Below are 57,671 nucleotides of genomic sequence, written 5' to 3' on the forward strand. Positions count from 1 at the left end.
CGAATATCTCGAGCAGCAGGAGGCCGAGATCGAGGCCAAGCGCAAGGAGCTGGGCGTCGAGGACGCCGTCAAGGACGTGCCCGGCGTCACCTCCAAGATGCTGGTGAAGTTCGGCGAGAACGACATCAAGACGGTCGAGGATCTCGCCGGCTGCGCCACCGACGATCTGGTCGGCTGGACCGAGCGCAAGGAAGGCGGCGAGCAGACCAAATATCCGGGTGCGCTCGACGGTATCGAGATCTCCCGTGACGATGCCGAAGCCATGATCATGCAGGCCCGCGTCAAGGCCGGCTGGATCACCGAAGCCGATCTCGCCAAGCCGGCCGAAGAGGCTGAGGCGGCTGAAGATCAGCCGGCTTAAGGACGAAGGAGAATGTCGCCCGGATGCTCGCAGATACTGACCACGATCTCGACAATGGCCCGCGGACCGAAAGGTCCGCGACCATGCGGATGTGCGCGGTCAGTCGCGAGGTCCGGCCGATCGATGAGCTGATCCGCTTCGTCATTTCGCCGCAAGGCGACATAGTTCCCGATCTCAAGCGCAAGCTGCCCGGACGCGGCATGTGGGTCACTGCCTCGCGCGAGGTGGTTGCGGAAGCCGTGCGGCGTCACCAATTTAGCAAGGCCTTCAAGCGCGAGCTGCGCACTCCCCAGACGCTTCCCGCCGACATCGAGGCGCTCCTGGTTCGGAGCGTGACGGAAGCCCTTGGGATCGCCGCCAAGGCGGGCCAGATTGTGGCCGGCTTCGGCAAGGTCGAAAGCGCCCTGCAGGAAGGCACGGTCGAGGTCCTGATCCATGCCAGCGATGGGGCCGCGGACGGAATCCGCAAATTGGACATGTTGGCACGTCAAAATGACGGAAATCGCGGCGCCAAGCCGCAGATTCCCGTCATCACCGCATTGAAATCTATAGAATTGGATTTGGCACTGACCCGGTCAAATGTGATACATGCTGCCCTGCTCGCGGGCCCGGCGAGCAAGTCATTCCTGTCACGTAGCCAGATGCTGGTCCGATACCGGATGGCGGACGCTGACAAGACTGCTGAAAAGCCCGGCCAGGATTTCTGAGAGACAATGACCACCCGATAGGACGGTGCGGCAACGCACAACACTGATAAATCAGGATTAGGACTGCTGAATGGTTGATACCAAGACCCCTGACGACAAGAAGCTGAGCGTTCCGAGCAAGACGCTATCGCTCAAGCCGCGCGTCGAAACGGGCACTGTGCGTCAGAGCTTCAGCCATGGCCGCAGCAAGCAGGTCGTGGTCGAGAAGCGCGGCAAGCGCCGCGTCGACGGCAGCCCCGAGCCGCAGGCTCCCGTGGTCGTTGCAAAGCCGGCACCGGCCGCGCCAACGCCTGCTCCATCACGCCCGGCTCCGCCGCGTAACGCCGGCTCCGGCGTGGTGCTGCGCACGCTGACCGAGGACGAACGTTCCGCCCGCGCCAGCGCGCTGGCCGATGCCAAGGTGCGCGAAGTCGAAGAGCGCCGCGTGGCCGAGGAAGAGGCCCAGCGCCGCGCTGTTCGCGAAGCCGCAGAACGCGTCGAGCGCGAGGCCGCCGAATCCCGCCGCAAGGCCGAGGAAGAGCGCCACCGTCACGAGGACGAGGCCAAGCGCAAGGCCGAAACCGAGGCCAAGAAGCGTTTTGGCGAAGGCGAGCAGCCGCCATCCGCGGCGCGCCCTGCAACGACGACGGCGTCGCCCGCTCCTGCACCGCGGCCCGGAGCGCCGACGGCGCGGCCCGGCACCACCACCACCACGGCCCGCCCGGGAACAACGACGGCACGGCCCGGAACGACCACGCAGCGGCCGGGAGGCCCGGTGGGTCGCGCCCCCGCGGTCGCAGCCGGACCGGATGAGGACGAGGGTCCGCGCCAGATCCGCCGCGGTCCCGGCGGCGCCGCGCGTCCCGTGGTAGCCCCCAAGCCCACCCACAAGCCCGGCCCGCAGAAGGAGCGCGGCCGCCTGACGGTCGTTACTGCATTCAATGCCGACGACGTGCGCGAGCGCTCGATCGCCTCGTTCCGCCGCCGCACCCAGCGTCTGAAGGGCCATGCCGCGAACGAGCCGAAGGAAAAGCTCATCCGCGAGGTGGTCATTCCGGAAGCGATCACGATCCAGGAACTTGCCAACCGCATGGCCGAGCGCGCGGTCGACGTCATCCGCATGCTGATGAAGCAGGGCGCGATGCACAAGATCACCGACGTGATCGACGCCGACACCGCGCAGCTGATCGCCGAAGAGCTGGGTCACACCGTCAAGCGCGTTGCCGCGTCCGACGTTGAAGAAGGCCTGTTCGACGCCACCGACGATTCCACCGACACCGAGACGCGCTCGCCGGTGGTGACCGTGATGGGTCACGTCGACCACGGCAAGACCTCGCTGCTCGATGCGCTCCGTCATGCCAACGTCGTCTCCGGCGAAGCCGGCGGCATCACCCAGCATATCGGCGCCTATCAGGTGCTGTCGCCCGAAAGCGGCAAGAAGATCACCTTCATCGACACGCCCGGCCACGCCGCGTTCACCGCGATGCGCGCCCGCGGCGCCAAGGTGACCGACATCGTCGTGCTGGTGGTTGCGGCCGATGACGGCGTCATGCCGCAGACGATCGAAGCCATCAACCACGCCAAGGCGGCGCGGGTGCCGATCATCGTTGCCATCAACAAGATCGACAAGCCCGACGCGAAGCCCGAGCGCGTGCGCACCGAGCTGCTCCAGCACGAGGTGCAGGTCGAATCCTTCGGCGGCGAAGTCGTCGACGTCGAAGTGTCCGCCAAGAACAAGACCAATCTCGACAAGCTGCTCGAGATGATCGCGCTCCAGGCCGACATCCTCGACCTCAAGACCAATTCGGAGCGTCCGGCCGAAGGCACCGTGATCGAAGCCAAGCTCGATCGCGGCCGTGGCCCGGTCGCGACCGTGCTGGTCCAGCGCGGCACGCTTCGTGTCGGCGACATCATCGTCGCCGGCGCCGAGATGGGCCGTGTCCGCGCGCTGATCTCGGATCAGGGCGAGACGGTGCAGGAAGCCGGTCCTTCGGTGCCGGTCGAGGTGCTCGGCTTCAACGGTCCGCCGGAAGCCGGCGATCGTCTCGCGGTGGTCGAGAACGAAGCCCGCGCCCGCCAGGTCACCAGCTACCGCGCGCACCAGAAGCGCGAGAACGCGGCTGCCTCGATCTCCGGCATGCGCGGCTCGCTCGAGCAGATGATGTCGCAATTGAAGACGGCGGGTCGCAAGGAATTCCCGCTGATCATCAAGGCCGACGTGCAAGGCTCGCTGGAAGCGATCCTCGGCTCGCTGGAGAAGCTCGGCACCGACGAAGTCGCAGCCCGCATCCTGCATGCGGGCGTCGGCGGCATCTCGGAATCCGACGTGACGCTCGCGGAAGGCTTCAACGCCGCGATCATCGGCTTCTCGGTTCGTGCCAACAAGGAGGCGGCTGCGGCCGCCAAGCGCAACGGCATCGAGATCCGCTACTACAACATCATCTACGACCTCGTGGACGACGTGAAGAAGGCGATGAGCGGCCTGCTCGCGCCGACCTTGCGCGAAACCATGCTGGGCAATGCCTCGATCCTGGAGATCTTCAACATCTCCAAGGTCGGCAAGGTCGCCGGCTGCCGCGTCACCGATGGTACCGTGGAACGCGGCGCCAATGTGCGCCTGATCCGCGACAACGTCGTCGTGCACGAAGGCAAGCTGTCGACGCTGAAGCGCTTCAAGGACGAAGTGAAGGAAGTGCAGTCCGGTCAGGAATGCGGCATGGCCTTCGAGAACTACCACGACATGCGTGCCGGTGACGTGATCGAGTGTTATCGCGTGGAGACGATCCAGCGCTCCCTGTAAGTCCAAATCTTACCGAAGCGCCCGGATCTTTTTGAGCTGAAATTGCGGGAGTGCGATGGCCGGATTTATTCCGGCCATCGCACCGCATTCGTTTCAACAGGACAAATGACAATGCTCGTGTCCCAAACGCGGGCACGACGAGGTGATTTTCAACCATGCCCCGCCACCATCAGAAGAAAAGTTCCGCGCCGGGCGGCTCGCAACGCCAACTGCGTGTCGGCGAGCAGGTTCGCCACGCGATGGCCGAGATTCTGGCGCAAGGCAATGTGCATGATGCGGACCTCGAAGGTCACATCATCACCGTGCCGGAGGTTCGGATGTCGCCCGACCTGAAGCTCGCGACGGTTTACGTGATGCCGCTCGGTGGCCGCGACACCGAGGTCATCATCGCTGCGCTCGAGCGCAACAAGAAGTTCCTGCGCGGCGAAGTCGCGCGGCGCGTTAACCTGAAATTTGCACCTGACCTTCGTTTCCGCGTCGACGAACGATTCGACGAAGCGGAACGGATCGAGAAGCTTTTGCGAACACCTGCGGTGCAGAAGGACCTGGAACAGGATCCGGATTCGGATCGGGAAGAAGAGTGATGACGATGGACCCGGCTCACGGCACGATCGGCGGCGAAGAGACCGATCAGCGCGACGTGCAGAAAAATAATTTTGCGGATCTCGGCGGCGATTCCCAGCCGCATCAGGAGCCGCGCCGCGTCAACAACGACCCCCGTGCCAAGCAGCAGAAGGGCAACCAGCCGCGCCGCGACCGCCGCGATGTCCATGGCTGGGTCGTGCTCGACAAGCCGATCGGCATGACCTCGACCCAGGCGGTCGCGGTGCTCAAGCGCCTGTTCAACGCCAAGCGCGCGGGACACGCCGGCACGCTCGACCCGCTCGCCTCCGGCGGCCTGCCGATCGCGCTCGGTGAGGCCACCAAGACGGTTCCGTTCGTGATGGACGGCCGCAAGCGCTACCAGTTCACCGTGTGCTGGGGCGAGGAGCGCGATACCGACGACATCGAGGGCCGGGCGACCGCAACCTCCGACCAGCGCCCGACCCGGGAGGCCATCCTGGCCCTGCTGCCCCGCTTCACCGGGGTGATCGAGCAGATCCCGCCGCGCTATTCCGCGATCAAGGTCCAGGGCGAGCGGGCCTATGACCTCGCCCGCGACGGCGAGGTCGTGGAACTGGCCCCGCGCCCGGTCGAAATTCACCATTTAACCCTTGTGGATCAACCGGATAACGACCGGGCGGTGTTCGAAGCCGAGTGCGGCAAGGGCACCTATGTCAGGGCGCTGGCCCGCGATATGGGCCGGATTCTCGGCACTTACGGCCATATCTGCGCGCTGCGGCGGACCCTGGTCGGCCCATTTGACGAGAACGACATGATTCCGCTGGATCAGTTGGAGGCTTTATGCGATAGAGCCGCGTCCGGCGAGGGCAGCCTCGCCGACGCGCTTATGCCCGTTGAGACCGCGCTGGACGACATCCCGGCACTGGCCGTCACTCGGGCTGATGCGGCAAGGCTCCATCGGGGCCAGGCCGTTTTGTTGCGCGGACGGGATGCGCCCACTAGTAGCGGCACAGTCTATGTCACGGTGGCAGGCCGTCTATTGGCGCTTGCTGAAGTCGGCAACGGCGAAATCATCCCCAAGCGTGTGTTCAACCTGACCGGTCTGACTGCCAGCACCGGTCGCAACGAGAGAAATTGACGATGTCGATTGCCGCAGAACGCAAAGCGGAAGTCATCAAGACGAATGCCAACAAGGCCGGCGACACCGGCTCGCCGGAGGTTCAGGTCGCGATCCTGTCGGAACGCATCAACAACCTGACCAACCATTTCAAGACCCACGTGAAGGACAACCATTCGCGTCGCGGCCTCTTGAAGCTGGTTTCGACCCGCCGCTCGCTGCTCGACTACCTCAAGAAGAGGGACGAGGCGCGTTACAAGGCGCTGCTCGAGAAGCACAACATTCGTCGTTAAGTGTTCCCGCGCGCGCCACTGGCGCGCGTTTTCGTGCGCGGTTTCGAGCGAAAGCGTTTGTTTAAAGGTTTTTGATCGAGGCTGCGTGCGCGTCGGGTGCGAGCCGCTGACGGCGAGCATCCGGGGCACGATGGGCGAGGACCGCAATCCGGTGTTCGCGTTCGTGCCGACTGACAGTCCAGCAGCAATCCGGCGGCTGGGCACAACGGGCAAGGCGCCGGTATGACCCGAAAGGATGGACGCCATCCGAAATCCGAAAACCATGGCAGGATCGCAGGACGCTGATCGCCCGCTTCGATCAACGTCCCGCAATCTTGCGCATGGTTTTTGTTTTTCGGCCCGTCCTTCTTTCGAGAACCCATGAAAGAAGACCTCTATGTTCAATAAGCATTCAGTCGAGATCGACTGGGGTGGACGCCCTCTCAAGCTCGAAACCGGCAAGATCGCGCGTCAGGCCGACGGCGCCGTCGTCGCCACCTATGGCGAGACCGTGGTGCTCGCCACCGTCGTCGCGGCGAAGGCGCCGCGCGAAGGCGTCGACTTCCTGCCGCTGACGGTCGACTACCAGGAGAAGACCTACGCAGCCGGCCGCATTCCCGGCGGCTATTTCAAGCGCGAGGGCCGTCCGACCGAGAAGGAGACGCTGGTCTCCCGCCTGATCGACCGTCCGATCCGTCCGCTGTTCGTCGACGGCTGGCGCAACGAGACCCAGGTGATCGTCACCGTGCTGTCGCACGACATGGAGAACGATCCCGATATCGTGGCGCTGGTGGCCTCATCGGCCGCGCTGACCCTGTCCGGCGCGCCCTTCAAGGGCCCGATCGGCGCAGCGCGTGTCGGCTTCGCCAATGACGAGTTCATCCTCAACCCGACGCTCGACGAGATGGTCGACACCCAGCTCGACCTCGTCGTCGCCGGCACGGCCGACGCCGTGCTGATGGTGGAATCGGAAGCCAAGGAGCTCAACGAGGACATCATGCTCGGCGCCGTGATGTTCGGTCACCGCCACTTCCAGCCGGTGATCAACGCCATCATCGAGCTCGCCGAGAAGGCCGCCAAGGAGCCGCGCGAAGTCACGGTGATCGACAATTCGGCGCTCGAGAAGGAAATGCTCGGCCTCGTCGAGCAGGAGCTGCGCGCCGCCTACGCCATTCCGGTCAAGCAGGATCGCTACGCCGCGGTCGGCAAGGTCAAGGAAAAGGTGATCGCCCATTACTTCCCCGAAGGGCAGGAGCCGAAATACGACAAGCTGCGCGTCTCCGGCGTGTTCAAGGAGCTGGAAGCCAAGATCGTTCGCTGGAACATCCTCGACACCGGCAAGCGCATCGACGGCCGCGATAGCAAGACCGTGCGCAACATCATCGCCGAAGTCGGCGTGCTGCCCCGCGCCCACGGCTCGGCGCTGTTCACCCGCGGCGAGACCCAGGCGCTGGTCGTGACCACGCTCGGCACCGGCGAGGACGAGCAGTATATCGACGCGCTGTCCGGAACGTACAAAGAGACGTTCCTGCTGCACTACAACTTCCCTCCCTACTCGGTCGGTGAGACCGGTCGCCTCGGCGGCACCAAGCGCCGCGAGATCGGCCACGGCAAGCTGGCCTGGCGCGCGATCCACCCGGTGCTGCCGCCGCATCACGAGTTCCCCTACACCACGCGCGTGGTGTCGGAGATCACCGAGTCGAACGGTTCGTCCTCGATGGCTTCGGTCTGCGGCGCGTCGCTGGCGCTGATGGATGCCGGCGTGCCGCTGAAGCGGCCGACCGCGGGCATCGCGATGGGCCTGATCCTCGAAGACAAGCGCTTCGCGGTTCTCTCGGACATCCTCGGTGACGAAGACCATCTCGGCGACATGGACTTCAAGGTGGCCGGCACGGAAGCGGGCATCACCTCGCTCCAGATGGACATCAAGATCGAGGGCATCACCGAGGAGATCATGAAGGTCGCGCTCGGTCAGGCCAAGGATGGTCGTATCCACATCCTCGGCGAGATGGCCAAGGCGCTCACCAACGCCCGCGCCGAGCTCGGCGAATACGCGCCGCGCATCGAGACCTTCAAGATCGCCACCGACAAGATCCGCGAAGTGATCGGCACCGGCGGCAAGGTGATCCGCGAGATCGTCGAGAAGACCGGCGCCAAGGTCAACATCGAGGACGACGGCACCGTGAAGGTCGCCTCCAGCGACGGCGAGGCGATGAAGGCCGCAATCAAGTGGATCAAGTCGATCGCGTCCGATCCGGAAGTCGGCCAGATCTATGACGGCACCGTCGTCAAGGTGATGGAGTTCGGCGCCTTCGTGAACTTCTTCGGCTCCAAGGACGGTCTCGTCCACATCAGCCAGCTCGCTTCGGCGCGCGTGCAGAAGACCTCCGACGTCGTCAAGGAAGGCGACAAGGTCAAGGTCAAGCTGCTCGGCTTCGACGACCGCGGCAAGACCCGGCTGTCGATGAAGGTGGTCGACCAGACCACCGGCGAAGACCTCGAAGGCAAGGGCGGCGACGGCGAGAAGGCCCCGCGCGAAGCGGCCGGCGAGTAATCGCTTTAGCCACATCAGAAACACGAAGGGCGGCCTCTCGGCCGCCCTTTTTGTTTGTCGCTTGCTTAAAGCTCGGGGATCAGGCCGCGAGGTCGTACCGGTCGAGGTTCATCACCTTGGTCCAGGCCTTGGCGAAGTCCTGCACGAACTGCTGCTTGGCGTCCGACGAGGCATAGACCTCGGCGAAGGCACGGAGCTGCGAATGCGCACCGAAGATCAGATCGGCGCGCGTGCCGGTCCACTTCACCGCGTTGGTCTTGCGGTCGCGGGCCTCGTAGGTGCCATCAGCCGCCGGCGTCCACTGCGCGCTCATGTCGAGCAGGTTGATGAAGAAGTCGTTGCTCAGCGTTCCGACCTTCGAGGTCAAGGCGCCGTGCTTCGAACCGCCCGCATTGGCGCCGAGCACACGCAGACCGCCGACGAGCGCGGTCAGCTCGGGACCGGAGAGCTTCAACAGCTGCGCGCGATCGACGAGGGCTTCTTCCTGCTGCAGGAACTGATGCTTCTTGCCGACATAGTTGCGGAAGCCATCGGCCCGCGGCTCCAGCGGAGCGAAGGAGTCCGCGTCGGTCTGCTCCTGCGAGGCATCCATGCGGCCCGGCGTGAAGCCAAGCTTCACGTCAACGCCGGCATCCTTCGCAGCCTTCTCGACCGCGGCAGAACCGCCGAGGACGATGAGGTCGGCGAGCGAAACCTTCTTCGCACCGGCCGATGCGTTGAAGTCCTTCTGGATTGCTTCGAGCTTGCCGAGCACCTTGGAGAGCTGAGCCGGCTGGTTCACCTCCCAATCCTTCTGCGGGGCAAGACGGATACGCGCGCCGTTGGCGCCGCCGCGCTTGTCCGAGCCGCGGAACGTCGAAGCCGACGCCCAGGCGGTCGAGACCAGCTCGGAGACCGAGAGGCCCGACGCCAGGATCTTGGTCTTCAGCGCGGCGATGTCCTGGTCGCCGACCAGCTCGTGGTTCACCTTCGGAATCGGATCCTGCCAGATCAGCGTTTCCTTCGGCACCAGCGGGCCGAGATAGCGCTGGATCGGACCCATGTCGCGATGGGTGAGCTTGAACCAGGCGCGGGCAAAGGCGTCCGCGAACTGATCCGGGTTCTCCAGGAAGCGACGCGAGATCTTCTCGTAGGCCGGATCGAGGCGCAGCGAGAGGTCGGTCGTCAGCATCGTCGGCCGGTGCTTCTTCGACTTGTCGAAGGCATCAGGAATGATCGCCTCGGCACCCTTGGCCGTCCACTGATTCGCGCCGCCCGGGCTCTTCGTCAGCTCCCATTCGTACTTGAACAGGTTCTCGAAGAAGTTGTTGCTCCACTTCGTCGGCGTCGTCGTCCAGGTCACCTCGAGACCGCTGGTGATGGAATCGCCCGCCAGGCCCGAAGCGTGCTTGCTCTTCCAGCCGAGGCCCTGATCCTCGAGCGCGCCCGCTTCCGGCTCCGGACCGACCAGCGACGGATCGCCCGCGCCGTGGGTCTTGCCGAAGGTGTGGCCGCCGGCGATCAGTGCGACGGTTTCCTCGTCGTTCATCGCCATGCGGGCGAACGTCTCGCGGATGTCCTTGGCCGCGGCGACCGGGTCAGGCTTGCCGTTCGGGCCTTCCGGATTGACGTAGATCAGGCCCATCTGCACCGCGCCGAGCGGCTCGGCGAGCTGGCGCTCGCCGCTGTAGCGCTCGTCGCCCAGCCACGTGCCTTCAGGACCCCAATAGAGCTCTTCCGGCTCCCACACATCGGCGCGGCCGCCGGCGAAACCGAAGGTCTTGAAGCCCATCGATTCCAGCGCGACGTTGCCGGCGAGCACCATCAGATCGGCCCAGGAGATCTTGCGGCCGTATTTCTGCTTGATCGGCCAGAGCAGACGGCGCGCCTTGTCGAGATTGGCGTTGTCGGGCCAGCTGTTGAGCGGTGCGAAACGCTGCTGACCGGCGCCGGCGCCACCGCGGCCGTCCGTGGTGCGATACGTGCCCGCGCTGTGCCAGGCCATGCGGATCATGAGGCCGCCATAGTGGCCGAAATCGGCGGGCCACCATTCCTGTGAGTCCGTCATCAGAGCCGTCAGGTCCTTGATGACGGCATTCAGGTCGAGCGACTTGAATTCCTTGGCATAGTCGAACTCCTTGCCCATCGGATCGGACAGGGTGGAATTCTTGTGCAGCATCTCGATGCTGAGCTGGGTCGGCCACCAGTCGCGGTTCACGCGCGTGGGTTTTCCGCCCGAAAACGGGCACTTCGAAGTGTCATCCATGAATACCTCCTCTGGTGGCGTCGAACTCGCGCCCTTGACCAGGTAGAATTACTCTAGGCTTCGCATTCGATCAGGGGAAGTTGACTTTAATGATCGCTGCGATAGGATTTTCTGATGGCCAACGTGACGATGCGCCAGCTCAGATATTTCGACGCGCTGGCGCGTCACGGCCATTTCGGCCGCGCGGCGGAGGCAAGCTCGATCTCCCAGCCGGCCCTGTCGATGCAGATCAAGGAACTGGAGGAGGCGCTCGGCGGCCTGCTGCTGGAGCGCAGCGCCCGGCAGGTGGCGCTGACCCGGTTCGGCGAGGAGCTCGCACCGCGCGTCCGCGACATCCTGCGCTCGGTCGATGAACTCGGCGATTTCGCGCGCGCCTCGCAGGACCGCTTTGCGGGCCGGTTGCGGATCGGCATGATCCCGACGATCGCGCCGTATCTGCTGCCGAAGATCACCAAGAATCTGACGCGCATGCATCCGGAGCTCGACATCCGCGTGCGCGAGACGATGACGCCGCGGCTGATCCAGGAACTGGTGGAAGGCCGGCTCGACACGGCCATCGTTGCACTGCCGGTGTCCGAACCTTCGCTCACCGAAGTCGCGCTGTTCGACGAAAAATTCCTGCTGGTGCGACCGGGCTCCGACGAAGGTACGCCAGTGCCATCGCGCGAGATGATGCGCGAGATGCGGCTGCTGCTGCTCGAAGAGGGGCACTGCTTCCGCGATCAGGCGCTGTCGTTCTGCAACATGCAATCGGCGCCGCCGCGCGAGATGCTGGATGCGAATTCGCTGTCGACGCTGGTCCAGATGGTCAGCGCCGGCATCGGTGTGACCCTGATTCCGGAAATGGCGGTGTCGGTGGAAACACGATCGGCCTCAGTTTCGCTTTCGCGCTTTCGCGACCCGGAGCCTTCGCGCACGATCGGCATGGTCTGGCGCAAGACCAGTCCGCTGGCGCGGCAACTGCTCCAGATTTCGGAAGTGGTGTGCCTGTCGGCCGGCAAGGTGCGTCCGAAGCAGGCCGTGCGCAGCCAACGGGTTTGAAGCGGGAATTTTCCGGGAAAGCAGGGATCATTGAAGTGACCTCCCGCGCATGGCGGGCAGATCGAACCGAGAGCACCAATGCCTGATCCCATCATCCGTCCCGCGCGCACCGACGAATATGACGAGATCGGCCGCGTCTGGATGGAAAGCTGGGTCTCGACCGGCCTCGCCGAGGCGAGTGAGTTCCTGCTGGCAAATCTGCGCGCACGCATAAGGCGCGAGATCGAGAACGGCTGGAGCCTGTTCGTCGTCGACGATCACGGCACGATCGCCGCCATGCTGGCGCTGCATCTGCCAAAACTCTATCTCGACATGCTTTTCGTCGGGCCTGCCTACCAGGGGCAATCGCTCGGACGGCAGTTGCTCGCCTTCACGCGCACGCAAATGCCCGATGAGATGTACCTGCGCTGCGTCCGCGAAAACGAAAAAGCCTGGCGCTGGTACGAGCGCGAAGGGTTTGTATTCGAGAAGGAAGAGATCGAGCCGTCGAACGGGTTTATGATGAAGTACTATCGGTGGAGGCGGCCGCGGCTCACCGGATAGACAGCGATCCCGGGCTGCAGCTTGCGGTTGTCACGATCCGACCCTAGTGTGGCGTATCCGATGACCTCCCGCCTCTGATCCTTGGAATTCATGTTTCGATTTGCTGCCCCGGTGCTCATCCTGCTGTCCTTCCTGACTTCGGCAGCAGCGCAAACCCCTCCCGCAACCACCGCTCCCGCCGCTCAGACCGCACCACAGGCAAAGCCGACAGACAAGAAAGCGACGGCGAAGCCTAAGGCGACAGCCAAGCCTGCGGAGCCGGCGACGGTCGATCCTTGTGGCGTCGGCGTGATTGCGGGGACCGGGGACATCTTCGTCGTCCAGAAGATCGGTCTGACCGTGTTCGGCAACGACTATGCCGAAGTCCCGGTATCCTGGGGCCTTGACGATCTTGTCTTTGCGCGGGCGCGGGCCGCAGCAGGCAACACGCCGGTGCGACGGATCACTTACGGCAAGGGCGCGCTCGATTCCTACTACCACCCCAAATCCGGCCTGTTCCGCAATCAGCGCGAAGAGCTGTCGAACCTGATCCGGCAGGTCGCAGGTAATGCCGGTTGCGAGCGCTATCTCGTCGTCATGCGCAGCGAAGGACAGCTTGACGGAACCAATCAGTCGCTCAGCGGCGTCGGCATCTTCAGCCGGGGTGTCGGTCTCATCTCATATGCATATGTCTTCGCCTATATTGGCGTGACATGGGTCGATGGCCGCACCTTCGAAATCATGAAGGGCCCCGCCGTAACATTCGAAGGTGTCATGAAGCATATGGCAGACAATTTCGTTTCGAACGAGCTTTTGCAGAAGGTGGACAAGTCCATGTTTCCGGAGACGGCCGCGGACGCCGCCAACAACACCGCCCTGCGCGACACCACGCGCGACTTTCTGACGAAGCGGCTGGATAAAATCCTGCCGCGGTATTTCGCGCAGTGAGAATCGTCGGACGATGATCAACGTTCTCGCCGTTGCAGCCGCCCTGGCCTCGTATGCACTGATGTCTCCTGCAGGAGATCGTGTGCAGCCGGCGCCGAAGCCGGAAATGGTCAAGCCCTTGGTTAGGAAGCCGGCCACCGTCGCACCAAGCGCGCCGGTTGAGAGCGGTCCATGCCAGATCGGCGTGATTCCGATCGCCGGCATTGTGTTCATGGTCGAGAAATTTGGGCCCGTTACCCTCCTGGATAAATACTCTCGAGTCTCTGTTGCGGCATGGGCGCTCGACGACATCGTCGTCTCGCGCGTTCGCGCCGCTGCACCGGGCAGTTTCGTGAGGAGAGTTCCCTTCACGAAGGACGATCTCAAGTCCGGAGGCCGTGACCAACCGCGTCTATTCGCCTCTTACCGCGTCGGGTCCGATATCGAGAATTTCGTTCGGCTTCTCGCAACGAAGGTCCGGTGTGAGCGCTACGTCGTCGTACACCGGCACGGCGGAAGCCAGCGCGAATTCGGCATCGGGATCTCGCAGTACCCTCTCAACGGGCCCGTACATCTCTTCGCGATGATGTACATCCGCGTCTATGACGGCGCGACCTTCGCGTTGATCAAGGAGGCGCCGGCCCTGATGACCGAGAACACGTTTACGGAGCGCGTGATGCACAATTCGCTTGGCGGCCCGTCAATGCAGGTGGACCGCGCGATGTTTCCCGAAAAGCCCGCGGACGCGGTCAACAATGCGGTGCTGCGCGACGGCGTGCGCACGATGCTGATCAAGAGCCTCGACAAGACGCTGCCGGCCCTGCTGCAACGTCCGTCGCGTTGACCAAGATATCGCTGGCAGAACGGATCATCCATCTAGGCGTAGTGCGTTGCGCATCCAACGCAAAGAGGCAATGAATGGCGCCCTGCCTCACACGAATGGAAGGCTCGCTCCCATGATCAAGCTCTATTGGTCGCCTCGCTCGCGCTCGTTCACGACGCTCTGGCTGATGGAAGAGAGCGGCCTGCCCTATGAGCGCGTGCTGACCGACATCTCGACCGGTGCGCAGAAAGCGCCGGATTATTTGAAGGTTAATCCGATGGGCAAGGTGCCGGCGCTCAGCGACGGCGATGCCGCGCTCGGCGAAGCCGCTGCGATCTGCGCCTACATCGCCGACCGCTATCCCGAAGCGAAGCTGGCGCCCGCCATGACCGATCCGCGTCGTGCGCGCTATTTGCAATGGCTGTTCTTTTCGCCGGGCTGCATCGAGCCTGCCATCATCCAGATCTTCACCAAGATCGAGATCCCGACCTCGACCGCGGCCTGGGGCAGCGCGACGCAGGTCTTCGACGTGCTCGAGGCCGCACTCGCCAAGGGACCGTGGATTCTCGGCGACGAGTTTTCCGCCGCCGACGTCACGGTCGGCTCCGGCCTGAATTTTGCGGTGCGCCTGTTCAAGATGGTGCCGTCACGCCCGGCCTTCGATGCCTATCTCGCGCGCTGCATGGCGCGACCGGCGTTCCAGCGCGCGGAGACAATCGCGGCGGGTTGAGGCAAGCTAAGAACTCGTAGGGTGGGCAAAGCGGAGCGTGCCCACTACGTCTTTCTGCGATCGGGGAGAGATGGTGGGCATGGCGCTCTGCGCCTTTGCCCACCCTACGAAATCACTCTGACGATTTCAGGTCGTCTGGCCTTGGCATCAGGACGATGTTGTAACCGGAATCGACATAGTGGATTTCGCCGGTCACGCCGCCGGAGAGATCCGACAGCAGATACAGCGCCGAGCCGCCGAGCTCGTCGAGCGTGACGCCGCGGCGGAGCGGCGAATGTTTTTGCATGAAGCCGAACATCGCACGCGCCTCGCCGATGCCCGAGCCGGCGAGCGTACGGATAGGGCCTGCGGAGATGGCGTTGACGCGGATGCCGCGCGGTCCGAAATCGGAGGCGAGGTAGCGCACGGAGGCCTCCAGCGCCGCCTTGGCCACGCCCATCACGTTGTAGTTCGGCATCGCGCGCTCCGAGGCGCCGAAGGTCAGCGTGATCATGCTGCCGCCCTCCGTCATCAGCTCGGCAGCGCGTTTTGCGACCTCCGTGAACGAGAAGCAGGAGATCACCATGGTGCGCGAAAAATTCTCGCGGCTGGTGTCGGCGTAGCGGCCCTTCAGCTCGTTCTTGTCGGCAAAGCCGATGGCGTGGATGACGAAATCGAGCTTGCCCCATTTCTCGCGCAGCACGGCGAAGGTCGCGTCAACGCTGGCGATGTCCTCGACGTCGCAAGGCAGCACCAATTCCACGCCGAGCTGCTCGGCCAGCGGCTTGACGCGCTTGCCCAGCGCCTCGCCCTGGAAGGTGAAGGCAAGCTCGGCACCGTGGGCATGCAGCGTCTTCGCCATGCCCCAGGCGATCGAATGATCATTGGCGATGCCCATGATCAGACCGCGCTTGCCTTTCATCAAACCTTCCATTGCCCACTACTCTCCGCTCTTCGTCATGCCCGGGCTTGTCCCGGGCATCCACGTTCTTTCGCAACCGGTAGCAAAGACGTGGATGGCCGGGACGAGCCCGGCCATGACGAAAAAACTACCAGTGCGTCCGCAATGACGTCACACATCCAGCCGGCTGAACACCAGCGTGGCGTTGGTGCCGCCGAAGCCGAAGGAATTCGACAGCACGGTGCCGATCTTGACGTTGTCGATGCGCTTGCGCACGATCGGCATGTCGGCGAATACGGGATCGAGCTCCTGGATGTGAGCGCTCTCGCAGATGAAGCCGTTGTTCATCATGAGCAGCGAGTAGATCGCCTCCTGCACGCCGGTCGCGCCGAGCGAGTGGCCGGTCAGCGCTTTGGTCGCCGAGATCGGCGGGCACTTCTCGCCGGCGCCGAACACGCGGCGAAGCGCGTCGATCTCCGGCGGATCGCCGGCCGGCGTCGAGGTCGCGTGCGGATTGATGTAATCGACCTTGGTCTTCACTGTCGACATCGCCATGCGCATGCAGCGCTCGGCGCCTTCACCGGAGGGCGCGACCATGTCGTAGCCGTCCGACGTCGCGCCGTAGCCGACGATCTCGCCGTAAATGCGCGCGCCGCGCGCCTTGGCATGTTCGAGCTCTTCCAGCACCAGCACGCCGGCGCCGCCGGCAATCACGAAACCGTCGCGGTTGACGTCATAGGGACGCGAGGCGGTGGCGGGCGTGTCGTTGTATTTCGAGGACATCGCGCCCATGGCGTCGAACAGCACCGAGAGCGACCAGTCCAGTTCCTCGCAGCCGCCGGCGAAAATGACGTCCTGCTTGCCGATCTGGATCGTCTCATAGGCGTTGCCGACGCAGTGGTTCGACGTCGCGCAGGCCGAGGAGATCGAATAGTTCACGCCCTTGATCTTGAACCAGGTCGCAAGCGTCGCGGAGGCCGTGGACGACATCGCCTTCGGCACGGCAAACGGTCCGACGCGCTTCGGTCCCTTGGTGCGGGTGATGTCGGCGGATTCGACGATGGTGCGGGCGGACGGGCCACCGGAGCCCATGATGATGCCGGTGCGGATATTGGAGACTTCGTCGGGCGACAGACCGGAATCCTGGATCGCCTGCTCCATCGCGATGTGATTCCAGCCGGCGCCCTGGCCGAGGAAGCGCATCGCACGCCGGTCGACGACCGTCGCGGGATCGATCGTCGGCGCACCTTGCACCTGCGAACGGAAACCGAGTTCGGCATATTTCTCAGCCCGCGAAATGCCCGACTTCGCCTCGTGGAGGCTCGCAAGCACTTCCTGGGTGTTGTTTCCGATCGACGAGACGATACCCATCCCGGTGACCACAACCCGCCTCATGACAGCCTCGCCTTAATCGTTGTCTTCGTGGTGATGCGCTCAGCTCAGGTTCGTGCCCTGCTTGAACAGGCCGACCTTCAGATCCTTCGCGCGATAAATAATCTGGTCATCGACCGAAAGCCACCCGTCGGCGATGCCGAGCACGAGCTTTGAACGCATCACGCGTTTGATATCGACGTTGTACACAACCTTGCGGGCCTCGGGCAGCACTTGGCCGCTGAACTTTAATTCGTTCAGGCCAAGCGCGCGGCCGCGACCTTCGCCCCCGGTCCAGCCCAGAAAAAAGCCGACCATCTGCCACAGCGCATCGAGACCGAGGCAGCCGGGCATGACGGAATCGTTCTTGAAGTGGCAGCCGAAGAACCAGAGGTCGGGCTTCACGTCGAGCTCGGCCCGCACCACTCCCTTGCCGAACTCGCCGCCATTGTCGTTGATATCAGTGATGCGATCGAACATCAGCATCGGCGGCAGCGGCAGCTGGGCATTGCCCGGGCCGAACATTTCGCCGCGGCCACATGCCAGCAGATCTTCGTATTCGTAACCGTTGCGCCTGTTCAGCATGCGGAAGCCTCTGTTCTAACCCCGATTGAGCGGCGTTTCTGGCGAAAATGGGCCCCGTTTCGTTCGGAAAGCCGCGCCAATTAACGTCGTCAGGCGCGACTACCACGAGCCCGGATGGGCTGCGAGCCCGGCCTCAATGCCCGGCTGCGCCATAATCGGCCAAGCGGAACCGCGGGCTCTCTAACACAGGCATTTCGGGTGGCAAAGCGATCTCATGAAGGTAAAGTGACCACCTGCTCGCCCGGTTCCACTTCTCATTAGAACCTCTCTAGTTGCGAGAAACTTGCATCTGCATCTATCTGTCCATATATTGCATATAGATACAGTGTCCACGTGTGCCCGAAATCTGGAAATGAGCGAGAATCCCGCGCCCCATCACGACGACGACGTCCATTCCGCCGCCCTCCTGTCCGGCCGCCAGCCGGCCTTGACCGGCTGCCCGTGGCACGACGTCAACGAAATGCTCCAGTCCGCGGGGCTTCGTCCGACGCGCCAGCGCATGGCGCTCGGCTGGCTTCTGTTCGGCAAGGGTGCTCGCCACCTCACGGCTGAAATGCTCTATGAGGAGGCGACGCTGGCCAAGGTGCCGGTGTCGCTCGCGACCGTCTACAACACGCTGAACCAGCTGACCGATGCCGGCCTGCTGCGCCAGGTCAGCGTCGACGGCACGAAGACCTATTTCGACACCAACGTCACCACCCACCACCATTATTACCTCGAGAACAGCCACGAGCTGGTCGATATCGAGGATCCGCATCTGGCGCTGTCCAAGATGCCGGAGGTGCCCGAGGGTTACGAGATCGCGCGCATCGACATGGTCGTGCGCCTGCGCAAGAAGCGCTGAACATCGTCCTGAAATCGAATTGAGATCGTCATGGCCGGGCTTGTCCCGGCCATCCACGTTTTTGAGCTAGGTTCAAAAGTCTGTGGACTCCCGGAACAAGGGCGAGCGGAAGCGACGCCGTCCTTCGGACGGCTATGCCCGGGCATGACGCTGGAGCAACAACTCGCCCTGCTTCGCGTCAGTTGACCTGCTCGTCCGAATAGACGCCCCAGAGGCGCTCCTGCTGGATCCAGCCGTCAAAGCCGTTGCCGGTGACGCGGCACCAGTTTGCAGTGCACTTCTTGACCTGCGTGACGACGCCGGCCTGGAGCTTGGCCGCAACCGCGCTGTCGAGATCGGCGCGGTCGTAGATCGGCGCGAGGTCGTCTTTGTGTTTCATGGTGACGACCGCGGTGCGGCGGCCCGACAGCAGCGAGTGATAGACCCAGCCCTCGGCGCCTTCGGAATCGCGCACCCGACGCCAGTTCTCGAACTCGGCGGTGATTTCGACCGGCAGACCGGCGCGGGTGTAGACCCAGGCGACGTCATTGTCCTTGGTCGGGCCGGCGCGGACGTTCACATGATCCGATTTGAGGCTGACATAACGCGGCACCGGCAGGCCGCTCGCGGTCTGGGGGGTGCTGTCCTTCGCCGAATGGGAGGGGCTGACCGAGGCGCTCAACCAGGTGCAAACGAGCGCCATCACCGAACAAAAACGCCCCAACGCCATCAACCCGTCTCCTGTCGAGGGCCCCGCCGCGCCGGGCCCTCACCCCAAATTCCGAACCTGCCGCGCAAGCCCGTCTCCCGTGTTCCCGAAGCCTTAACCCGTGGTTCTTGTCTTGGCCCGGCCTTCTGCTAGAGAGGACGGACACTTGAACAACCAGTTTGCCCCGATTTTCCGGTCGGAAATGTCGGGAGAGCTTGAAGGAAGCGCCGGGGACGACACGGCAAAGGCAGTGTCGAACAACCGGGTTAATGAGGCCTCAACGGCCGGCCTTTGGTGACGGAGGCGGCTTGCGGAGCCTCATGAGGGCATGACATGTCGGTGAAGAAAAAGCCCCTCGTGGTGGTGACGCGCAAGCTGCCGGACTCGATCGAGACCCGGATGCGCGAGCTGTTCGACGCGCGGATCAATCTCGAGGACACACCGATGTCGGCCGAGCAGATCGCTGAAGCCGCGCGCACCGCCGACGTGCTGGTTCCGACCGTCACCGACCACATCACCGCCGACATCGTCAACCAGCCCGACTGCAAGCTCCGCCTGATCGCCAATTTCGGCAACGGCGTCGACAACATCGACGTCGAGGCCGCGCATGCCCGCGGCATCACCGTCACCAACACGCCAAAGGTTCTGACCGAAGACACCGCCGACATGACCATGGCGCTGATCCTGGCCGTGCCGCGCCGGATGATCGAAGGCGCCTCGATCCTGACCGAAGGAAAGCCCTGGCCCGGCTGGTCGCCGACCTGGATGCTCGGCCACCGCATCGGCGGCAAGCGTCTCGGCATCATCGGCATGGGCCGCATTGGCCAGGCGGTCGCGCGCCGCGCCCGCGCCTTTGGCCTCCAGATCCACTACCACAATCGCCGCCCCGTGGCGCCGAAGATCGCCGAAGAGTTAGGGGCGACCTATTGGGAAAGCCTCGACCAGATGCTGGCGCGGATGGACATCATCTCGGTGAACTGTCCGCACACGCCGGCGACCTATCATCTGCTGTCGGCGCGGCGGCTGAAGCTGATCCGCAAGGACGCCTACATCGTCAACACCGCGCGCGGCGAGGTGACCGACGAGGACACGCTGATCAAGCTGATCGAAGGCGGCGAGATCGGCGGCGCCGGCCTCGACGTCTACGAGCACGAGCCCGCGGTCAATCCAAAGCTGGTGCGGCTCGCCAAGGCCGGCAAGGTGGCGCTGCTGCCGCATATGGGCTCGGCCACGATCGAGGGCCGCGTCGAGATGGGCGAGAAGGTGATCATCAACATCCGCACCTTCCTCGACGCGCACAAGCCGCCGGATCGCGTGCTGCCGAGCATGCTCTGAGGCTTATTTGCCACGCGTTTCGCGCTTGCGCCAGTCCGCGGCGAAATCGATGAAAGCGCGTAGCGCGGGCGGCGTCTGACGCCGGCTCGGATAGTAAAGGAACGGGCCCGGAAAGGGCTCGCACCAATCCTCCATCAGGCTGACCAGCGCGCCGGACGTCACGGCGTCATGGACGTAGCCATTGAGCGTTGCCCAGATGCCCGCGCCGTCGAGCGCGGCGCGCATGGCAAGGCCCATGTTGGTCGAGATCAGCTTTGCCGGCGGATCGACCTTCACGAGCTGGCCAGCCTTCTCGAACTCCAGATCGTGCATGACGCCGCTCGAGTAGCGGGCGCGGATGCAGTCATGGTCGAGCAGATCTTTCGGATGCTTCGGCTTGCCGCGGCGCGCGATGTACGCAGGCGATGCGACGACGACATAGCTCTGCGGACCGCTCAGCGGGATCGCCACCATGTCCTGCGCGAGGTGCTCGCCATAGCGCACGCCGGCATCGTAGCCCGCGCTGACGATGTCGACGAAGCCGCTTTCGGAAACGATGTCGAGGTCGACCTGCGGGTAGGTCGCAAGGAAAGGCCCGACCATCGGCGCCAGCACGAGATCGACCGCCGGCGGCGGTGCGTTGATGCGCAGGCGGCCCGAGGCCACCTCGCGCAGGCCGCGGACCTGGTCCAGGGCATCGCCGACATCGCGCAGCGCCGGAGCGATGCGGGACAACAGCAGCTCGCCCGCCTCGGTCAGTGCGACGCTGCGGGTGGTGCGGTTCATCAGGCGGACGCCGAGGCGCTCCTCCAGGTCCCGCAGCCGCTGGCTAAGGCTCGACACCGACACGCGAATTTCGACCGCCGCCCGCCGGAAATTGCGGGTGCGGGCAACCGCCACGAAGACGTCGAGATCGCGCAGATCGGGTTCGGCCATTGTTCTCTAATGTGAACAAGCCATTCTGGATTGTCCAGCTTATCGGCCTAATCGGTCAGGCGCATATCTGGCCTCGTCACGCGGCGCGATCAGGTTGCCGCCTTTTCAAAGAGAGCCATCATGGAACAGCGCAAACTCGGTTCAACCGGCCCGACCGTCTCCGCCCTTGGTCTCGGCTGCATGGGCATGTCGGAGGTCTATGGCCCCGCCGACCGCGGCGAAAGCATCGCCACGGTCCATGCGGCGCTCGATGCCGGCATCACGCTGCTCGATACCGGCGATTTCTACGCCATGGGCCATAATGAAATGCTGGTGCGCGAGGCCCTGAAGGATGTGTCGCGCGAAAAAGTGCAGATCAGCGTGAAGTTCGGCGCGCTGCGCGGTCCCGCCGGCGAGTTCGCCGGCATGGACACAAGGCCGGCCGCGACCAAAAACTTCCTGGCCTATTCGCTGCAGCGTCTCGGCACCGACTACATCGACGTCTATCGCCCGGCGCGTCTCGATCCCAACGTCCCGATCGAAGAGACCATCGGCGGCCTCGCCGATCTCGTGAAGGCCGGCTACATCAGGCATATCGGCCTGTCCGAGGTGGGCTCAGACACCATCCGTCGCGCGCACGCCGTGCATCCGATCGCCGATCTCCAGATCGAATATTCGCTGATCGAGCGCGGCATCGAACGCGATATCCTCAAGACCTGCCGCGAGCTCGGCATCGGCATCACCGCTTACGGCGTGCTGGCGCGCGGCCTGATCAGCGGCCATTGGTCGAAGGACAGCGGCAAGACCGGCAGGGATTACCGGCTGATGACGCCGCGTTTCCAGGGCGCACATCTCGACGCCAATCTCGCGCTGGTGGAATCCCTCCGCGCGATTGCCACCGAGATCGGCGCAACGCCGGCGCAAGTCGCGATCGCCTGGGTAGCGGCGCAGGGCAAACAGATCATACCGCTGGTCGGCGCACGCACGCGCAACCGTCTCACCGAAGCGCTCGGCGCGGCGAAGGTAACGCTGACGCCGGCGCATCTTGCGGCGCTTGCAAAAGCATTTCCGCCCGACGTCGCTTCCGGCACGCGCTACGCAGCCGAGCAGATGGCGCATCTCGACAGCGAGAAGCCGGCCACGAGGTAGTAGCAGCGATCAGGTGCGATGGGCGCTGAGGTCAGTGATGACAGGCCCATCGCCGTTGAGCGGATTGGCCGGATCGCGCGCGTAGCGCAGCGTCTCGAAGCGCATCGCGCGCGCGTCGATCATCAGGAGGCGGCCGACGAGGCCGTCGCCGAAGCCGACGATCTCGCGGATCGCCTCCAGCGCCATCATCGAGCCCATCACGCCCGCAAGCGCGCCCATGACGCCGGCCTCCGCGCAGGCCGGCACCGTGCCGGGCGGCGGCGCTTCCGGAAACAGGCAGCGATAGGTCGGATTGAACACGCCCTGCTCGTTCTTCTCATGCGCGCGGATGGTGGTGAGCGAGCCGTCGAAGGTGCCGAGCGCCGCCGTGATCAGCGGCCGCTTCGCGAAGAAGCAGGCATCCGAGACCAGGTAACGCGTCGAGAAATTGTCGGAGCCGTCGAGCACGAGATCGTAGTCTCCGATCATGCTCAGCGCATTGTCGGCATTGAGCCAGGTGGCGTGGCCGACGAAGCGGACATGCGGATTGAGCGCGGAGATCCGCTCGGCCGCGCTCTCGACCTTGTGCCGCCCGATATCGGGTGTCGTATGGATCACCTGGCGCTGGAGGTTTGACAGCGAGACCACGTCGTCATCGACCACGCCGAGCGTGCCGACGCCGGCGGCCGCCAGATACATCAGCGCGGGCGCGCCGAGCCCGCCGGCGCCGATCACCAGCACGGAGGCCCGCTTCAGCGCAGCCTGGCCCGGCCCGCCGACATCGCGCAGCACGATATGGCGGGCATAGCGTTCGAGTTCGTCCGGGCTCAGCATCGTCGTCCTTCCTCTCGACCCTCATGGTGAGGAGGCGCAAAGCGCCGTCTCGAACCATGAAGGCCCCCGCTGCGGCAGCTCGGCCTTCGAGACGCCGCTTCGCGGCTCCGCAGAATGAGGGGCACCAACTGAACCGCCCCAACATTGTTCGCGACCAACGAGATGTGCTTCAATGGCAGCACGTTCAATGGGCTGGCTGGATTTGTCATGAGATCGATGCTTGCGGCAACACTGATGTTTGCGGCTGCCACAGGCGCGAGCGCCCAGATGACGACGCCAGAGGTTCCCGGCACCAAGCCGAAGCCGGTCCAAACCGTGCCGATCCGGCCTCCCGCACTGCAGACGCCGTCGGCGACGGCTGATGCGATGGCGCAGGCGGAACGGCTGTCGCTCCAGTCCGACCTCGCCTGGGTCGGCCAATATAACGGCGCCATCACCGGCGACGTCAGCGCGCGCATGGTCGAGGCGATCAAGGAGTATCAGAAGGCCAAGGGTGGCAAGCCGACCGGCGTGCTCAATCCGCAGGAGCGCGCTGCGCTCGCCGAGACCGCGCGGCGGAAGCAGGAGAGCGTCGGCTGGAAGATCGTGATGGAGCCGACCAGCGGCGCCCGGCTCGGCATCCCCGGCAAATTGGTGCCGCAGCAGGCGACCGACGCCAACGGCTCGAAATGGACTTCGCCGACCGGCACGGTGCAGGTGCTGCTGAGCCGCCGCAAGGAAGCCAATCCGACCACGGCGAAACTCGCCGAGCTGGAGAAGGAGCCGTCGGGGCGCAAGGTGGACTACACCGTGGTGAAGCCCGACTTCTTCGTGCTGTCGGGATTGCAGGGCCTCAAGAAATTCTACGTGCGAGGCACCTTTAAGGGCGACGAAGTCCGCACCATGACGATCCTCTACGACCAGGCGACCGAGAACACCGTCGAGCCGGTCGTGATCGCGATGTCGAGCGCGTTCAATGCGTTTCCGACGGGACCGCAGGCCGGGCCGCCGCCGCGCAAGACCGTCGAGTACGGCACCGGTATCGTCGTCAGCGACGACGGTGCGATTGTCACGGACCGCCTCGTCACCGATAGCTGTCTCGCGATCACCATCGCCGGCTATGGCAGCGCCGACCGTCTCACCGAGGACAAGGAGCACGATCTCGCGCTCCTGCACATCTACGGCGCGCGCGGCCTGAAGCCTCTCAGCCTCACCGGCGGTACAGCGAAGACGAGCGTCGATGTCATCGGTATTGCCGATCCGCAGAGCCAGGGCGGTGCGGCTAGTGTGTCAAGCCTCAAGGGCGCGCTGGCGCCCGTCACAGCGAGCGATTCCGCGCTATCGCCTCCACCGGCGGTCGGCTTCTCCGGCAGCCCCGCCATCGACGGCGACGGCAAGTTCGCCGGCGTCGCGCTGTTGAAGCCGGCGATGGTCGCCGGACCCGCGACATCGGTGCCGGCGTCGCAAGCGGTGATGGTGTCTGCAGAAACGGTGCGTGATTTCCTGAAGGCGAACGGTGTCACGGCGAACGGCACGTCGGCCGACGCGAAGGCGGCCATCGTCCGCGTGATATGCGTGCGGAAGTAACTCTCTTATCCCGGGCGCGGTGCGGCATGAAATGCCGCGCCGCTGAACCGGGACCCATGTCTCCAAATTCCGTGCACGAAATTCTGGGCCCCGGCTCAGCAGCGCATCACTGCGTGCTGCGCTGCGTCCGGGGCACGAGAGCTAGAGCGTTTCACATTTTGACTGAAGCATAACCGGCGTTGGCGAAGTAGTTGGCGCATTCGCGAGGCTGGATGTCGTGGACGAGGTGACCGATGTGGCGCCAAGTGTCCTCGATGGTGCGCTTCTGAGCTTGCCGCATCCAGTGTTTGATCTTGGAGAAGGCCTGTTCGATCGGGTTGAGGTCGGGCGAGTATGGCGGCAGGTACCAGAGCCTGGCGCCAGCAGCCTGGATCATCTGCCTGACAGCTTTCGACTTGTGGCTTCCGAGATTGTCGAGAATGACGATGTCGCCTTCGCGCAGGGTTGGCAGGAGAAGGTGCTTCACATAAGCGCGGAAGCATTCGCCGTTGATCGGGCCGTCGAAGACGCAGGGTGCCGTGAGTTGGTCATGACGGAGCGCGCCGAGGAATGTGAGGGTACGCCAGTGACCGTGTGGGGCGAAGCCGCGCAGGCGTGCCCCTTTGGGGCCCCAGCCCCGCAAAGGGGCCATGTTGGTCTTGATCCAGGTCTCATCGATGAAGACGAGCCGGCCCGGATCAAGTCCGGCCTGCCAGGATCGCCAACGCTGGCGCCTACGAGAGACGTCGGCGCGAGCCTGTTCGAGGGCGAACAGTGTTTTTTTTGAACCGCAGCCCTTCCCGACGCAGGAACAGCCAGACCGCGTTGTGTGAGACCTTGACCCCACGGGTTGCCAGTTCCGCCTTCAGACCATGCAGCGTCAGGTGCGGCGTCTGAGTGATCCGCTCGACGATGAAGGCGCGGTGCGGATCAAGCACAGGCTTGCGGTGACCGCCCATCTTGCCAGGCACAACCGAGCCGGTCGCCCGCTGCCGCTGTGACCACTTCACAACCGACGAGACCGCAACACCAAACCGTTCCGCCACAGACCGGCAGCTCTCGCCCGCCAAAACCGACGCCACCACACGCTCGCGAAGATCCAGGGAAAGAGGTCGGGTCATGCGATGCTGGCCTCCAATCCAGTCAGCATCTTGAATCACAATCCGCCAAAAACCGGAATCCCCTCCGATTCCATTAAGCAATGAAAGGCTCTAGCTCAGCCTGAACCTGATCCCGGCCTTCGCGAGCCCGCCCGAAATTCCCACCGGCGTGCCGTCCGCGCGCCAGCAGGCGGCGCCGGTCATGGTGCCGTCGTCGTGGAAGGCAATGCCGTTCATGCCGCCCGCCACCGTCGCAGCGGGCTGCACCTTGTGGCCGAGGCCCGCAAGCTTCGCGCGCACCGCCTCCGGCACCTTCTGCTCGACTTCGAGCGCGTTGCCCTCGGTCCAGACGCGCGGCGCCTCGACCGCTTCCTGCAGGCTCATGCCGTGGTCGATCAGATTGACCAGCGCCTGCATCGCGCTCGGGAAGATGCGTTTTCCCCCGGGCAGGCCGAGCGCATAGCGCAGCTTGCCGCCGCGCAGCGCCATCATCGGCGACATCGAGGTGGTGACGCGCTTGCCCGGCGCCAGCGACAGCGCGTGGCCCGGACGCGGATCGAACAGGTTCATGTAGTTGTTGGGGATGGCGCCCAGGCCCGGGATCATGATCTTGGCGCCGAACAGATTGTTGATGGTCTGCGTGGTCGCGACGACGTTGCCGAACGCGTCCGCCGCGGTCATGTGCGTGGTGTCTGCGCCTTCGAGCTGCGACACGCCGGCGCCCCAGGCCTGCGCCCGCGCCGGATCGATGGCGCGGCGGCGTTCCTCGGCATAGGCCTTCGACGTCAGCCGCTCCACGGGGACGCCGACATAAGCCGGATCGCCGCTGGCCGCGGCGCGATCGACGAAGGCGATCTTCAGAACTTCGGCGAGATAGTGGATCGTCTCCGGCGTGCCGAAGCCGAGGCCTCCGATGTCATAGCCCTCGAGAATGTTCAGCATCTGCGCGATGTGCACGCCGGAGGCTGCGGGCGGCGGCGGGCCAAGGATGGTCCAGCCGCGATAGTCGGCGCGGATCGGTTGCCGTTCGACGGTCTTGTAGCCGCTGAGATCGTTGCGGCGGATGAAGCCGCCGGCCTTTTCCATGTAGTCGACGAGGATGTCACCAAGCGGCCCCTCGTAAAGGGCCCTCTCGCCGTGGTCGGCGATGGTGCGGAGCGTCTCGGCGTATTCGGCCTGCACCACGCGTTCGCCGACCTTGAGCGGCTCGCCATCAGGCAAATAGATCGCCGCGATCGGCTTGTCCTTGCGCATCTCGGCGGCGCTCTCGCTGATGCATTCGTGCAAATACGGAGTTGCCGCATAGCCGCGCGCGGCATGCTTGATCGCGGGCTGCATGACGTCGGCGAGGCTCATGGTGCCGAACCGGCGCAGCGTCTCGCACCAGGCTTTCAGCGAGCCCGGCGTGGCGACCGCCTTCGGACCGTTGAGATTCTCGTTGCCGACGGTGTCGAACACGTCATGCGCCGAGCCGGGCCTGGAGGTGTAGGTGGTGTCGCGCACCGCCGCGGGCACGGTGCTCTGCCCGTCGATGAGACGGTGGCTGCCGTCAGCCAGACGTATATGCGCCATGCCGCCGCCGATGATGCCGACCATCATCGGCTCGACCACGGTCAGCGTGAACAGGGTCGCGATCGCGGCGTCGATGGCGTTGCCGCCCGCGGCCAGCATCTCGGCGCCGGCGCTGGAGGCCAGCGGATGGTTGCTGACCACCATGCCGCGGCTCGAGACCGCCGGCATCTTCTCGCATTCAAAGATCGTTGCCGTCCGGTCGCGCCAGTTTCCGTCCATGCCGCCTGCCCCTTTTATTCACGGCGGCAAGCACATCATACGCGCGACTACGGGTCCAGTATTGGTACGGATTAGCTGACATTCCCAATTCTGCCATCATCATTAGCGTTGATTCGGACATCCGCGGTCCCCTTTGGATCGGGCAGGGCACGTCCTGAGCGAGTAGAGCTCAGCATCGAGAAGCGATGCACGTTCGCGTGGCGTTACCCCAGAGACCCAGGCATTCCAAAGGATTCAACTTTCCATGCACACGATCGTACTGGCCACCCAAAAGGGTGGCAGTGGCAAGAGCACGCTTGCCATCGGCCTCGCGCTGGCGGCCAAGCAGGCCGGCTTCACCGTCCGCCTGATCGAAACCGACCCGCAGGGTACCCTGTCCAACTGGCAGCGTCGCCGCCACGCTGACGATCTCGTCGTCGAGCCGATCTATCACGCGGCCGACATCGCGCCGCGCCTGAAGATGCTGGCCGGCAGCGGCCTGCAGCTCGTGATCGTCGACACCGCGGCCGGCCTCAGCGCCGCGACCACCGCCGCGATCCGCCATTCCGACCTCTGCCTGATTCCGGCCCGCCCGAGCGTCGCCGACATCGAGGCGACCGTCTCGACGCTGAGCGTCGCGCGCGCCTGGAAGCGGCCCTACAGCTTCGTGCTGAACCAGGCGCCGATCCGCGGCCAGCGCATCGACAACGCCGCCAACACGCTCGCCGAGGAAGCCGCCCTCGATCTCGCCGAGGTGCTCGCACGTCCGCTGATCGTGATGCGCAACGACCACCAGGACTCGCTCGCGAGCGGCCTCGCCGTCAGCGAATTCGCGCCGAACGGCAAGTCGGCGGACGAGATCCGCGGCCTCTGGCGCTGGATCGAGACCCGTCTCGAGCTCGAAGCCACGACCAGTGTCCTGATCGACCAGGTCATCCCGGTCGCGAACGGGATGCTGCACGTCGCCGCCGACCACGCGGCGGACGAGACCACGACACTGGCGTCCTGAGCGGGGCGATCGCTCCGACGCCAGGCGGGCTCTTCACTTAACCGGTCGAAGAGCCGAAGCGACGAAGCAATCCGGCCACCAGCCTCGGCCGGACTGTTTCGCCTCGCGTTTTCTAGGCGAGCGACCATCCTCCTCGTCATTGCGAGCGCAGCAAAGCAATCCAGAGTCTTTCCGCGGAGGGATTCTGGATTGCTTCGCTGCGCTCGCAATGACGGGGTGGTGGGGTCGGCGCCTTCGCCGAGACTCACGGCCTATCGGCGGCCGGCCCGATCTTCACTTCTGACACTTCTGGCACCAGAAGGTGGAACGGCCGTTCTGGGTGAAGCGCTTGATCGTGCCGCCACACCCTGGCGTCTTGCAGGTCTCGCCCTCGCGGTCATAGACCTTGAAGGAGTGCTGGAAATAGCCGAGTTCGCCCGAGGTCTGGCGATGGTCGCGCAAGCTCGAGCCGCCGGCCTTGATCGCGTCGTTCAGCACGGTGTGAATGGCACTCACCAGCCGCTTCGCATGATCGGTCGGCTCGCCGCCGCCGACACCCTTGCGACCCTTGGTCGCGAGTGTCGCAGCAATGCGGCGCGGCGACAGATGCGAGCGGTGCAGGGCTTCGCAGACATAGATGTTGCCGAGCCCGGCGACCACGCGCTGGTCGAGCAGCGCGGCCTTCAGGCTCGTCGTCTTGCCCTCGCACGACCGCGCCAGCATCGCAGCGTCGAACTCGTTGCCGAGCGGCTCGGGACCGAGATCGCGCAGCAGCGGCTCGTCCTCGAGCGCGTTGCGCGCGATCACTTTCATGTAACCGAAGCGGCGCGGATCGTTGAACACGATGTCGGCGCCGGAGGACATCCGAAACAGCACGTGGTCGTGCGTGGAGTCCTTACCCCTAGGGTAGTGAAACTCGCCTGGCGCGGCCTCGTTGTCCGGCTTGATGACGCGGAACGAGCCCGACATGCCCAGATGCATCAGCAGCACGTCGCCGGAGGCGAGATCGGCCATGAGATATTTTGCACGGCGGCCAAGCCCCGTGACGACCTGCCCCTGGAGCCGGGCCACGAAATCGGGCTGGAAGGGAAAGCGCAGATCCGGCCTGCGGGCCTCCGCGACGAGGATTTTCGCACCCTCCATGACGGGCTGAAGGCCGCGGCGGACGGTCTCGACTTCGGGCAATTCAGGCATGGTCAGGCATTCACCTTATGAGGGCGGTGTGATAGCGCCATTGCGGCGGCCGCGCTATGGTCCGCCCAGTGGAGTAGAGTAATGGATCGGCCGGGCGAAACCACGCATTTTGGCTTCAGGGACGTTCCCCTGGGGGACAAGCAGACGCTGGTGAACGATGTGTTTCACAGCGTGGCGTCGCGCTATGACTTGATGAACGACCTGATGTCCGGTGGCCTGCACCGGGTCTGGAAGGACATCATGATCAACGCGCTCAACCCGCCGCGGGGTGACCGGCCGTTCGCGCTGCTCGATGTTGCCGGCGGCACCGGCGACATCTCGTTCCGCGCGGCCAAGGCGGCAGGTCCCGGCTTCCATGCCACCGTCTGCGACATCAACACCGAGATGCTGGCTGTCGGCCGCGAGCGTGCCGCGAAGCGACATCTCGAGACTCAGGTCGATTTCGTCGAGGGCAATGCCGAAGCGCTCGCCTTCGCCGACCGCAGCTTTGACGCATATACGATCGCTTTCGGCATTCGCAACGTGCCGCGGATCGACCTGGCGCTGCGCGAGGCCTATCGCGTGCTGAAGCCCGGCAGCCGCTTCCTGTGCCTGGAATTCTCCACCGTCGAGATGCCCGGGCTCGACCGGATCTATGACCTGTTCTCGTTCAAGGTGATCCCACCGCTCGGCCGCATGGTCACGGGCGACGCCGAGTCCTATCAGTATCTCGTCGAATCGATCCGCAAGTTTCCAAAACCCAACGCCTTCGCCGACATGATCCGCGACGCCGGCTTCGCCCGCGTCGGCTGGCAGACATTGTCCGGCGGCATCGTCGCACTGCATTCGGGCTGGCGTTTGTGATTTCTTCCATTACCCACATTTCGCGCCTGATCCGCGCCGCGTTCGTGTTTGCGCGCGAGGGCGTGTTCGGTTCCGTCGATCCGACCCTGGTGCCGCCACCCGGACAGCTTGCGTTGAAGCTTGCGCGGTTGATCGAACGCCGCGGCGTCAAGCACGGACCGCGGATAGCACGCGCGCTGACGCGGATGGGTCCGGCCTATCTCAAGCTCGGTCAGTTTCTGGCAACGCGCCCCGACGTGGTCGGCTTCAACATGGCGCGCGACCTCGAAAGCCTTCAGGATCGGCTGCCGCCGTTTCCGCAAGCGGAAGCGGAGGCTGCAATCGCGACCTCGCTGGAACGGCCGCTGAAGGATGTCTTCGTCACGTTCGGCCCGCCGGTCGCTGCCGCCTCGATCGCGCAGGTGCATCGCGGCGAGGTCGAGCACAACGGCGTCCGCAAGGCGGTCGCGGTCAAGGTGCTCAGGCCAAACGTGGCCTCGCGCTTCCGCCGCGATCTCTCGGATTTCTTCTTCGTCGCCCACGAGGCCGAGGCCTATTCATCCGAGGCGCGGCGCCTGCGCCTCGTCGAGGTCATCAACACCATGTCGCGCTCGGTCGCGATGGAGATGGATCTGCGGCTCGAGGCTGCCGCGCTGTCCGAGATGGCGGAGAACACGCGCGACGATCCTGATTTTCGCGTGCCGACCGTCGACTGGGACCGCACCACGCACAACGTGCTGACGATGGAGTGGATCGACGCCATCGCGCTGAACGATCATAAGCGCCTGGCAGAGGCGCAGGTCGACCTGCCCGATCTCGGCCGCAAGGTGATCCAGAGTTTTCTGCGCCACGCGCTGCGCGACGGCTTCTTCCACGCCGACATGCATCCGGGCAATCTGTTCCTCGACGACGCCGGCCGTCTGGTCGCGGTCGATTTCGGCATCATGGGCCGGCTCGGGATGAAGGAGCGGCGCTTCCTCGCCGAGATCCTGCTCGGCTTCATCACCCGCGACTATCGCCGCGTCGCCGAGGTTCATTTCGAGGCGGGCTATGTGCCGGCGCATCACTCGGTCGAGAATTTCGCGCAGGCCATCCGCGCCATCGGCGAGCCGATCCACAACCGCACCGCCGAAGAGATCTCGATGGCGCGGCTGCTGACGCTGCTGCTCGAAGTCACCGGCCTGTTCGACATGACGACGCGGCCCGAGCTGATCCTGCTGCAGAAGACCATGGTGGTGGTCGAGGGCGTCGCGCGCGCCTTCGATCCCAAGCTCGACATCTGGAAGGTCGCCGACCCCGTGGTGCGCGAATGGATCGAGCGCAATCTCGGCCCGCTCGGCCGGGTGCAGGGCGCGCTCTCCGGCGGCAGCGACCTCGCCCGCGTGCTGATGCGCCTGCCCGACATCGCGCAGCGCTCGGTCGCGGTGCTCGAGCAGCTCGAGACCATGACGCGGGAAGGCATCCGGCTGTCGCCGGAGAGCATCGCCGCGATGGGGCGCAGCGAAGGCCGCAAGAACCGCTGGCGCACCGTGGCGCTCTGGATCATCGCCGCCACCTTCATCGGAATCCTGATCGCCGTCCGGAATCTGTGATTGCACTGCAATCACAGAAACGATAGCATCGCCATCATTCCGTGCTGGAGGGGCGTCATGGCAAGCCTGACCATCCGCAAGCTCGACGAGGGCGTCAAAACCTATTTGCGCCTGCGCTCGGCCAGGAACCGGAGGTCGGTCGAGGAAGAGGTCCGGGTCATCCTTGGGGAGCTGATCGAGGGCCGCGAGGAGCCGCTGACGCCGTTTGCGCTGCCGCCGGCCCAATCCACCGCCCCCACGCCGCAGCGGACCGGCGCCCTCCCCGAGGCCAGCGTCACCCTGATCATCGGCGGCGGGATCGCGGCCTATAAGTCGCTCGACCTGATCCGCCGGCTCAAGGAGCGCCGGATCGAGGTCCGTTGCGTCCTGACCAAGGCGGCGCAGCAGTTCGTCACGCCGCTGGCCGTGAGCGCGCTGTCGCATGAGCGCGTCTACACCGACCTGTTCGACCCCCAGAGCGAGTTCGACGCCGGTCACATTCGCCTCGCGCGCGACTGCGACCTGATCGTCGTCGCGCCGGCGACCGCCGATCTCCTGGCGAAGATGGCCAATGGCCATGCCGACGATCTCGCCAGCGCCATCCTGCTCGCGACCAATCGCAAGGTCCTGCTGGCGCCGGCGATGAATCCGCTGATGTGGAATAACGCGGCAACCCGCCGCAACGTCGCGCAGCTTCAGCGTGACGGCGTGGTGCTGATCGGCCCGAATTCAGGCGAGATGGCCGAGGCCGGCGAAGCCGGAATCGGCCGCATGTCCGAGGCGATCGAGATCGCCACCGCGGCCGAGCGCCTGCTGCGTCCGCCGGTGCCGCGCCCACTCGCCGGCAAGCGCGTGCTGATCACCGCAGGCCCCACCCACGAGCCGATCGACCCGGTGCGCTACATCGCCAACCGCTCCTCCGGCAAGCAGGGCTTTGCCATCGCCGCCGCCGCGCAGGCTGCCGGCGCAGAGGTGATTTTGGTCAGCGGCCCGGTCGATCTCGGCGATCCCCCGGGCGTGACGGTGAAGCGCGTGGAATCGGCCCGGCAGATGCTGGAGCAGGTGCAGGCGGCACTTCCCGCCGACATTGCGATCTTCGCCGCCGCGGTCGCCGACTGGCGGGTTGCCAGTGAGGGCGGGCAGAAGCTGAAGAAGACCTCGGCCGGCATGCCGCCGCTTCAGCTGGTCGAGAATCCCGACATCCTCGCCACGATCTCGAAGCTGACCGACCGGCGCCCGCCGCTGGTGATCGGCTTTGCCGCCGAGACCGAGCACCTCATCGACAACGCCAAGTCCAAGCTGGCCCGCAAGGGCTGCGACTGGATCGTCGCCAACGACGTCTCGCCGGCGACCGGCGTGATGGGCGGCGACCGCAACACCGTGCATCTGATCAGTCGCAAGAATGGTGAGGAGGACGGCGAGATCGCAGTTGATTCCTGGCCGGTGATGACCAAGGAACAGGTCGCCATCGAGCTGGTCGCGCATGTCGCAAAGAGCGTGACCGACAAATCCCGGGAGCCGGCATCTTGAGCACGAAAGTCACGGTCGAACTGCAGCAACTGGCCCACGCCGAAGGCCTTCCGCTGCCGGCCTATCAGACCTCCGAAGCCGCCGGCCTCGACCTGATGGCCGCAGTTTCCGACAGCGAGCCGATGACGCTCGCCCCCGGCCAATATGCGCTGGTGCCGACGGGTCTCGCGATCGCGCTGCCGCCCGGCCACGAGGCGCAGGTGCGGCCGCGCTCGGGCCTTGCCGCCAAGCACGGCGTCACCGTGCTGAACTCGCCGGGCACGATCGATGCGGACTATCGCGGCGAGATCAAGGTGATCCTGATCAACCACGGCGCGGCGCCCTTCGTGGTCAAGCGCGGCGAGCGCATCGCGCAGATGGTGATTGCGCCGGTGGTGCAGGCCGCGCTGGTTCCCGTGGCGACATTGTCCGCGACCGATCGCGGCGCCGGCGGCTTCGGCTCGACCGGCCGCTAACGCACGGCAGCTCCAGCCGAATCATCCCGAAGAACGAGGTGGATTGGAACTGCGCGCCCGGCATTTTTGTGGGGCCGCCCTTGCGTTCACGATCTGGACTCTTACCGCTGGAGTCACGGTGAGGGTATTGTCGTTTGATTCGCGCGCGACGGGGGTCGCCGCGCGCAAATTCGTGCGATCTGGGGCAACTATGTCAGGCGTGATCGTGTCGATGCGTCGGACGCTGCTGTCGTGCACATCGTTGGCGCGCAACGGCTTGTTGGGAGGCGCTCTCGCGGCGCTGCTGCCGGCTGCGCCGGCTGAGGCTGCCGACCTCGTCGACACACTTTCCATAATGCTGGACTTCAACCGGCAGGAACTCGCGGTGCTGGCCACCGCGCTCGCGCTGCTCGGCTTCTCGGTCGTGGCCGCGATCCTGTTGATGCGCACGCGCGTGCGCACGGCGAACAACGAGGCGCGGCTGCGCGCGCGGATCGGGGAACTGCAACTCCAGTCCGATCGCTTCGGCGCGCTGCTGTTCGCCGAGCCGCAGATCCTGATCTCCTGGCCGGCCGGCGACAATCGCGCGCAGATTTCCGGCGACATCTCGATGGTGCTGCCGCGCGATTCCTCCCCCCAGCGCGTTCTCGCGTTCGGAACATGGCTGCCGCCGGAACCCGCGCTCCAAATGGATCACGCGGTCGATGCGCTGCGTGACCGCGGCGACGGGTTCCAGCTGACGCTGACCACCGCGCACGGCCACACGCTGGAGGCCATCGGCCGCGCCATCGGCGGCCAGGCCATTGTCAGGATTCGCGAGCTCTCCGGACTCCGGCGCGATCTGGCCGAGACCAATCTGCGTTACAAGGCCCTCGCCGACGAGACCGAGATGCTGCGCGGCTTCGCCGCCGCCGCGCCCTGGCCGATCTGGGCCAAGGCCGAGAACGGCGCGCTGAGCTACGCCAATCCGGCCTATGTGCGCGCGACCGAGGCCAGCAGCGTCACCGACGCCCAGCAGCGCAAGCTCGAGCTGCTCGACAGTGCCGACCGGACCGCGATGGAGCGGGGCCTGAAGGACGCGGCCAGTTTCACCTCGCGACTGCCGATCGTGATCGGCGGCGAGCGGCGCATCTACGACGTCCGCGCGGTCAATGTCGGCAGCAGCAATGTCGGCGTCGCCATCGATGCCAGCGAGGCGGATGCGCTGAGCTCGGCGCTGGTGCGGATGGCGGAGGCGCATCGGCGCACGCTCGACCAGCTCTCCTCGGGCGTTGCCGTGTTCGACGGCCAGCGCCGGCTCGCCTTCTACAACGATTCCTACCGCCGGCTGTGGGACCTCGACCGCATCTTCCTCGACGCCAATCCCGACGATTCCAGCGTGCTCGACCAGCTCCGCGCAGCGCGCAAGCTGCCGGAGCAGCCGGACTTCCGCGCCTGGAAGGCCAAGCTGCACGAGGCCTATCGCGCGGTCGAGGCCGCCAAGGACACCTGGTACCTGCCCGATGGCCGCGCGCTCTCCGTCGTCACCACGCCGAATCCGGAAGGCGGCGTCACCTATCTGTTCGACGACGTCACCGAAAGCCTCGAGCTCGCCCGCCGCTTCGACGGCATGATTCGCGTCCAGCGCGAGACGCTGGACAGCCTCGCCGAGGGCGTCGCGGTGTTTGGCAGCAACGGCAGGGCGCAGCTGTTCAACCCGGCCTTCGTCCGGATGTGGAAGCTGTCGAGCGACGCCATGCGCGACGAGCCGCACATCCAGACGGTCGAAGGCTGGTGCCATCAGCTGTTCGACGACCCTCAAGTCTGGCGGCAGATCCGCGAGGCCGTCACCTCGATCGAGAGCCGCGCCGACGTGCCGCTGAAGCTGGAGCGCAAGGACGGCAGCGTGCTCGACGGCATGATCCGTCCGCTGCATGACGGCGCGACCATGCTGACGTTCCAGGACATCACCGACACCGAGAATGTCGAGCGCGCGCTGCGCGAGCGCAACGAGGCATTGGAGGCCGCCGACCAGATGAAGGTGGATTTCGTCCACCACGTCTCCTACGAGCTGCGCTCGCCGCTCACCACCATCATCGGCTTCGCGCATTTCCTCAGCGATCCCTCGACCGGCCCGCTGACGCCGAAACAGGCCGAATATCTCGACTACGTCACTAAATCGACCAACGCCCTGCTGGCGCTGACCAACAACATCCTGGATCTCGCCACGATCGACGCCGGCGCCATGAAGCTGGAACTCGGCCCGGTCGACGTCAGCAAGGCCATCGAGCTCGCCGCCGAGGGCATCCAGGACCGCCTCGCCACCGACCGCATCCGCCTCAAGGTCGAGATCGCGCCCGATATCGGCAGCTTCGTCGGCGACGAGAAGCGCGTCGTGCAGGTGCTCTATAACCTCCTCGCCAACGCCGTCGGGTTTTCTCCACAGGATTCCACCGTCGGCATCAGCGCACGCCGCACCGAACGCAGCGTGGTCTTCACTGTGACAGATTCCGGGCCTGGAATACCTGCCGACATGAAGGACAAGGTGTTCAACTGGTTCGAAAGCCGCTCGCAGGGGTCGCGTCACCGCGGCGCCGGGCTCGGCCTGTCGCTGGTGCGCTCCTTCGTCGAGCTGCATGGCGGCAAGGTGCGGGTGGATTCGATCGTGGGCAGGGGCACGGTCGTGATCTGCGACTTCCCGACCGACCAGGCGGCGCATCGCGACGCCGCCGAATGACTGAACCGACCACATTCTCCGTCGCGCTTGTCAACGAGACGGCCACCGCACAATTGATGGCCGACCTCGCGCTGCTGGTCGGCCCCGGCGACGTCATCACCCTCACCGGCGATCTCGGCGCGGGCAAGACTGCGGCTGCGCGCGCCATGATCCGCTATCTCGCCGGCGACGAGACGCTGGAAGTCCCGAGCCCGACCTTCACGCTGGTGCAGGGCTACGAGCTGCCGCCGTTTCCGGTGATGCATGCCGATCTCTACCGCGTCGAGGACGAGAGCGAGCTCGAGGAGATCGGCCTGTCGCCGCTTCCCGATGCCACGCTCGTCCTGATCGAATGGCCGGAACGCGCACCATCGGCGATGTCGCAAGACCGCATCGACATCGCGCTGACGCACCGGCCGGCGCTGGGCTCGAATGCGCGCGCCGCCGACATCACCGGTTACGGCAAGAGCGCCGCGCAAGTCGCACGGCTGAAGGCGCTGCGGGAATTCCTCGAAGCATCCGGCTACATGGATGCAACGCGCAAGCACATGGCCGGCGATGCCTCGACCCGCTCCTATGCGCGACTGCTGCGCGACGAGGAGATCGTCATCCTCATGAACTTTCCGCAGCGGCCCGACGGTTCTGCGATGTACAACGGCAAATCCTACAGCGCCGCGGTACATCTCGCCGAGAACGTCAAGCCCTTCGTCGCCATCGACGAGGGCCTGCGCGCGCAAGGCATCTCCGCGCCCGCGATCCATCATTCCGATCTCGACCACGGCTTCCTGATCACCGAAGATTTCGGCAGCGAAGGTGTGATCGAGGGCAATCCGCCGCGCCCGATCGCGGAGCGCTACGAGGCTGCCATCGACGTGCTGGCCGCGCTGCATCGCACGACGCTGCCGGAGACACTGCCGCTGGCGAGCCAAACCTACGCTATTCCCGTCTTCGACACCGAAGCACTCCTGATCGAAATCGGGTTGATGCCGGAATGGTATCTGCCCGACCGCAATGCGCCGCTGAGCGACGAGAAGCGCGCGGAGTTTTTCGCGATGTGGCGCGATCTGCTGAAGACGCCGCTGGCCGCGCCGAGGACGTGGATCATCCGCGACTACCACTCGCCCAATCTGATCTGGCTCGGGATGCGCACCGGCATCGCGCGCGTCGGCGTGATCGACTTCCAGGACACCGTGCTCGGACCGCAATCCTACGACGTCGTCTCGCTGCTCCAGGACGCCCGCATCGACGTGCCCGAAAACCTCGAGCTGACGCTGCTGTCGCGCTACATCAAGGCGCGCCGCGCGGACGACGCGAGCTTCGATCCGGCGGGCTTCGCCGAGCTCTATGCGATCATGTCGGCGCAGCGGAACACGCGCCTGCTCGGCACCTTCGCCCGCCTCAACCGCCGCGACGGTAAGCCGCATTATCTCCGCCACCAGCCGCGGATCTGGACCTACCTCCAGCGCTCGCTGGCACATCCCGCGCTGGCTCACCTGCGCGACTGGTATCTCGCCAACGTCCCGCCGCCTCAAGGGGCGCCCCAAGAACAGCCTCAAGAGCAGCCTGAAGGGCAGCCCCAAGCCTGATTTGCGGCCGATTTACCGCCTGTTAGCCATCGCATCGGTATCATCGCCCGCAGGCGGCCGGACAAGGACGGGGCTGGAGCAAGGGCAGATGGCGGTCAAGACGGACCATCGTGGCAACAGCCGGGTTGTTTTCGAGCGCGGGATACCGGCCCAGATGATGGGGATCGACGGCACCTGGCGGCGCGAGTGCACCATGGAGGACGTCTCCGAGAGCGGCGCCAAGCTGACCATCGACGGCTCGGTCGAAGGCCTGCATCTGAAGGAATTTTTTCTCCTGCTGTCGTCCACCGGACTTGCGTACCGGCGCTGTGAGCTGGCGTGGGTCAATGGCGACCAGATCGGCGTCAATTTTCTCAAGCTCGGCGACAAGAAGAAGAAGGCGCGTTCCACATCCGTTGGGGCGTGACGGCCACACCCGTCGTACAACCGTCACGGCGGGTGGTTAAGGCGGTTAAGACGCGGTGCGGCCGATTGCGGTCCGTGTTAGGATTGCTGCGTACGCGAACTTCAAAAGTTCTTAAGTCCAGGATTCCGGGAAAGACGAGTCTGAGAAGGCGAACGATGTCCGTCAAGCCGACCAAAGCCATGGTGCTCGCCGCGGGGTTCGGGCTGCGCATGCGTCCGTTGACGGAGAAGATGCCGAAGCCGCTCGTGCCGGTGGCCGGCCAGCCGCTGCTGGATCATGTGCTCGACAAGCTCGGCGACGCCGGCGTGACCGAGGCGATCGTCAATGTGCACTATCTGCCGGACCAGATCATCAGCCACACCGCATCCCGCCAGCATCCGCGCGTGACCATCTCGGACGAGCGCGACCAGGTGCTCGGCACCGGCGGTGGTGTGGTCAAGGCGCTGCCGCTGCTCGGCGATGCGCCGTTCTTCCACGTCAATTCCGACACGCTGTGGATCGACGGCGTGCGCTCGAACCTGACGCGGCTTGCGGAAAACTTCGACCCTGAGCGCATGGACATCCTGCTGTTGATGGCGCCGACCGCGACCAGCATCGGCTATAGCGGCCGCGGCGATTACGGCATGCTGCCCGACGGCGCCCTGCGCAAGCGCAAGGAAAAAGAGGTCGTTCCATTCGTCTATGCCGGCGCGGCGATCCTGTCGCCCTCGATCTTCGCCGATGCGCCGACGGGCGAGTTCTCGCTGACCAAAATGTTCGACCGGGCCAACGAGCAGGAGCGGCTGTTCGGCCTCCGCCTCGACGGCGTCTGGATGCATGTCGGCACGCCCGATGCCGTGCATGCGGCGGAAGAGGCGTTTCTGGAGAGCGTGGCGTAAGGCTGCTCTCGCGAGGCGGCCACAGTGCCGTAGGGTGGGCAAAGCGGAGCGTGCCCACCACTCAAGCCGAAACTCGGATGCAAAGCATGGTGGGCACGGCGCAAGGGTGCCTTTGCCCACCCTACGATGCCTGCGGAGTCCGGCGAACAGCGGGGAAGATCTGCCCCAGCCCATATCCATTTGAATCCGCCTCCCTATATTGGCGCCTGACTCCCGAATCAGGCAGCCCATGCGCGTTTTCAGCGTTCCCATCTCTGTTCCGTTCCTGCGCACGGTCGTCTCGAGCCTGCTCGACGGCCGGCTGGTCGACGGCTTCGAGGCGCGCAAGGAACCGGCGCGGCTTGCGGATGCCACGCTGTACCTGCCGACCCGGCGCGCCATGCGTGTCGTGCGCGAGATCTTTCTGGAGGAGATGAAGGCAGACGCAGTGGTGCTGCCGCGCATCGTTGCGCTCGGCGACATCGACGAGGACGAGCTCGCGTTTACCGACGAGGGCGAGCAATTTTCCGGCGCAACGCCGCTCGACATTCCGCCACGGCTCGGCGAGCTCGAACGGCGGCTGACGCTGGCGCAACTCGTCGCGGCCTGGGCCAAGGGCCCGGTGCTATCGCCGCTGGTGGTCGGCGGCCCCGCCTCGACACTCGCGCTGGCCGGCGATCTCGCACGCCTGATCGACGACATGGTGACCCGCGGCGTCGATTGGAGCGCGCTCGACGGCCTGGTGCCGGATATGCTCGACCGCTACTGGCAGCACTCGCTCGAATTCCTGCGCATCGCGCGCATTGCCTGGCCCGGCCATCTCGCCGAGATCAACCGGATCGAGCCTGCGGCGCGGCGCGATCTCCTCATCGCGGCGGAAGCCAGGCGGTTGACCGCGCATCCCCATGGTCCCGTGATCGCCGCCGGCTCCACCGGCTCGATGCCGGCCACAGCGAAATTCCTGCATGCGGTCGCATCGCTGCCGCATGGCGCCGTGGTGCTGCCGGGCCTCGACACCGATCTGGACGAGGACGCCTGGCGCACCATCGGCGGCGTACGCGACGCGCTCGGCAAGTTCGCAGAGCATCCGGCGTCGAACCATCCGCAATATGCCATGCACGCGCTGCTGGACCGCCTTGGCATCAAGCGCAGCGACGTCGACATCCTCCAGCCGCCGGCGGAACGCGGCCGCGATCTGCTCGCATCGGAATCGATGCGTCCGTCGGCCAAGACGGAAGTCTGGCACGACCGGCTGAAGCAGCCTGACGTCGCCGCGAAGATCGCGGGCGGCATGAAGAATCTCGCGGTCGTCGAAGCCCCCAATCCTGAAATGGAAGCGCTTGCGATCGCCATTGCGATGCGCGAGGCGCGCCATCTCGACAAATCGGCGGCGCTGGTGACGCCCGACCGCGCGCTGGCGCGGCGGGTGATGGCCGCGCTGACGCGATGGGATCTCGCCTTCGACGATTCCGGCGGCGATGTGCTGATGGAAACGTCCGCCGGCGTTTTTGCGCGTCTGGCATCGGAAGCGGCGACGAAGGGATTGGAGCCGCCGACGCTGCTGGCGATGCTGAAGCATCCGCTGTGCCGGCTTGGCCGGCTGCCTGGCGGATGGAAGACGGCGATCGAGGGCCTCGAGCTTGCGGTCCTGCGCGGCACGCGGCCGCCTGCGGGCACCGCGGGCCTGCTGCGCGAATTCAATCGTTTCCGCGAGGAGCTGGCAAAGCTGTGGCGCAGCGAGGTCTCGGCGCTGCACCACGCGGAGCCGCGCGCGCGTCTGAAGGCGGAGGACCTCGATCGCATCCAGGCGCTGATCGATGCCCTGCGACAAGCGTTGGCGCCGATCGAGAGTCTCGCGTCATCGAAACCGTACGACTTCGCCGAGCTCGCGCACCGGCATCGCGAGATCATGATCGAGCTGTCACGCGACGACCAGGGCATCCCGCTCGCCTTCGAGGAGCGCGAGGGCTTGGCGCTCGCAGCCGCCTTCGACGACCTCCTGCGCGGCGGCACCACCAGCGGATTGATGGTGACGCTGCCTGACTATGCCGACGTCTTCCAGACCGCGTTCAGCGACCGCGCGGTACGGCGGCAGGACAAGCCCGGCGCGCGGCTGCAGATCTACGGCCCGCTGGAATCGCGTCTGATGCAGGCCGACCGGATCATCATTGGAGGCCTGATCGAAGGCGTCTGGCCGCCGGCGCCGCGCATCGATCCCTGGCTGAGCCGGCCGATGCGGCACGAGCTTGGCCTCGATTTGCCGGAGCGCCGTATCGGCCTCTCCGCACACGACTTCGCGCAACTGCTCGGCGGCGGCGAGGTGATCCTGACCCATTCCGCCAAGGCCGGCGGCGCACCGGCGGTCGCCTCGCGCTTCCTGCACCGGCTCGAAGCCGTCGCGGGTGACGAACACTGGAAGACTGCCATACGCGCCGGCGAAAAATACGTGCAGTTCGCGGGCGCGCTCGACCAGCCCGACGAGGTCAAGCCGGTCAAGCAGCCCGAGCCGCGGCCGCCGCGCGCGACCCGGCCGCTGAAGATGTCGGTGACCGCGATCGAGGACTGGTTGCGTGATCCCTACACGATCTACGCCAAGCACATTTTGCGGCTCGACGCGCTCGATCCCGTCGACATGCCGTTGTCGGCCGCCGACCGCGGCTCGGCGATCCACGATGCGCTCGGCGAGTTCACTGAAAGCTACGCCGCGCGCCTGCCCGACGATCCCGCGCGCGTGCTGCGCGCGATCGGTGAAAAGTATTTCGCGCCGCTGATGGAGCGGCCCGAAGCGCGGGCGCTGTGGTGGCCTCGATTCCAGCGCATCGCGCGCTGGTTCGGCGAATGGGAGACGGCGCGGCGTGACGTGATCGAGTCGATCACCGCGGAGACGCGGGGCGAGATCTCGATCCGGCTCGACCACGAGCGCAGCTTCCAGCTTTCCGCCCGCGCCGACCGCATCGAGCGGCGCCAGGGCGGCAGCTACGCCATTCTCGACTACAAGACCGGCCAGCCGCCGACCGGCAAGCAGGTCCGCATGGGCCTGTCGCCGCAGCTGACGCTGGAAGCGGCGATCCTGCGCGAGGGCGGATTCCCTGACATCGACGCGGGCGCATCCGTCAGCCAGCTCGTCTATGTGCGCCTGAGCGGCAACAATCCGCCGGGCGAGGAGCGCATCCTCGAGCTCAAGTATAGGCAAGGCGACGAGCCGCAGCCGCCGGACACGGCCGCCGCCGAAGCACGCGCCAAGCTCGAGGCGCTGATCCGCGCCTTCGAGGACGAGAATCAGGCGTACACCTCGCTGAACCTGCCGATGTGGACCAACCGCTACGGCACTTATGACGACCTCGCCCGCATCAAGGAATGGTCCGCGGCCGGCGGCCTGGGGATCGAGGAATGGTGAAGCTGCCGCGCCCCATCCCGGATGAAGTGCGCGCAAGGCAGGCGCGCGCGTCCGACCCGACCGCGTCGGCGTTTGTGTCGGCCAATGCCGGCTCGGGCAAGACCCACGTGCTGGTGCAGCGCGTGATCCGCCTGCTGCTGTCGGGCGTGCCGCCGGAAAAGATCCTCTGCATCACCTTCACCAAGGCCGCCGCCGCCAACATGGCCGAGCGCGTGTTCACCACGCTTGGCCATTGGGTGACGCTGGACGATGCCGGACTCGACGCAGCGATCCGTGCGGTCGGCATCCCGCATCCAAATGCAAAACTCCGCCGCGACGCGCGAAAGCTGTTCGCCTGCGCGCTGGAGACGCCGGGCGGGCTGAAGGTGCAGACCATCCACGCGCTGTGCACGCGCCTGCTCCAGCAATTTCCGTTCGAAGCCAACGTGCCGGCACGCTTTGCCGTGATCGACGAGCGCGACCAGACGGACATGATGGAGCGCGCCAATCTGAAGGTGCTGCTGGAGGCCGCGCGCGATCCGGAGACCGTCACCGGCCGCGCGCTGCTGACCGCGATGGCGAGCGCCGCCGACGTGACTTTCAAGGAGGTCGTGCGCGAGGCCTGTCTCAGCCGCGATCATTTCATGGCCTGGACCGACGAGGCCGGCAACGCCGGGGCAGCTGCTGCGCAGATGGCGGCGGTGCTGGGCGTCGATGCGAGCGACCGCATCGAGGACGTCGAGACGGAGATTCTCGACGGCCCGTTCCTGCCGCGGTCGCGCTGGGACGACATCGCCTTCGCGCTGGAAGACGGCACCACTTCCGACAAGAGCCAGGCCGCTCGTTTCCGCGAGGCCAAGGTGTTTTCCGGTGCCGCGCAGGTGGATGCCTATCTCGGCGTCTTCCTCACCGACGAAAAGCTGCCGCGCAAGGCGGTGCTGACCAAGAAGTTTGGCGATCACAGCCCATCTGTCGCACGGCTGTTCGAGAACGAGGTGCAGCGCCTCGGCGGATTGATCGAGAGGCGCCGCGCGGTGACCATGCGCGACCGCACCGCGGCCCTGCTGCACATCGCGACCGCGGCCGCCGCAAACTACCGCCGTGAGAAGCAGGAGCGCGGGCTGCTCGACTACGACGACCTCATCGACAAGACGCTGGCGATGCTCGACCGCGTCTCCTCGGGCTGGGTGCATTACAAGCTCGATCGCGGCGTCGATCACGTGCTGATCGACGAGGCCCAGGATACGAGCCCGCGGCAGTGGGACATCGTCGCGCATATCATCTCCGAGTTCACCGCGGGCGAAGGCGCGCGCGAAGGGTTGAGCCGCACCGTCTTTGCTGTCGGCGACGAAAAGCAGTCGATCTTCTCCTTTCAGGGCGCCCAGCCCCGAGAATTCGACGCGCGCCGGCGCGAGCTGCACCGCAAGTTCACCGCCGCCGGCCTGAAGTTCGATCCGGTCGCCTTCACCTATTCGTTCCGCTCGGGCGCGGCGATCCTGCACTCGGTCGACCACGTCTTCCGCGAGCCCGCGATCTACAAGAGCATCCATTCGGTCGAGATCGGCCATCCCCTGCACAATGCGCTCGCCGATGCGGGTCCGAGCGTGATCGAGCTGTGGGATCTCGCCGAGGCCGATGACAGGCAGGAGATCGAGGGCTGGCGCGCGCCGTTCGATGGCGTCGCCACCACCAGCCCCGAGGTGAAGCTCGCCCGCCGCATCCAGACCGAGATCAAGCAACTGGTCGAGAGCGGCACGCTGACCGGACACGAAGGCGAGCGCCGCCCCCTGCGCTATGGCGACATGCTGATCCTGGTGCGCCGGCGCGGCAATGCGTTCGACGCCGTGATCCAGGCGCTGAAGCACGCCAACGTTCCGGTCGCCGGCGCCGACCGGCTGAAGCTGACCGAGCACATCGCGATCATCGACCTGATGAATCTTGCAGACGCGCTGCTGCTGCCGCAGGACGATCTCGCGCTCGCGGTTGCGCTGAAGAGCCCTCTGTTCGGCCTCGATGACGACGACCTGTTTCAGCTCGCCTGGGGCCGCAAGGGGTCGCTGCGCCGCGCGCTTGGCGAGCATGCCGCCACAAGCGAGACGTTCGCCACGGCACTGCGGCGGCTTGAGGCCTGCGAGGCGCGGTCGCGCGACGAGACTCCGTTCGCCTTCTACGCCTGGCTGCTCGGCGGCGACGGCGGACGCGCGCGCATCCTGCGCCGGCTCGGCCATGAGGCCAACGACGCGCTCGACGAGTTTCTGGAGCTGGCGCTGAATTACGAGCGCAAGGCGCCGGCCTCGCTGCAGGGTTTCATGGCCTGGCTGCGCTCGGCCGACACCGAGGTGAAGCGCGACATGGAGATCTCGCGCGACGAGGTGCGGGTCATGACGGTGCACGGCGCCAAGGGCCTCGAAGCCTCTGTCGTGTTCATGGTCGACACGACATCATCGCCCGCGGATTCGCAGCGGGTCCGGCTGATCCACGTGCCGCGCGGCAATGGCGGCGAAGTCGTGGTCTGGGCCGGGCGCAAGGCCGATGATCCCAAGCCCGTCGCCGACGCACGCAAGGCCATGATCGAGGAGACCGAGGACGAGTATCGCCGCCTGCTCTATGTCGCGATGACGCGCGCGGCCGATCGGCTGATCGTCGGCGGCTGCATGCCCGGCAACATGAAGACGGTGCGCAAGCTGAGCTGGTACGATTTGATCGACACCGGGCTCACCGGCTCGGGCCTGGACAAGCAGACGATCGAGACGCCGCTCGGCAAGGTGACCCGATTCGCCCGGCCGGAGGATGTCGCGGCGCTCGGCACGCCTGCGATGTCGCTGGATCAATCGATCGCATTGCCGGACTGGCTGCGGACGCCGTTACCGCGCGAGACCGTCGATGATGATCCCGTGCGCCCCTCCGGCCAGTCGGCCGAGGAAGGCCGTAGCGTGCGATCAGGCGAATCGGTCCAGTCCCGCGCGGTGGCGCTGCAGCGCGGCACGCTGGTGCACCGGCTGCTGCAATCCCTCCCCGACATCGCCCCTGACCGCCGGCGCGAGGCCGCGCTCGGGTTCATGGCACGCAACGCGCCCGACTGGACGGAGGCCGACCGGACCGCGCTGGCCGGCAAGGTTCTCGCCCTGATCGCCGAACCGCGCTTTGCCCCGGTGTTTGCCGCCGGCAGCCGTGCCGAGGTCTCGATCGTCGGCCGATTGGACCGGCCGGGGCGGCCGCCAGCGCTGGTTTCGGGACAGATTGACCGGCTGGTCGTTCGTCCGGACGAGGTTTTGATCGTCGATTTCAAGACCAACCAGGCGGCGCCCAAAAGCGCGGCCGCCGCGCCCGCCACCTATGTTCGGCAGCTTGCGCTGTACCGGGCTGTGCTGGCGCGGCTTTATCCCCAAAAGCCGATCAGGGCCGTTCTGCTCTGGACCGAGGCCCTTGAATATATGGAGATTTCAGCCCCCGCGCTGGACGCGGCGCTGGCATCCCTTCATCTCAGTGTGAGCGTCCTTGACCCGGCAAGGGGCCGTTCATAGGTTGACGCCATGATCCCAAGCGCGATTCCCATCCGCGCCGATTCTTTCAACCGAGTGAGGTACTCCAATGGCCGTTAGCAAGGTTTCCGACGCCGATTTCGAAGCCGAAGTGCTCAAGGCGAACGGCCCCGTGGTCGTCGATTTCTGGGCCGAATGGTGCGGCCCCTGCCGCATGATCGCACCCGCCCTCGACGAGATCGCCGGCGCGATGGGCGACAAGGTTAAGATCGTGAAGCTCAACGTCGACGAGAGCCCGAAGACGGCCTCGAAATACGGCGTGATGTCGATCCCGACGCTGATGATCTTCAAGGGCGGCGAGATGGCCTCCCGCCAGGTCGGCGCCGCGCCGAAGGCGAAGCTTCAGCAGTGGATCACCTCGGCGGTCTGATCCGCTTCGCGTGTAACTGAGAATTCTTCAACGGCCGGCAACACGCCGGCCGTTTTGTTTTTGCTCGACGGCAATCATGCCGATCTCGTTTTGGCGAGTTTGGCGAGACTGGAGAGAACATCGGGAAAATCCGACGCGACAGCCGGACCGATCTCGGACGCTTGCGGCCCTCGCGCGTCGACCACGTAAACGATCCGCGTGCGCCCTGGCCCAAGGGATTCGATGCGATGGGCGACCTTGATGACGAGATCGCCGACTCGCGTTTCGTCGATGAAGCACGCGTTCTCGCGAACCTCGATCAGCTGCGAGCGCAGCGCCTCCTCGCCCGGAGGCTTCATCGTGAACCAGGTCCCGGCCGCAAACGGCCCGTCAATGTCGATCTGCTCGATACCTGCGTTCCAAGTTTTCCAACCCGGCACATCGCGGAAGATGCTCCAGATCGTCTCTGCGCCTGCCGATGTCTCGATGGCAAATTCGTTTCGCCAGACATGTTCGTCGTCCATGGCGCCTCCCTCTTTGACAGGTACGCATATAACAAGCGCGCTTATCGAGAAGTCAAACCGGGCTGCGAAGACGCTTACTTGATCCACCCTGTCCCGAGCGCGTTCGCCAGCTCCGGCTGGCCATTGTGGCGTGCGAGCGCGGCCATCGCTTCGTGATCGTAGACGACTTGGCGGAACGTCACCTGCCAGGCACCGTCGATGAGTTCGAGGATCGCATAGCGCGCGTGCGCCGTGCCGGCTTCGACGACATGCGGGAATGGATGCACGTCGCGATAGCCGGGGCTGCCGACGCTGCCGGGATTGACGATCAGCCGGCCGTCGCGCAACCGCACCGCGCGGGCGAGATGGGTGTGGGCGCAGAGGATCAGCGACTGCGCGACGCCTTGCGCGAACTGCTCGATGCGGTCGAGCGGCGATAGCGCGACCGTGCCGTCGGGATGCACGGTATCGAGCCAATAGACCTCGTCGTCATCGGGCGTCGCATGGCAGAGGAAAACCTGCTCGCGAAACACCCGCCTCATCGGCTGCGCGCGCAACCAGTCGAGCTGGGCGGCATTGAGCGCTTCGTAGGCGGGACGGTCCCATGAACCCATCTTTTCCGCCGGACGGTCGAGCAGATAGCGGTCGTGATTGCCGAGCACGTGCACGGCGGCGAGCTGCATCAGGATCTCGATGGTCCGGCGCGCATCGAGCGGGCCGCTCAGCATGTCGCCGAGATTGACGATGTCGGCGATGCCCTGCGCGCGGATGTCGGCAAGTACCGCCTCCAGCGCGAGATGGTTTCCGTGGACGTCGGCAATCGCGGCAAAACGCATTGGCATTCCCAATCTCGTATCGAAGACACGAGACTTCCTATGCAGGAGGCGTGCCGTTGATGCCCAACACATGGCCGGCGAGGTACAGCGAGCCGGTGATCAGGATGCGCGGCGGCACTTCGTAGGCAAGCCGCGCGAGCGAACGCAGCGCGGCTTCGATGCCGGGCGCGGTCTCGACGCGCATGCCGAGGCTGCGCGCGGCATCCGCGAGGCGGTCGACCGGCATCGCATTCTCGGTGTCGGGGATCGGCACCGCGATGATGTGGCGGGTCAGGCCGGAGAAATTGGCGAGAAAACCTTGCGCGTCCTTGTTGGCCATCATGCCGGCGATCACGACCAGCGGACGCGACACCCGCTCCTCGAGATCGCCGAGCGCGGCTGCTGCAACGCGCCCGCCTTCGGCATTGTGGCCGCCGTCGAGCCAGATCTCCGAGCCCTGCGGCCCGAGCGCGAGCAGCTCGCCCGAGGTGATGCGCTGCATCCGCGCGGGCCATTCGGCACCGACGATGCCGGCCTCGAAGGAAGCCTGATTGATCTTGAAAGCCGGAATCGCGCGCAGCGTTGCGATCGCGAGCCCCGCATTGTCGAACTGGTGGCGGCCGAACAGCCGCGGTGCCGTGAGATCCATCAGGCCGCGATCGTCGGAATAGACCAGACGTCCGTGCTCGACATTGACGTGCCAGCTCTCGCCCGCGGCAAACAGCGGCGCGCGCATGCGCCTGGCCTGCGCCTCGATCACGGCCATCGCCTCGCCCGTCTGCTCGGCGCAAATCACGGGCACGCCGCGCTTGATGATCGCCGCCTTTTCGCCGGCGATGGAGGTCAGCGTATCGCCGAGGAAATCCATATGATCCATGCTGATCGGTGTGATCACGCAGGCCGCCGGCGTGTCGATCACATTGGTCGAATCGAGCCGGCCGCCGAGGCCGACTTCGAGCAGCACGACATCGGCGGGGTTCTGCGCGAACAGATGGAAGGCAGCGGCGGTCTTCAGCTCGAACACGGTCGCGGCTTCGCCCGCATTGACCTGCTCGACCTCCTCAAGCGCCGCGCGCAATTCGTCGTCGCCGACGAGCACCCCGCCGCCGACGCGGCCGAGCCGGAAGCATTCGTTGATGCGGACGAGATAGGGCGAGGTGTAGGCATGGACCCGCAGGCCTGCAGCCTCCAGCGTCGCGCGCAGATAAGCGAGCGTCGAGCCCTTGCCGTTGGTGCCGGCGATATGAATCACCGGCGGTAGCTTGCGTTCAGGGTGGTCGAGCCGCTCGAGCAGGCGGTGCATCCGCTCGAGCCCGAGATCGATACGCTTTTGATGCAGGGCCGAGAGCCGCCCGATCAATTCACCGAGCGGCGACTTTGCGTTGTCAGAGGACGCGTTCACGCGTGCGGCGCGGCCGGCGCCGTCTCGGCGGCCGAGACGATCTGCGCCGGACTGACCACCGGCTGCACCGATTTCGATGCGCCTTCCTGCGCCGGCGCCTTGGTCAGCAGGCGGCACAGCCGAGCCAGGGTCGGGCGCAGTTCGTGACGATGCACGACCATGTCGACCATGCCGTGATCCTTCAGATATTCGGCACGCTGGAAGCCTTCCGGCAATTTCTCGCGGATGGTCTGCTCGATCACGCGCGCGCCGGCGAAGCCGATCAGCGCGCCGGGCTCGGCGATCTGCACGTCACCCAGCATCGCATAGGATGCGGTGACGCCGCCGGTGGTCGGGTTGGTCAGCACGACGATGTAGGGCTGTTTCGCCTCGCGCAGCATCTGCACCGCGACCGTGGTGCGCGGCATCTGCATCAGCGACAGGATGCCTTCCTGCATGCGCGCGCCGCCCGATGCGGCGAACACGATGAACGGCGATTTCTTCTCGACCGCGAGCTCCAGCCCGCGCACGATGGCTTCGCCCGCGGCCATGCCGAGCGAGCCGCCCATGAAATCGAAATCCTGCACGGCGACGACGGCGGCGGCGCCTTCGAGCTTGCCATAGCCGACCTTGATCGCGTCGTTCAGATTGGTGCGCGCGCGGGCATCCTTGATGCGGTCGACGTACTTTTTCTCGTCACGGAACTTAAGCGGATCGGGCGTGACGTCGGGCAGCGCGACGTCGTACCAGGTCTCGTTGTCGAAGATCGACTTCAGACGCGCCACCGCGCCCATGCGCATGTGGTAGTTCGAGCCGGGGATGACGAACTGGTTGGCCTCGACGTCCTTGTAGAACACGAGCTGTCCGGAATCCGGGCACTTGATCCACAGATTCTCCGGCGTCTCCCGTCGCAGCATGTTGCGGATCTTCGGCCGAACCACATTGGTAAGCCAGTTCATGGTTTGCTCCGATGTGCGAGCCCCGCGGAAGGGCCGCTGAAGGATATATGGCGGCCGGGCCTCTGCCCGGCAAGCCGCAGTGTTCGCCCGCCCCAGAAGCGGAATTATGGCCTATTCGGCCGCCTGTTTCGCGCCCTTGACGCCCTGGGCCAGCGCCGCGGTCAGCTCGGCCACGGCGTTAACGGTTTTGGCGGTCGCGCGGCCCTCGGCATCGAGGCTGTTCTTGAGCGCATCGACCAGCGCGGTGCCGACCACCGAACCATCGGCCTTCTCGGCAATGGCGCGCGCCGACTCCGGCGTGCGGATGCCAAAGCCAACGCAGATCGGCAGCTTGGTATGCCGCTTGATGCGCGCGACGGCTTCACCGACGGCATTCGCGTCCGCCGCCGCGGCACCGGTGATGCCGGCGATAGAGACGTAGTAGACAAAGCCTGATGTGTTCGCGAGTACCGCGGGCAGGCGCTTGTCGTCGGTGGTCGGGGTCGCGAGGCGAATGAAGTTCAGGCCCGCCTTCAGCGCGGGAATGCAGAGCTCGTCGTCTTCCTCCGGCGGCAAATCGACGATGATCAGGCCGTCAACGCCGGCCGTCTTGGCATCGGCCAAAAACTTGTCGACGCCGTAGATATAGATCGGATTGTAATAGCCCATCAGCACCAGCGGCGTGACGTTGTCGTCCTTGCGGAAGCCGCGCACAAGCTCCAGCGTCTTCTTCAAGGTCATGCCGTTCTTGAGCGCGCGCAGACCTGCCGCCTGAATCGAGGGACCATCCGCCATCGGATCGGTGAAGGGAATGCCGAGTTCGATGACGTCGGCGCCTGCCTTGGGCAGCGCCTTGACGATATCGAGCGACGTCGTGAGATCGGGATCGCCGGCCATCACGTAGGTGACGAAGGCCGAGCGGCCCGCTTTCTTCAGCTCGGCAAAACGGGTGTCGATACGCGTGGTCACTTGCTCTTGCCCCTCAGGATGTCGCCGACCTGCGGGACGTCCTTGTCGCCGCGGCCGGAGAGATTGACGACCATCAGGTGATCTCTCGGCCGCTTCGGCGCGAGCTCCATCACCTTGGCGATGGCATGCGCGGGTTCGAGCGCGGGGATGATGCCTTCCAGCCGCGACAGCAACTGGAATGCTGCGAGCGCCTCGTCATCGGTCGCGGAGAGATAGTTGACGCGGCCGATCTCGTGCAGCCAGGAGTGCTCGGGACCGATGCCGGGATAGTCGAGGCCGGCGGAGATCGAATGCGCGTCCTGGATCTGGCCGTCCGCATCCATCAAGAGATAAGTGCGGTTGCCGTGCAGCACGCCGGGACGGCCGCCCGCGATCGAGGCCGCATGCAGCTGCGTGAGCCCATGGCCGGCGGCTTCGACGCCGAAAATTTCGACGGAGGGATCGTCGAGGAAGGGATGGAACAGGCCCATCGCGTTCGAGCCGCCGCCGATGCAGGCAACCAGCGAATCCGGCAGGCGGCCTTCGACCTCCTGCATCTGCGTCCTGGTCTCGTTGCCGATGATCGACTGGAAGTCGCGCACCAGCGTCGGATAGGGATGCGGGCCCGCGACCGTGCCGATGCAGTAGAACGTGTTGTGCACGTTGGTGACCCAGTCGCGCAGCGCCTCGTTCATGGCGTCCTTCAGCGTGCGCGTGCCCGACTGCACCGGGACCACCGTCGCGCCCAGCATCTCCATGCGGATGACGTTGGGCTGCTGCCGCTCGACGTCGACGGCGCCCATATAGACAACGCATTCCAGGCCAAAGCGCGCACACAGCGTCGCGGTGGCGACGCCGTGCTGGCCGGCGCCGGTCTCGGCGATGATGCGCTTCTTGCCCATGCGCCGCGCCAGCATGATCTGGCCGAGCACGTTGTTCACCTTGTGCGAACCGGTGTGGTTGAGCTCTTCGCGCTTGAGGTAAATCTTGGCGCCGCCGAGATGCTCGGTGAGGCGTTCGGCGAAATAGAGCGGCGAGGGCCGGCCGACATAGTTCTTGAGATAGCCGTTCATCTCGGCCTGGAAGGCTGGATCGGCCTTCGCCGCGGTGTAGGCCTTTTCCAGGTCGAGGATCAGCGGCATCAGGGTTTCGGCGACGAAGCGGCCGCCGAAAATGCCGAAGTGCCCGCGGTCGTCGGGACCGCTGCGGTAGGAATTTGGTTTGGCGATGTTCATCGAACGCTCAACTCTTGACTTGCATCTTGGGTGGCGCGCGCGGCGCGAATGAAGGCCTTAATCATCTCGGGATCCTTGACGCCGGAGGCGCTCTCGACACCGGAGGAGACGTCGACGCCGCCGGCGCGCGTGACCCGAAGAGCCTCGGCGACGTTGTGGGCATCAAGTCCGCCCGAAACCATGTACGGCAGCTTGAGTTCCAGGTTTTCGAGCAGATGCCAATCGAAGGCCGCGCCGAGGCCGCCGGGACGTGTCGCGTCCTTTGGCGCCCGCGCGTCGAACAGGATGCGATCGGCAACCTCTGCGTAGCCAGGCAGCACGGCGAGATCGGCGGCGGTTGCGACCGGTACCGCTTTCATCACCGGACGGCCGAACCGTTGCTTGATGTCGCGCAGCCGCGCGACGCTCTCCTTGCCGTGGAGCTGGAGAATGTCCGGCGACAGCGCGTCCATGATGTTGTCGAGCGTGGCGTCGTCGGCATCGACCGTGAGCGCGACCTTGAGCGCGCGCCGCTTCACCTGGCGGCCGAGGTCGCGGCCAAGCTCCAGAGAGACGTGCCGTGGCGACGGCGGAAAGAACACGAGCCCCACCATGTCGGCACCGGCGTCGAGCGCTGTTTCGAGCGTCTCGCGCGTGGACAGGCCGCAGATTTTGACGAGCAGGGACATGGTCTCAAAGCAGCTGAAGGCCGCGGGTCTGCGGCCGTAAAACCGGGTTTTCGGTTGCGGCCGCTTCTACAACGTCGCGCGCTGCTTGTCTCGCCCGATTGGCCCGTAAAGGCCCACCCCGGCGGGAACGGGGAGGTGCCGGGGCTGGGGCTTCGCTGCGGCCGCCTGGGCCCGCAGATCGGCCAATTCGGTCCGGGCAGCCCGCGCATCCGCATCATTCCGGCGCGCCGCGCGCCGCCAGTGCCGCTGGCCGAGCCAGACCGCGCAGCCGCCCGCGAGGACCCCGAGGGCAGCCACCAGGATGAGGAGCAGGAACAGCGGCAACGTCACCGAGAATGACGGGTCGTTCGTAATGAAGGGGTCGAAAGAGACCGTGACGAAATGCCGGTTGGCGACGGCGAAGGTCACCAGGATCAGGCCCAGCGGAATTACGATCAGCGCGGTCAGGAACTTTCGCATCTCGCTTCGCTCGCCTTGAATCAAGCTTCCGGCCGCATCTCTCGCGACCGCGGAAAACCCTGACGCCGGTCTCAGTCTGGCGCGCCTGGATCCGGATGGTCGCGGTTCAGCCGTTCGCGCATTTCCTTGCCGGTCTTGAAGAACGGAACGCTCTTCTGGTCGACGGGCACATGGGCGCCGGTGCGCGGATTACGCCCTGCGCGCGCAGGGCGATGCTTGACCGAGAAGGCACCGAAGCCGCGCAACTCGACGCGATCACCGCGCGCGAGAGCCGCTACGATTTCTTCGAGAATCGCATTCACAATGTTCTCGACATCCCGCTGGTACAGATGCGGGTTGTGCTCGGCGATACGCTGAACAAGTTCGGATTTGATCATCGAGAGAATTGACCCGGAAGCGTGCGGATGACCATTTCCGTGAAAATACTGTGATCTGTCAAGACGCTAAATGAAGGTTGAGCGTCGGGAAAATGCGTGACAAATGCCGAAAAAGCGGGCCGCCCCGCTACCCGCCAGACGGGAAAAGCCTCTGAAGCTCGCCCGGTTCCATCAATTTGACGCAGCCGGCTGCCACAGGGCCAGCATTCCATCCATTCCGAGCCGATCGACGGCCTGCGCGACGCCGGTTTGCCCGATCTGATGCGCAATCGAGCCTAAACCAAGCGCTTCCAGCGTGACGACGGCAGCCGTTTTGAGGAACGGCAGATCGCCAAAGCGGGGCTGGAGCTTGTAATCGCGGACGGTGAGGCCCTTCTTGACGCCCTTCTGCTCGACCAGCCAGGTCACGGCGGTCTTCTCGTCGCCGAGCTGATCGATCAGCTTGAGATCGATCGCCTGGCGTCCGGTGAAGACGCGGCCATCGGCGACTTTTTCGAGCTGCGTGTCATCCATGCCACGCCGCTCCTTCACCAATCCCCTGAACCAGGCATAGGAATCCTTCACCAGCGCATCGAGCGCGGCGCGTGCCTCGGGGCTGGTCGGCTCAAAACCGTTCGGCGCGGCCTTCAGCGGCGAGGATTTGACCTCCTCGACCTTCACACCGACGGTCTTCAGCAACTCCGTGACGTTGGGAAACTGGAACAGCACGCCGATCGAACCGACCAGCGAGCTCTGCTGGGCAATGATGTGGTCGCTCGCGATCGCGGTGATGTAACCGCCGGACGCAGCGAGGCCTTCGACCACGACGACGAGCGGCTTCTTCGCCTTCAGCCGCACCAGCGAGTCATAAAGCTGCTCGGAGCCGGCGGTGGTGCCACCCGGCGAGTTGATGTGAATGATGACGGCGGCGGCCTGCGAGTTCTCCAGTCGCTCCAGCGCCTGGGTACGATCGGAGTCGCTGCGGATCAGGCCATCGATCTGGACCCGCGCGATCGAGCCGGCGGATGCGAACGTGCCGCGCGCACCGGGTGTTGCGATCAGCGCGAAGCCCGCAATCGCCGCGATCGCGATCAGCGCAGCCATCACGCGCCAGAACGTCAGCTTGCGACGAATCCTGCGGCGATCGACGATGATGTCCGAATCGAGCGACATCGGAATATCTCCAAATGAAAGGCTGGGCGCGTTGTGCCGTCACAGCGTGACTATTGGCTTATCTGGATACATCAATTGCGGCGCAATTTGAAGAAAACAAGGCTGTGAGCTGCCGAGGAAGCCACCACAAACCCATTCGTCGTCCCCGCGACCGCGGGGACCCATAGCCACAGGAAGCAGTTGTGACGCACAACTGGCGACCACGAGTCTTTGCCAAACCACTCCCTGTGGTTATGGATCCCGGATCGGCGCTCCGCTTCGCTTCGCTTGTCCGGGACGACGGCGGAGCATGCCGCAACAAAAAAGCCCCGGCTCGCGCCGGGGCTTTGATGGTTGCGAAACGGGTGTTTCGCTTACTTGTCGCGGTTCTTGAGCGCGGTGCCGAGGATGTCACCGAGCGTCGCCCCCGAATCGGAGGAGCCGTACTGCGCGATGGCTTCCTTCTCTTCGGCGACTTCGAGCGCCTTGATCGAAACCTGGACCTTGCGGGCCTTCTTGTCGAACTGGATCACGCGGGCATCGACCTTCTCGCCGACGGCGAAGCGCTCGGCGCGCTGGTCGTTGCGGTCACGGGCGAGCTCCGAACGCTTGATGAAGGTCGAGAAGTCGGTACCGGTGATCTTCACCTCGATGCCGCTTTCCTTCACTTCGAGCACTTCGCAGGTCACGACCGCGCCCTTCTTGACATCGCCCGGCTCGGCGAAGGGGTCGCCTTCGAGCTGCTTGATGCCGAGCGAGATGCGCTCCTTCTCGACGTCCACATCGAGCACCACGGCTTTCACCACGTCGCCCTTCTTGTAGTTGTCGATCACCTGCTCGCCCGGAAGCTTCCAGTCGAGGTCGGAGAGATGGACCATGCCGTCGACGTCGCCCTCGAGGCCCAGGAACAGACCGAACTCGGTCTTGTTCTTGACCTCGCCTTCGACCACCGAACCAGTCGGGTGACCTTCGACGAAGACCTCCCACGGGTTGCGCATGGTCTGCTTGAGGCCGAGCGAGATGCGGCGCTTGACGGAATCGACTTCCAGCACCTGCACTTCGACTTCCTGCGAGGTCGAAACGATCTTGCCGGGGTGCATGTTCTTCTTGGTCCACGACATCTCGGAGACGTGGATCAGGCCTTCGATGCCCGGCTCGAGCTCGACGAACGCACCGTAGTCGGTGATGTTGGTGACGCGGCCGGTGAAGCGGGCACCCAGCGGGTACTTGGCTTCGATGCCCTGCCACGGATCGTCCAGCAGCTGCTTCATGCCCAGCGAGATGCGGTGCGTCTCGTGGTTGATCTTGATGATCTTGACCTTCACGGTCTGGCCGATCGAGAGCACCTCGGTCGGGTGGTTGACGCGGCGCCACGCGATGTCGGTGACGTGCAGCAGACCGTCGATACCGCCGAGATCAACGAACGCACCGTAATCGGTGATGTTCTTGACCACGCCGTCGATGACCTGACCCTCTTCGAGGTTCTGCACCAGCTCCTGGCGCTGCTCGGCGCGGGTCTCTTCCAGCACCGTGCGGCGGGAGACGACGATGTTGCCGCGGCGGCGATCCATCTTGAGGATCTGGAACGGCTGCGAGTTGTTCATCAGCGGCGCAACGTCGCGGATCGGACGGATGTCGACCTGCGAGCGCGGCAGGAAGGCCACGGCACCGTCGAGGTCGACGGTGAAGCCGCCCTTGACCTGGTTGAAGATGACGCCGTTGACCTTCTCGTTGTTCTGGAAGGCCTTCTCGAGCTTGCCCCAGCTCTCCTCGCGGCGCGCCTTGTCGCGCGACAGCACGGCTTCGCCGAGGGCGTTCTCGATACGATCGAGGAACACTTCGACCTCGTCGCCGACCTTGATCTCGCTGTCACGGCCGGGGCCGGAAAATTCGCGCAGGGCGACGCGGCCCTCGGTCTTCAGGCCGACGTCGATGACGGCCATGTCTTTTTCAATTGCAACCACCTTGCCCTTGACGACGGAGCTCTCCTGCAGGTTGCCACCTGCGAAGGACTCGTCGAGCATCGCGGCGAAATCGTCACGCGACGGGCTGTAGGTATCAGCAGAAGTCGAAGCCATTTGTTCTCCAGTTGCGGAAGTATGCCGGCCGTTGGGTTCATGGGCGCATCGCACGCGCAGTGTCGGAAGGTCCGCAAGACCTTCGAGCGACCGCTCGCTGCTCCGGCCTTGCGGCGGAACAGCGGAAGCGGGCCGGCTGAGGCCCGCGCGTTCGATACGTTGAAATCTGTGT

49 protein-coding genes (1 of these 49 only partly in view) are annotated in these 57,671 nt (G+C 65.2%); 28 read left to right on the forward strand and 21 right to left on the reverse strand.

What is annotated here, in order from left to right; genetic code table 11:
- From nusA to pnp, 7 genes are all read left to right on the forward strand, one after another.
- Positions 1 to 361, forward strand: partial view of a transcription termination factor NusA gene (gene nusA / locus ACKWRH_RS00240; protein WP_071908929.1) — the final stretch only. It extends 1,250 nt beyond the left edge of the window; 361 of the gene's 1,611 nt are visible here — the last part of the coding sequence; its start codon lies off the left edge, out of view; the stop codon is at positions 359 to 361.
- A gap of 23 nt (positions 362 to 384) precedes the next feature.
- Entirely contained in the window at positions 385 to 1,068 is a 684-nt protein-coding gene (locus tag ACKWRH_RS00245; RefSeq protein WP_445218851.1) for an RNA-binding protein, read from the forward strand.
- 70 nt (positions 1,069 to 1,138) lie between these two features.
- A complete protein-coding gene (gene infB / locus ACKWRH_RS00250) occupies positions 1,139 to 3,847 on the forward strand; it encodes a translation initiation factor IF-2 (RefSeq protein ID WP_445218852.1) in 2,709 nt (902 codons plus the stop codon).
- Positions 3,848 to 4,002: 155 nt separating this feature from the next.
- Entirely contained in the window at positions 4,003 to 4,431 is a 429-nt protein-coding gene (rbfA, locus tag ACKWRH_RS00255) for a 30S ribosome-binding factor RbfA (RefSeq protein ID WP_445218853.1), read from the forward strand.
- Positions 4,431 to 5,549, forward strand: coding sequence for a tRNA pseudouridine(55) synthase TruB (truB, locus tag ACKWRH_RS00260; protein WP_445218854.1), 1,119 nt, complete (start codon positions 4,431 to 4,433; stop codon positions 5,547 to 5,549). Before rbfA ends, truB begins: the two co-directional genes overlap by 1 nt.
- 2 nt (positions 5,550 to 5,551) lie before the next feature.
- Positions 5,552 to 5,821, forward strand: coding sequence for a 30S ribosomal protein S15 (gene rpsO, locus ACKWRH_RS00265; RefSeq protein ID WP_008131787.1), 270 nt, complete (start codon positions 5,552 to 5,554; stop codon positions 5,819 to 5,821).
- A 376-nt stretch (positions 5,822 to 6,197) separates the two neighbouring features.
- Entirely contained in the window at positions 6,198 to 8,354 is a 2,157-nt protein-coding gene (pnp, locus tag ACKWRH_RS00270; RefSeq protein WP_038944019.1) for a polyribonucleotide nucleotidyltransferase, read from the forward strand.
- A 79-nt stretch (positions 8,355 to 8,433) separates the two neighbouring features.
- Here pnp and katG read toward each other — a convergent pair whose 3' ends face one another.
- Positions 8,434 to 10,599, reverse strand: a complete 2,166-nt coding sequence (gene katG, locus ACKWRH_RS00275) for a catalase/peroxidase HPI (protein ID WP_445218855.1) — start codon at positions 10,597 to 10,599, stop codon at positions 8,434 to 8,436.
- A gap of 114 nt (positions 10,600 to 10,713) precedes the next feature.
- On the opposite strand from katG, the gene ACKWRH_RS00280 reads away from it, so the two are divergent.
- The 5 genes from ACKWRH_RS00280 to ACKWRH_RS00300 all read left to right on the forward strand — a co-directional run bounded on the left by ACKWRH_RS00280 (position 10,714) and on the right by ACKWRH_RS00300 (position 14,642).
- A complete protein-coding gene (locus tag ACKWRH_RS00280) occupies positions 10,714 to 11,640 on the forward strand; it encodes a LysR substrate-binding domain-containing protein (RefSeq protein WP_445218856.1) in 927 nt (308 codons plus the stop codon).
- A 78-nt stretch (positions 11,641 to 11,718) separates the two neighbouring features.
- On the forward strand, positions 11,719 to 12,183 hold the full coding sequence (locus ACKWRH_RS00285) for a GNAT family N-acetyltransferase (protein WP_445218857.1): 465 nt from the start codon (positions 11,719 to 11,721) through the stop codon (positions 12,181 to 12,183).
- A gap of 90 nt (positions 12,184 to 12,273) precedes the next feature.
- Entirely contained in the window at positions 12,274 to 13,110 is an 837-nt protein-coding gene (locus ACKWRH_RS00290) for a hypothetical protein (RefSeq protein ID WP_445218858.1), read from the forward strand.
- A gap of 106 nt (positions 13,111 to 13,216) precedes the next feature.
- Entirely contained in the window at positions 13,217 to 13,933 is a 717-nt protein-coding gene (locus tag ACKWRH_RS00295) for a hypothetical protein (protein ID WP_445218859.1), read from the forward strand.
- Between the two features lie 112 nt (positions 13,934 to 14,045).
- Complete coding sequence (locus tag ACKWRH_RS00300; RefSeq protein ID WP_445218860.1) at positions 14,046 to 14,642, forward strand: glutathione S-transferase family protein; 597 nt, start codon at positions 14,046 to 14,048, stop codon at positions 14,640 to 14,642.
- A 112-nt stretch (positions 14,643 to 14,754) separates the two neighbouring features.
- Here ACKWRH_RS00300 and fabI read toward each other — a convergent pair whose 3' ends face one another.
- The 3 genes from fabI to fabA all read right to left on the reverse strand — a co-directional run bounded on the left by fabI (position 14,755) and on the right by fabA (position 17,478).
- On the reverse strand, positions 14,755 to 15,555 hold the full coding sequence (gene fabI, locus ACKWRH_RS00305) for an enoyl-ACP reductase FabI (protein WP_445218861.1): 801 nt from the start codon (positions 15,553 to 15,555) through the stop codon (positions 14,755 to 14,757).
- A gap of 138 nt (positions 15,556 to 15,693) precedes the next feature.
- The gene (gene fabB, locus ACKWRH_RS00310) at positions 15,694 to 16,917 is read right to left on the reverse strand and encodes a beta-ketoacyl-ACP synthase I (RefSeq protein WP_028155417.1); all 1,224 of its coding nucleotides are present in this window, start codon (positions 16,915 to 16,917) and stop codon (positions 15,694 to 15,696) included.
- 39 nt (positions 16,918 to 16,956) lie between these two features.
- Positions 16,957 to 17,478, reverse strand: coding sequence for a bifunctional 3-hydroxydecanoyl-ACP dehydratase/trans-2-decenoyl-ACP isomerase (gene fabA / locus ACKWRH_RS00315; RefSeq protein WP_445218862.1), 522 nt, complete (start codon positions 17,476 to 17,478; stop codon positions 16,957 to 16,959).
- Between the two features lie 352 nt (positions 17,479 to 17,830).
- Here fabA and irrA point away from each other — a divergent pair, with 352 nt between their 5' ends.
- Positions 17,831 to 18,322, forward strand: a complete 492-nt coding sequence (irrA, locus tag ACKWRH_RS00320) for an iron response transcriptional regulator IrrA (protein ID WP_063980150.1) — start codon at positions 17,831 to 17,833, stop codon at positions 18,320 to 18,322.
- Positions 18,323 to 18,500: 178 nt separating this feature from the next.
- Here irrA and ACKWRH_RS00325 read toward each other — a convergent pair whose 3' ends face one another.
- A complete protein-coding gene (locus ACKWRH_RS00325; protein ID WP_014490951.1) occupies positions 18,501 to 19,031 on the reverse strand; it encodes an SH3 domain-containing protein in 531 nt (176 codons plus the stop codon).
- Between the two features lie 312 nt (positions 19,032 to 19,343).
- Here ACKWRH_RS00325 and ACKWRH_RS00330 point away from each other — a divergent pair, with 312 nt between their 5' ends.
- A complete protein-coding gene (locus ACKWRH_RS00330; protein WP_014490950.1) occupies positions 19,344 to 20,345 on the forward strand; it encodes a 2-hydroxyacid dehydrogenase in 1,002 nt (333 codons plus the stop codon).
- Positions 20,346 to 20,348: 3 nt separating this feature from the next.
- Here the strand turns inward: ACKWRH_RS00330 and ACKWRH_RS00335 are convergent, their stop codons facing one another.
- Positions 20,349 to 21,260, reverse strand: coding sequence for a LysR family transcriptional regulator (locus ACKWRH_RS00335; RefSeq protein WP_445218863.1), 912 nt, complete (start codon positions 21,258 to 21,260; stop codon positions 20,349 to 20,351).
- 120 nt (positions 21,261 to 21,380) lie between these two features.
- On the opposite strand from ACKWRH_RS00335, the gene ACKWRH_RS00340 reads away from it, so the two are divergent.
- A complete protein-coding gene (locus ACKWRH_RS00340; protein WP_445218864.1) occupies positions 21,381 to 22,388 on the forward strand; it encodes an aldo/keto reductase in 1,008 nt (335 codons plus the stop codon).
- 9 nt (positions 22,389 to 22,397) lie between these two features.
- On the opposite strand, the gene ACKWRH_RS00345 is transcribed toward ACKWRH_RS00340, so the two are convergent.
- Positions 22,398 to 23,201, reverse strand: a complete 804-nt coding sequence (locus tag ACKWRH_RS00345; protein ID WP_039155124.1) for a HesA/MoeB/ThiF family protein — start codon at positions 23,199 to 23,201, stop codon at positions 22,398 to 22,400.
- Between the two features lie 207 nt (positions 23,202 to 23,408).
- On the opposite strand from ACKWRH_RS00345, the gene ACKWRH_RS00350 reads away from it, so the two are divergent.
- A complete protein-coding gene (locus ACKWRH_RS00350; protein ID WP_445218865.1) occupies positions 23,409 to 24,767 on the forward strand; it encodes a serine protease in 1,359 nt (452 codons plus the stop codon).
- 151 nt (positions 24,768 to 24,918) lie between these two features.
- On the opposite strand, the gene ACKWRH_RS00355 is transcribed toward ACKWRH_RS00350, so the two are convergent.
- A protein-coding gene (locus ACKWRH_RS00355; protein WP_445215585.1) for an IS630 family transposase occupies positions 24,919 to 25,867 on the reverse strand; the annotation gives its coding sequence in 2 pieces (ribosomal slippage) (positions 24,919 to 25,530 and positions 25,532 to 25,867; 948 coding nt in all).
- Positions 25,868 to 25,957: 90 nt separating this feature from the next.
- A complete protein-coding gene (ggt, locus tag ACKWRH_RS00360) occupies positions 25,958 to 27,637 on the reverse strand; it encodes a gamma-glutamyltransferase (RefSeq protein WP_445218866.1) in 1,680 nt (559 codons plus the stop codon).
- Between the two features lie 244 nt (positions 27,638 to 27,881).
- On the opposite strand from ggt, the gene ACKWRH_RS00365 reads away from it, so the two are divergent.
- Complete coding sequence (locus tag ACKWRH_RS00365) at positions 27,882 to 28,625, forward strand: nucleotide-binding protein (RefSeq protein WP_445218867.1); 744 nt, start codon at positions 27,882 to 27,884, stop codon at positions 28,623 to 28,625.
- Between the two features lie 273 nt (positions 28,626 to 28,898).
- Here ACKWRH_RS00365 and mutM read toward each other — a convergent pair whose 3' ends face one another.
- Entirely contained in the window at positions 28,899 to 29,798 is a 900-nt protein-coding gene (mutM, locus tag ACKWRH_RS00370; protein ID WP_304492175.1) for a bifunctional DNA-formamidopyrimidine glycosylase/DNA-(apurinic or apyrimidinic site) lyase, read from the reverse strand.
- 81 nt (positions 29,799 to 29,879) lie between these two features.
- Between mutM and ubiE the strand changes: the two genes are divergently transcribed.
- The 11 genes from ubiE to trxA all read left to right on the forward strand — a co-directional run bounded on the left by ubiE (position 29,880) and on the right by trxA (position 46,987).
- A complete protein-coding gene (gene ubiE, locus ACKWRH_RS00375) occupies positions 29,880 to 30,641 on the forward strand; it encodes a bifunctional demethylmenaquinone methyltransferase/2-methoxy-6-polyprenyl-1,4-benzoquinol methylase UbiE (RefSeq protein ID WP_445218868.1) in 762 nt (253 codons plus the stop codon).
- Positions 30,638 to 32,212 (forward strand): 2-polyprenylphenol 6-hydroxylase, encoded by a 1,575-nt coding sequence (ubiB, locus tag ACKWRH_RS00380; protein WP_445218869.1) that lies wholly within the window; start codon positions 30,638 to 30,640, stop codon positions 32,210 to 32,212. The genes ubiE and ubiB overlap by 4 nt, the downstream gene beginning before the upstream one ends.
- A 57-nt stretch (positions 32,213 to 32,269) precedes the next feature.
- Positions 32,270 to 33,721: a bifunctional phosphopantothenoylcysteine decarboxylase/phosphopantothenate--cysteine ligase CoaBC gene (gene coaBC, locus ACKWRH_RS00385; protein ID WP_445218870.1), complete on the forward strand. Its 1,452-nt coding sequence runs from the start codon at positions 32,270 to 32,272 to the stop codon at positions 33,719 to 33,721.
- Positions 33,718 to 34,176, forward strand: a complete 459-nt coding sequence (dut, locus tag ACKWRH_RS00390; protein WP_445218871.1) for a dUTP diphosphatase — start codon at positions 33,718 to 33,720, stop codon at positions 34,174 to 34,176. Before coaBC ends, dut begins: the two co-directional genes overlap by 4 nt.
- A 190-nt stretch (positions 34,177 to 34,366) precedes the next feature.
- Positions 34,367 to 36,871: an ATP-binding protein gene (locus ACKWRH_RS00395; RefSeq protein WP_445218872.1), complete on the forward strand. Its 2,505-nt coding sequence runs from the start codon at positions 34,367 to 34,369 to the stop codon at positions 36,869 to 36,871.
- The gene (gene tsaE / locus ACKWRH_RS00400; RefSeq protein ID WP_445218873.1) at positions 36,868 to 38,436 is read left to right on the forward strand and encodes a tRNA (adenosine(37)-N6)-threonylcarbamoyltransferase complex ATPase subunit type 1 TsaE; all 1,569 of its coding nucleotides are present in this window, start codon (positions 36,868 to 36,870) and stop codon (positions 38,434 to 38,436) included. Before ACKWRH_RS00395 ends, tsaE begins: the two co-directional genes overlap by 4 nt.
- A gap of 88 nt (positions 38,437 to 38,524) precedes the next feature.
- The gene (locus tag ACKWRH_RS00405; protein ID WP_014490931.1) at positions 38,525 to 38,842 is read left to right on the forward strand and encodes a PilZ domain-containing protein; all 318 of its coding nucleotides are present in this window, start codon (positions 38,525 to 38,527) and stop codon (positions 38,840 to 38,842) included.
- Between the two features lie 155 nt (positions 38,843 to 38,997).
- Positions 38,998 to 39,720 (forward strand): nucleotidyltransferase family protein, encoded by a 723-nt coding sequence (locus ACKWRH_RS00410; RefSeq protein ID WP_445218874.1) that lies wholly within the window; start codon positions 38,998 to 39,000, stop codon positions 39,718 to 39,720.
- Between the two features lie 229 nt (positions 39,721 to 39,949).
- Positions 39,950 to 43,096: a double-strand break repair protein AddB gene (addB, locus tag ACKWRH_RS00415; protein ID WP_445218875.1), complete on the forward strand. Its 3,147-nt coding sequence runs from the start codon at positions 39,950 to 39,952 to the stop codon at positions 43,094 to 43,096.
- Positions 43,090 to 46,599, forward strand: a complete 3,510-nt coding sequence (gene addA, locus ACKWRH_RS00420) for a double-strand break repair helicase AddA (protein WP_445218876.1) — start codon at positions 43,090 to 43,092, stop codon at positions 46,597 to 46,599. Before addB ends, addA begins: the two co-directional genes overlap by 7 nt.
- 67 nt (positions 46,600 to 46,666) lie before the next feature.
- The gene (trxA, locus tag ACKWRH_RS00425) at positions 46,667 to 46,987 is read left to right on the forward strand and encodes a thioredoxin (protein ID WP_008540017.1); all 321 of its coding nucleotides are present in this window, start codon (positions 46,667 to 46,669) and stop codon (positions 46,985 to 46,987) included.
- Between the two features lie 74 nt (positions 46,988 to 47,061).
- Here the strand turns inward: trxA and ACKWRH_RS00430 are convergent, their stop codons facing one another.
- The 11 genes from ACKWRH_RS00430 to rpsA all read right to left on the reverse strand — a co-directional run bounded on the left by ACKWRH_RS00430 (position 47,062) and on the right by rpsA (position 57,499).
- A complete protein-coding gene (locus ACKWRH_RS00430; protein ID WP_445218877.1) occupies positions 47,062 to 47,577 on the reverse strand; it encodes an SRPBCC family protein in 516 nt (171 codons plus the stop codon).
- Positions 47,565 to 48,305 carry a metallophosphoesterase family protein gene (locus ACKWRH_RS00435; RefSeq protein WP_445222595.1) on the reverse strand — a complete coding sequence of 247 codons (741 nt, stop codon included), beginning with the start codon at positions 48,303 to 48,305 and terminating at the stop codon, positions 47,565 to 47,567. Before ACKWRH_RS00435 ends, ACKWRH_RS00430 begins: the two co-directional genes overlap by 13 nt.
- A gap of 37 nt (positions 48,306 to 48,342) precedes the next feature.
- The gene (locus tag ACKWRH_RS00440; protein ID WP_445218878.1) at positions 48,343 to 49,686 is read right to left on the reverse strand and encodes a bifunctional folylpolyglutamate synthase/dihydrofolate synthase; all 1,344 of its coding nucleotides are present in this window, start codon (positions 49,684 to 49,686) and stop codon (positions 48,343 to 48,345) included.
- Complete coding sequence (gene accD, locus ACKWRH_RS00445; RefSeq protein WP_028155439.1) at positions 49,683 to 50,624, reverse strand: acetyl-CoA carboxylase, carboxyltransferase subunit beta; 942 nt, start codon at positions 50,622 to 50,624, stop codon at positions 49,683 to 49,685. The genes ACKWRH_RS00440 and accD overlap by 4 nt, the downstream gene beginning before the upstream one ends.
- 111 nt (positions 50,625 to 50,735) lie before the next feature.
- On the reverse strand, positions 50,736 to 51,572 hold the full coding sequence (trpA, locus tag ACKWRH_RS00450) for a tryptophan synthase subunit alpha (protein WP_445218879.1): 837 nt from the start codon (positions 51,570 to 51,572) through the stop codon (positions 50,736 to 50,738).
- Complete coding sequence (gene trpB / locus ACKWRH_RS00455) at positions 51,569 to 52,786, reverse strand: tryptophan synthase subunit beta (RefSeq protein WP_445218880.1); 1,218 nt, start codon at positions 52,784 to 52,786, stop codon at positions 51,569 to 51,571. Before trpB ends, trpA begins: the two co-directional genes overlap by 4 nt.
- Complete coding sequence (locus ACKWRH_RS00460) at positions 52,783 to 53,454, reverse strand: phosphoribosylanthranilate isomerase (protein WP_445218881.1); 672 nt, start codon at positions 53,452 to 53,454, stop codon at positions 52,783 to 52,785. Before ACKWRH_RS00460 ends, trpB begins: the two co-directional genes overlap by 4 nt.
- 66 nt (positions 53,455 to 53,520) lie before the next feature.
- Positions 53,521 to 53,913 carry a lipopolysaccharide assembly protein LapA domain-containing protein gene (locus tag ACKWRH_RS00465; protein WP_445218882.1) on the reverse strand — a complete coding sequence of 131 codons (393 nt, stop codon included), beginning with the start codon at positions 53,911 to 53,913 and terminating at the stop codon, positions 53,521 to 53,523.
- A 71-nt stretch (positions 53,914 to 53,984) separates the two neighbouring features.
- A complete protein-coding gene (locus tag ACKWRH_RS00470; protein WP_007598410.1) occupies positions 53,985 to 54,290 on the reverse strand; it encodes an integration host factor subunit beta in 306 nt (101 codons plus the stop codon).
- Positions 54,291 to 54,461: 171 nt separating this feature from the next.
- Positions 54,462 to 55,442, reverse strand: a complete 981-nt coding sequence (gene sppA / locus ACKWRH_RS00475) for a signal peptide peptidase SppA (protein WP_445218883.1) — start codon at positions 55,440 to 55,442, stop codon at positions 54,462 to 54,464.
- A 353-nt stretch (positions 55,443 to 55,795) separates the two neighbouring features.
- On the reverse strand, positions 55,796 to 57,499 hold the full coding sequence (rpsA, locus tag ACKWRH_RS00480) for a 30S ribosomal protein S1 (protein ID WP_014490919.1): 1,704 nt from the start codon (positions 57,497 to 57,499) through the stop codon (positions 55,796 to 55,798).
- Positions 57,500 to 57,671 lie beyond the last annotated feature (172 nt).

It is taken from the genome of Bradyrhizobium sp. Pa8, from assembly GCF_052588265.1.

Coding starts and splice junctions, on each gene's coding strand:
- ACKWRH_RS00245 (WP_445218851.1), top strand. CDS start 385: ATGCTCGCAGATACTGACCACGATCTCGACAATGGCCCGCGGACCGAA.
- infB (WP_445218852.1), top strand. CDS start 1,139: ATGGTTGATACCAAGACCCCTGACGACAAGAAGCTGAGCGTTCCGAGC.
- rbfA (WP_445218853.1), top strand. CDS start 4,003: ATGCCCCGCCACCATCAGAAGAAAAGTTCCGCGCCGGGCGGCTCGCAA.
- truB (WP_445218854.1), top strand. CDS start 4,431: ATGACGATGGACCCGGCTCACGGCACGATCGGCGGCGAAGAGACCGAT.
- rpsO (WP_008131787.1), top strand. CDS start 5,552: ATGTCGATTGCCGCAGAACGCAAAGCGGAAGTCATCAAGACGAATGCC.
- pnp (WP_038944019.1), top strand. CDS start 6,198: ATGTTCAATAAGCATTCAGTCGAGATCGACTGGGGTGGACGCCCTCTC.
- katG (WP_445218855.1), bottom strand. CDS start 10,599: ATGGATGACACTTCGAAGTGCCCGTTTTCGGGCGGAAAACCCACGCGC.
- ACKWRH_RS00280 (WP_445218856.1), top strand. CDS start 10,714: ATGGCCAACGTGACGATGCGCCAGCTCAGATATTTCGACGCGCTGGCG.
- ACKWRH_RS00285 (WP_445218857.1), top strand. CDS start 11,719: ATGCCTGATCCCATCATCCGTCCCGCGCGCACCGACGAATATGACGAG.
- ACKWRH_RS00290 (WP_445218858.1), top strand. CDS start 12,274: ATGTTTCGATTTGCTGCCCCGGTGCTCATCCTGCTGTCCTTCCTGACT.
- ACKWRH_RS00295 (WP_445218859.1), top strand. CDS start 13,217: ATGGTCAAGCCCTTGGTTAGGAAGCCGGCCACCGTCGCACCAAGCGCG.
- ACKWRH_RS00300 (WP_445218860.1), top strand. CDS start 14,046: ATGATCAAGCTCTATTGGTCGCCTCGCTCGCGCTCGTTCACGACGCTC.
- fabI (WP_445218861.1), bottom strand. CDS start 15,555: ATGGAAGGTTTGATGAAAGGCAAGCGCGGTCTGATCATGGGCATCGCC.
- fabB (WP_028155417.1), bottom strand. CDS start 16,917: ATGAGGCGGGTTGTGGTCACCGGGATGGGTATCGTCTCGTCGATCGGA.
- fabA (WP_445218862.1), bottom strand. CDS start 17,478: ATGCTGAACAGGCGCAACGGTTACGAATACGAAGATCTGCTGGCATGT.
- irrA (WP_063980150.1), top strand. CDS start 17,831: ATGAGCGAGAATCCCGCGCCCCATCACGACGACGACGTCCATTCCGCC.
- ACKWRH_RS00325 (WP_014490951.1), bottom strand. CDS start 19,031: ATGGCGTTGGGGCGTTTTTGTTCGGTGATGGCGCTCGTTTGCACCTGG.
- ACKWRH_RS00330 (WP_014490950.1), top strand. CDS start 19,344: ATGTCGGTGAAGAAAAAGCCCCTCGTGGTGGTGACGCGCAAGCTGCCG.
- ACKWRH_RS00335 (WP_445218863.1), bottom strand. CDS start 21,260: ATGGCCGAACCCGATCTGCGCGATCTCGACGTCTTCGTGGCGGTTGCC.
- ACKWRH_RS00340 (WP_445218864.1), top strand. CDS start 21,381: ATGGAACAGCGCAAACTCGGTTCAACCGGCCCGACCGTCTCCGCCCTT.
- ACKWRH_RS00345 (WP_039155124.1), bottom strand. CDS start 23,201: ATGCTGAGCCCGGACGAACTCGAACGCTATGCCCGCCATATCGTGCTG.
- ACKWRH_RS00350 (WP_445218865.1), top strand. CDS start 23,409: ATGAGATCGATGCTTGCGGCAACACTGATGTTTGCGGCTGCCACAGGC.
- ggt (WP_445218866.1), bottom strand. CDS start 27,637: ATGGACGGAAACTGGCGCGACCGGACGGCAACGATCTTTGAATGCGAG.
- ACKWRH_RS00365 (WP_445218867.1), top strand. CDS start 27,882: ATGCACACGATCGTACTGGCCACCCAAAAGGGTGGCAGTGGCAAGAGC.
- mutM (WP_304492175.1), bottom strand. CDS start 29,798: ATGCCTGAATTGCCCGAAGTCGAGACCGTCCGCCGCGGCCTTCAGCCC.
- ubiE (WP_445218868.1), top strand. CDS start 29,880: ATGGATCGGCCGGGCGAAACCACGCATTTTGGCTTCAGGGACGTTCCC.
- coaBC (WP_445218870.1), top strand. CDS start 32,270: ATGGCAAGCCTGACCATCCGCAAGCTCGACGAGGGCGTCAAAACCTAT.
- ACKWRH_RS00395 (WP_445218872.1), top strand. CDS start 34,367: ATGTCAGGCGTGATCGTGTCGATGCGTCGGACGCTGCTGTCGTGCACA.
- tsaE (WP_445218873.1), top strand. CDS start 36,868: ATGACTGAACCGACCACATTCTCCGTCGCGCTTGTCAACGAGACGGCC.
- ACKWRH_RS00405 (WP_014490931.1), top strand. CDS start 38,525: ATGGCGGTCAAGACGGACCATCGTGGCAACAGCCGGGTTGTTTTCGAG.
- ACKWRH_RS00410 (WP_445218874.1), top strand. CDS start 38,998: ATGTCCGTCAAGCCGACCAAAGCCATGGTGCTCGCCGCGGGGTTCGGG.
- addB (WP_445218875.1), top strand. CDS start 39,950: ATGCGCGTTTTCAGCGTTCCCATCTCTGTTCCGTTCCTGCGCACGGTC.
- addA (WP_445218876.1), top strand. CDS start 43,090: ATGGTGAAGCTGCCGCGCCCCATCCCGGATGAAGTGCGCGCAAGGCAG.
- trxA (WP_008540017.1), top strand. CDS start 46,667: ATGGCCGTTAGCAAGGTTTCCGACGCCGATTTCGAAGCCGAAGTGCTC.
- ACKWRH_RS00435 (WP_445222595.1), bottom strand. CDS start 48,305: ATGCGTTTTGCCGCGATTGCCGACGTCCACGGAAACCATCTCGCGCTG.
- accD (WP_028155439.1), bottom strand. CDS start 50,624: ATGAACTGGCTTACCAATGTGGTTCGGCCGAAGATCCGCAACATGCTG.
- trpB (WP_445218880.1), bottom strand. CDS start 52,786: ATGAACATCGCCAAACCAAATTCCTACCGCAGCGGTCCCGACGACCGC.
- ACKWRH_RS00460 (WP_445218881.1), bottom strand. CDS start 53,454: ATGTCCCTGCTCGTCAAAATCTGCGGCCTGTCCACGCGCGAGACGCTC.
- ACKWRH_RS00465 (WP_445218882.1), bottom strand. CDS start 53,913: ATGCGAAAGTTCCTGACCGCGCTGATCGTAATTCCGCTGGGCCTGATC.
- ACKWRH_RS00470 (WP_007598410.1), bottom strand. CDS start 54,290: ATGATCAAATCCGAACTTGTTCAGCGTATCGCCGAGCACAACCCGCAT.
- sppA (WP_445218883.1), bottom strand. CDS start 55,442: ATGTCGCTCGATTCGGACATCATCGTCGATCGCCGCAGGATTCGTCGC.
- rpsA (WP_014490919.1), bottom strand. CDS start 57,499: ATGGCTTCGACTTCTGCTGATACCTACAGCCCGTCGCGTGACGATTTC.